At 69.4% G+C, this 57671-nt stretch carries 49 protein-coding genes, 1 tRNA gene and 1 pseudogene (1 of these 51 running past the window's edge); 25 read left to right on the top strand and 26 right to left on the bottom strand.

Annotated elements, in window-relative coordinates; all coding sequences use genetic code 11:
* The 3 genes from ASF22_RS22065 to map all read right to left on the bottom strand — a co-directional run.
* Nucleotides 1-292, bottom strand: the 5' end (the start) of a protein-coding gene (locus ASF22_RS22065; RefSeq protein WP_056174555.1) for a circularly permuted type 2 ATP-grasp protein. 1163 nt of this gene lie to the left of the window's left edge; only the first 292 of its 1455 coding nucleotides appear in the window; the start codon lies at nt 290-292; its stop codon lies off the left edge, out of view.
* Nucleotides 293-473: 181 nt separating this feature from the next.
* Nucleotides 474-1181, bottom strand: a complete 708-nt coding sequence (radC, locus tag ASF22_RS22060) for a DNA repair protein RadC (protein ID WP_056268593.1) — start codon at nt 1179-1181, stop codon at nt 474-476.
* A 39-nt stretch (nt 1182-1220) separates the two neighbouring features.
* The gene (map, locus tag ASF22_RS22055; protein WP_056268391.1) at nt 1221-2051 is read right to left on the bottom strand and encodes a type I methionyl aminopeptidase; all 831 of its coding nucleotides are present in this window, start codon (nt 2049-2051) and stop codon (nt 1221-1223) included.
* Nucleotides 2052-2274: 223 nt separating this feature from the next.
* Here map and ASF22_RS22050 point away from each other — a divergent pair, with 223 nt between their 5' ends.
* From ASF22_RS22050 to ASF22_RS22040, 3 genes are all read left to right on the top strand, one after another.
* Entirely contained in the window at nt 2275-2529 is a 255-nt protein-coding gene (locus ASF22_RS22050; protein WP_056174559.1) for a zinc-finger domain-containing protein, read from the top strand.
* A gap of 5 nt (nt 2530-2534) precedes the next feature.
* Nucleotides 2535-3722, top strand: a complete 1188-nt coding sequence (locus ASF22_RS22045) for an FAD-dependent monooxygenase (RefSeq protein WP_056268590.1) — start codon at nt 2535-2537, stop codon at nt 3720-3722.
* Nucleotides 3723-3774: 52 nt separating this feature from the next.
* Nucleotides 3775-3861: transfer RNA gene (locus tag ASF22_RS22040), tRNA-Leu, on the top strand.
* Between the two features lie 446 nt (nt 3862-4307).
* On the opposite strand, the gene ASF22_RS22035 is transcribed toward ASF22_RS22040, so the two are convergent.
* The 7 genes from ASF22_RS22035 to ASF22_RS22010 all read right to left on the bottom strand — a co-directional run bounded on the left by ASF22_RS22035 (nt 4308) and on the right by ASF22_RS22010 (nt 11301).
* Nucleotides 4308-4964, bottom strand: a complete 657-nt coding sequence (locus tag ASF22_RS22035) for a DUF4336 domain-containing protein (RefSeq protein WP_348271160.1) — start codon at nt 4962-4964, stop codon at nt 4308-4310.
* 94 nt (nt 4965-5058) lie between these two features.
* Nucleotides 5059-5973: a WecB/TagA/CpsF family glycosyltransferase gene (locus ASF22_RS22030; RefSeq protein WP_244474392.1), complete on the bottom strand. Its 915-nt coding sequence runs from the start codon at nt 5971-5973 to the stop codon at nt 5059-5061.
* The gene (locus tag ASF22_RS22025; protein ID WP_056268388.1) at nt 5970-7538 is read right to left on the bottom strand and encodes a GumC family protein; all 1569 of its coding nucleotides are present in this window, start codon (nt 7536-7538) and stop codon (nt 5970-5972) included. The genes ASF22_RS22030 and ASF22_RS22025 overlap by 4 nt, the downstream gene beginning before the upstream one ends.
* 187 nt (nt 7539-7725) lie before the next feature.
* Nucleotides 7726-8550 carry a polysaccharide deacetylase family protein gene (locus ASF22_RS22020; protein ID WP_056268385.1) on the bottom strand — a complete coding sequence of 275 codons (825 nt, stop codon included), beginning with the start codon at nt 8548-8550 and terminating at the stop codon, nt 7726-7728.
* Between the two features lie 4 nt (nt 8551-8554).
* A complete protein-coding gene (locus tag ASF22_RS24450) occupies nt 8555-8704 on the bottom strand; it encodes a hypothetical protein (RefSeq protein WP_162238659.1) in 150 nt (49 codons plus the stop codon).
* 201 nt (nt 8705-8905) lie between these two features.
* Nucleotides 8906-9862: a DUF6492 family protein gene (locus ASF22_RS22015; protein ID WP_056268383.1), complete on the bottom strand. Its 957-nt coding sequence runs from the start codon at nt 9860-9862 to the stop codon at nt 8906-8908.
* A 77-nt stretch (nt 9863-9939) separates the two neighbouring features.
* Nucleotides 9940-11301 (bottom strand): oligosaccharide flippase family protein, encoded by a 1362-nt coding sequence (locus ASF22_RS22010; RefSeq protein WP_056268380.1) that lies wholly within the window; start codon nt 11299-11301, stop codon nt 9940-9942.
* 190 nt (nt 11302-11491) lie between these two features.
* Between ASF22_RS22010 and ASF22_RS22005 the strand changes: the two genes are divergently transcribed.
* The 3 genes from ASF22_RS22005 to ASF22_RS21995 are packed head-to-tail and all read left to right on the top strand — an operon-like array spanning nt 11492 to nt 14951.
* Complete coding sequence (locus ASF22_RS22005; protein ID WP_056268376.1) at nt 11492-12583, top strand: endo-1,4-beta-xylanase; 1092 nt, start codon at nt 11492-11494, stop codon at nt 12581-12583.
* The gene (locus ASF22_RS22000) at nt 12580-13536 is read left to right on the top strand and encodes a glycosyltransferase (protein WP_244474391.1); all 957 of its coding nucleotides are present in this window, start codon (nt 12580-12582) and stop codon (nt 13534-13536) included. Before ASF22_RS22005 ends, ASF22_RS22000 begins: the two co-directional genes overlap by 4 nt.
* Entirely contained in the window at nt 13533-14951 is a 1419-nt protein-coding gene (locus tag ASF22_RS21995) for an O-antigen ligase (RefSeq protein WP_244474390.1), read from the top strand. Before ASF22_RS22000 ends, ASF22_RS21995 begins: the two co-directional genes overlap by 4 nt.
* Before the next feature lie 115 nt (nt 14952-15066).
* Here the strand turns inward: ASF22_RS21995 and ASF22_RS24305 are convergent, their stop codons facing one another.
* From ASF22_RS24305 to ASF22_RS21980, 4 genes are all read right to left on the bottom strand, one after another.
* A complete protein-coding gene (locus ASF22_RS24305; protein ID WP_244474389.1) occupies nt 15067-16254 on the bottom strand; it encodes a hypothetical protein in 1188 nt (395 codons plus the stop codon).
* A 53-nt stretch (nt 16255-16307) separates the two neighbouring features.
* Complete coding sequence (locus ASF22_RS21985; RefSeq protein ID WP_244474388.1) at nt 16308-17261, bottom strand: hypothetical protein; 954 nt, start codon at nt 17259-17261, stop codon at nt 16308-16310.
* Between the two features lie 544 nt (nt 17262-17805).
* The gene (locus ASF22_RS24300) at nt 17806-18018 is read right to left on the bottom strand and encodes a hypothetical protein (RefSeq protein ID WP_156398821.1); all 213 of its coding nucleotides are present in this window, start codon (nt 18016-18018) and stop codon (nt 17806-17808) included.
* Nucleotides 18019-18528: 510 nt separating this feature from the next.
* A complete protein-coding gene (locus ASF22_RS21980; protein ID WP_056174573.1) occupies nt 18529-18948 on the bottom strand; it encodes a hypothetical protein in 420 nt (139 codons plus the stop codon).
* 182 nt (nt 18949-19130) lie between these two features.
* On the opposite strand from ASF22_RS21980, the gene ASF22_RS21975 reads away from it, so the two are divergent.
* The 3 genes from ASF22_RS21975 to ASF22_RS21965 all read left to right on the top strand — a co-directional run bounded on the left by ASF22_RS21975 (nt 19131) and on the right by ASF22_RS21965 (nt 21171).
* Nucleotides 19131-20261, top strand: a complete 1131-nt coding sequence (locus tag ASF22_RS21975; RefSeq protein WP_056268372.1) for an HWE histidine kinase domain-containing protein — start codon at nt 19131-19133, stop codon at nt 20259-20261.
* Nucleotides 20243-20731, top strand: coding sequence for a response regulator (locus ASF22_RS21970; RefSeq protein WP_244474387.1), 489 nt, complete (start codon nt 20243-20245; stop codon nt 20729-20731). The genes ASF22_RS21975 and ASF22_RS21970 overlap by 19 nt, the downstream gene beginning before the upstream one ends.
* A 164-nt stretch (nt 20732-20895) precedes the next feature.
* Nucleotides 20896-21171, top strand: coding sequence for a hypothetical protein (locus ASF22_RS21965; protein WP_156398822.1), 276 nt, complete (start codon nt 20896-20898; stop codon nt 21169-21171).
* Between the two features lie 54 nt (nt 21172-21225).
* Here the strand turns inward: ASF22_RS21965 and ASF22_RS21960 are convergent, their stop codons facing one another.
* From ASF22_RS21960 to ASF22_RS25130, 4 genes and pseudogenes are all read right to left on the bottom strand, one after another.
* Nucleotides 21226-23004, bottom strand: a complete 1779-nt coding sequence (locus ASF22_RS21960) for an ABC transporter ATP-binding protein (protein ID WP_056268369.1) — start codon at nt 23002-23004, stop codon at nt 21226-21228.
* Between the two features lie 323 nt (nt 23005-23327).
* Complete coding sequence (locus tag ASF22_RS21955) at nt 23328-23771, bottom strand: hypothetical protein (RefSeq protein ID WP_056268366.1); 444 nt, start codon at nt 23769-23771, stop codon at nt 23328-23330.
* Between the two features lie 98 nt (nt 23772-23869).
* Nucleotides 23870-24379, bottom strand: coding sequence for a CinA family protein (locus ASF22_RS21950; RefSeq protein WP_056268362.1), 510 nt, complete (start codon nt 24377-24379; stop codon nt 23870-23872).
* Nucleotides 24376-25699: pseudogene (locus ASF22_RS25130) on the bottom strand (bifunctional 2-C-methyl-D-erythritol 4-phosphate cytidylyltransferase/2-C-methyl-D-erythritol 2,4-cyclodiphosphate synthase). Before ASF22_RS25130 ends, ASF22_RS21950 begins: the two are co-directional and overlap by 4 nt.
* Nucleotides 25700-25841: 142 nt before the next feature.
* On the opposite strand from ASF22_RS25130, the gene dusB reads away from it, so the two are divergent.
* From dusB to ASF22_RS25275, 6 genes are all read left to right on the top strand, one after another.
* A complete protein-coding gene (dusB, locus tag ASF22_RS21935) occupies nt 25842-26918 on the top strand; it encodes a tRNA dihydrouridine synthase DusB (protein WP_056268356.1) in 1077 nt (358 codons plus the stop codon).
* Nucleotides 26915-28054 (top strand): ATP-binding protein, encoded by a 1140-nt coding sequence (locus ASF22_RS21930; protein WP_056268354.1) that lies wholly within the window; start codon nt 26915-26917, stop codon nt 28052-28054. The genes dusB and ASF22_RS21930 overlap by 4 nt, the downstream gene beginning before the upstream one ends.
* A gap of 9 nt (nt 28055-28063) precedes the next feature.
* Complete coding sequence (gene ntrC / locus ASF22_RS21925; RefSeq protein ID WP_056174598.1) at nt 28064-29524, top strand: nitrogen regulation protein NR(I); 1461 nt, start codon at nt 28064-28066, stop codon at nt 29522-29524.
* Nucleotides 29525-29722: 198 nt separating this feature from the next.
* Entirely contained in the window at nt 29723-31069 is a 1347-nt protein-coding gene (locus ASF22_RS21920) for an adenylate/guanylate cyclase domain-containing protein (protein WP_082483939.1), read from the top strand.
* 145 nt (nt 31070-31214) lie between these two features.
* A complete protein-coding gene (locus ASF22_RS21915) occupies nt 31215-31472 on the top strand; it encodes a hypothetical protein (protein ID WP_056174601.1) in 258 nt (85 codons plus the stop codon).
* Nucleotides 31466-31594 carry a hypothetical protein gene (locus tag ASF22_RS25275; RefSeq protein ID WP_277996228.1) on the top strand — a complete coding sequence of 43 codons (129 nt, stop codon included), beginning with the start codon at nt 31466-31468 and terminating at the stop codon, nt 31592-31594. Before ASF22_RS21915 ends, ASF22_RS25275 begins: the two co-directional genes overlap by 7 nt.
* A gap of 84 nt (nt 31595-31678) precedes the next feature.
* On the opposite strand, the gene oxlT is transcribed toward ASF22_RS25275, so the two are convergent.
* From oxlT to ASF22_RS21900, 3 genes are all read right to left on the bottom strand, one after another.
* Nucleotides 31679-32953 carry an oxalate/formate MFS antiporter gene (gene oxlT, locus ASF22_RS21910; protein ID WP_056268351.1) on the bottom strand — a complete coding sequence of 425 codons (1275 nt, stop codon included), beginning with the start codon at nt 32951-32953 and terminating at the stop codon, nt 31679-31681.
* Between the two features lie 73 nt (nt 32954-33026).
* On the bottom strand, nt 33027-33899 hold the full coding sequence (locus ASF22_RS21905; RefSeq protein ID WP_056268349.1) for a class I SAM-dependent methyltransferase: 873 nt from the start codon (nt 33897-33899) through the stop codon (nt 33027-33029).
* A 58-nt stretch (nt 33900-33957) separates the two neighbouring features.
* Nucleotides 33958-35556 carry a gamma-glutamyltransferase family protein gene (locus tag ASF22_RS21900; RefSeq protein WP_056268346.1) on the bottom strand — a complete coding sequence of 533 codons (1599 nt, stop codon included), beginning with the start codon at nt 35554-35556 and terminating at the stop codon, nt 33958-33960.
* A gap of 195 nt (nt 35557-35751) precedes the next feature.
* Here ASF22_RS21900 and ASF22_RS21895 point away from each other — a divergent pair, with 195 nt between their 5' ends.
* From ASF22_RS21895 to hflX, 4 genes are all read left to right on the top strand, one after another.
* Complete coding sequence (locus ASF22_RS21895; RefSeq protein ID WP_056268343.1) at nt 35752-38100, top strand: PAS domain-containing sensor histidine kinase; 2349 nt, start codon at nt 35752-35754, stop codon at nt 38098-38100.
* Nucleotides 38097-39467, top strand: a complete 1371-nt coding sequence (locus tag ASF22_RS21890; protein ID WP_056268340.1) for a sigma-54 dependent transcriptional regulator — start codon at nt 38097-38099, stop codon at nt 39465-39467. The genes ASF22_RS21895 and ASF22_RS21890 overlap by 4 nt, the downstream gene beginning before the upstream one ends.
* Before the next feature lie 249 nt (nt 39468-39716).
* Complete coding sequence (gene hfq, locus ASF22_RS21885; RefSeq protein ID WP_056268336.1) at nt 39717-39980, top strand: RNA chaperone Hfq; 264 nt, start codon at nt 39717-39719, stop codon at nt 39978-39980.
* Nucleotides 39981-40325: 345 nt separating this feature from the next.
* Nucleotides 40326-41738 carry a GTPase HflX gene (hflX, locus tag ASF22_RS21880; RefSeq protein ID WP_056268333.1) on the top strand — a complete coding sequence of 471 codons (1413 nt, stop codon included), beginning with the start codon at nt 40326-40328 and terminating at the stop codon, nt 41736-41738.
* A 32-nt stretch (nt 41739-41770) separates the two neighbouring features.
* Here hflX and ASF22_RS21875 read toward each other — a convergent pair whose 3' ends face one another.
* The 4 genes from ASF22_RS21875 to uvrA form a co-directional block, all read right to left on the bottom strand.
* The gene (locus tag ASF22_RS21875; protein WP_056268330.1) at nt 41771-43495 is read right to left on the bottom strand and encodes a fused MFS/spermidine synthase; all 1725 of its coding nucleotides are present in this window, start codon (nt 43493-43495) and stop codon (nt 41771-41773) included.
* 114 nt (nt 43496-43609) lie between these two features.
* Complete coding sequence (locus ASF22_RS21870; RefSeq protein WP_056268327.1) at nt 43610-44077, bottom strand: hypothetical protein; 468 nt, start codon at nt 44075-44077, stop codon at nt 43610-43612.
* Between the two features lie 233 nt (nt 44078-44310).
* A complete protein-coding gene (locus ASF22_RS21865; RefSeq protein ID WP_056268324.1) occupies nt 44311-45285 on the bottom strand; it encodes a transporter in 975 nt (324 codons plus the stop codon).
* Nucleotides 45286-45813: 528 nt separating this feature from the next.
* A complete protein-coding gene (uvrA, locus tag ASF22_RS21860; RefSeq protein WP_056268321.1) occupies nt 45814-48792 on the bottom strand; it encodes an excinuclease ABC subunit UvrA in 2979 nt (992 codons plus the stop codon).
* Nucleotides 48793-49663: 871 nt separating this feature from the next.
* Here uvrA and ASF22_RS21855 point away from each other — a divergent pair.
* The 5 genes from ASF22_RS21855 to ASF22_RS21840 all read left to right on the top strand — a co-directional run bounded on the left by ASF22_RS21855 (nt 49664) and on the right by ASF22_RS21840 (nt 54124).
* Entirely contained in the window at nt 49664-50821 is a 1158-nt protein-coding gene (locus ASF22_RS21855) for a Gfo/Idh/MocA family oxidoreductase (RefSeq protein ID WP_056174622.1), read from the top strand.
* Nucleotides 50822-50844: 23 nt separating this feature from the next.
* Complete coding sequence (locus ASF22_RS21850) at nt 50845-52707, top strand: glycoside hydrolase family 15 protein (protein WP_244474386.1); 1863 nt, start codon at nt 50845-50847, stop codon at nt 52705-52707.
* 175 nt (nt 52708-52882) lie between these two features.
* Nucleotides 52883-53380 (top strand): ferritin-like domain-containing protein, encoded by a 498-nt coding sequence (locus tag ASF22_RS21845; RefSeq protein WP_056268319.1) that lies wholly within the window; start codon nt 52883-52885, stop codon nt 53378-53380.
* A 161-nt stretch (nt 53381-53541) separates the two neighbouring features.
* A complete protein-coding gene (locus ASF22_RS24295; RefSeq protein WP_156647887.1) occupies nt 53542-53691 on the top strand; it encodes a hypothetical protein in 150 nt (49 codons plus the stop codon).
* Between the two features lie 31 nt (nt 53692-53722).
* On the top strand, nt 53723-54124 hold the full coding sequence (locus ASF22_RS21840) for an STAS/SEC14 domain-containing protein (protein ID WP_056268316.1): 402 nt from the start codon (nt 53723-53725) through the stop codon (nt 54122-54124).
* A 54-nt stretch (nt 54125-54178) separates the two neighbouring features.
* Here ASF22_RS21840 and ASF22_RS21835 read toward each other — a convergent pair whose 3' ends face one another.
* On the bottom strand, nt 54179-54427 hold the full coding sequence (locus ASF22_RS21835; RefSeq protein WP_056268313.1) for a hypothetical protein: 249 nt from the start codon (nt 54425-54427) through the stop codon (nt 54179-54181).
* Nucleotides 54428-55202: 775 nt separating this feature from the next.
* On the opposite strand from ASF22_RS21835, the gene ASF22_RS21830 reads away from it, so the two are divergent.
* Nucleotides 55203-57254 carry a nitrate- and nitrite sensing domain-containing protein gene (locus tag ASF22_RS21830; RefSeq protein WP_056268310.1) on the top strand — a complete coding sequence of 684 codons (2052 nt, stop codon included), beginning with the start codon at nt 55203-55205 and terminating at the stop codon, nt 57252-57254.
* Nucleotides 57255-57671: the final 417 nt, after the last annotated feature.

Genomic DNA, 57671 nt, shown 5'->3' with positions numbered 1-57671 from the left:
GGCCGCGTTCGAGGAAGCTCCACTCCGGCTTGGTGATGACCCGGGGGATGATGTCGAACGGGATCAGCCGCTCGGTGGATTCGTTGGCGCCGTAGACCGCGAAGGTGATGCCGATGCGGCGGAACAGCATCTCAGCCTGGCTGCGACGGGTGTTGAAATGCTCCGGCGGCGTGGTGTCGAGCCACGATTTCAGGCTGTTGTACGCCTCGCGCACGGCCGCATCGTTGAGCGTCCCTTCCTTCAGGATCCCGTCCGGGAACCCGGTCATCTCGTCGAACGCAGCGAGCGCCATGTGCGCCTCCCCTTAAACGCCAAGTTCCAGGCAAGAGGCGCGCCAGGGGCGGACCGACCGGCCGTTCGAGGTCTCGACGGACCCCTTCGAGGGTACGCTAACACGCGGAACGCGAGGCGGCACGGTGTCTCTCACGAAACGTGAAGGCGTCGAGGGCCGGATGTTTCGCGGGGGGTGACGGTCAGATCAGCTTCAGGCCCTTGAAGCTCGCATGGCCCTCGCGCCCGAGGATCACGTGGTCGTGAACCACGATCCCGAGGGGATCGAGCACGCCGACGATGTCGCGGGTCATGCGGATGTCCGCCGCCGACGGGGTCGGGTCGCCGGAGGGATGGTTGTGAGCGAGGATGATGGCGGTGGCGGAGAGTTCCAGTGCGCGCCGCGCCACCTCGCGGGGATAGACCGGCGTGTGGTCGACGGTGCCGCGCCCCTGGACCTCGTCGGCGAGGAGGTGGTTGCGCCGGTCGAGGAACAGCACACGGAACTGCTCGCGCGCCGCGAACGCCATGGTGGCCCGGCAATATTCGAGCACGGCGCTCCACGACGACAGCAGCGGCCGGGCCGCGATGGCGCCCCGCGCCAGCCGATGGCCCGCCGCTTCGATGAGCTTCAGGTCGGCGATGACCCCGGCGCCGATGCCTTCGATTTCGGCAAGCCGGGCCGGTTCGGCCGAGATCACCTCGGCGAAGCTGCCGAAACGCCGGATCAGCGCCTTCGCCAGGGGCTTCACGTCGCGCCGGGGAATGGCGCGAAACAAGGCAAGTTCGAGGAGCTCGTAATCCGGCAGCGCGTCGGCGCCCCCTTGGGCGAAGCGGGCGCGCAGGCGGTCGCGGTGCCCGAGGTAATGCGGCTCGGCCGCCTCGGTCCCGGTCGCCTCGCCGGCCGGCAGGGGAGGGTCGGACGGTCGGCGGGCGCTCACGGGACCGGCTCAGGCCGCCGGATTGACCGGCTGGTGCAGGCCCTTCGGCGAGAAGGTGAAGATCTCGGCCCCCGTCTCCGTCACCGCCACCGTGTGCTCGAACTGGGCCGAGAGCGAGCGGTCCCGCGTCACCGCCGTCCACCCGTCGGACAGCACCTTCACGGCGGGGCGGCCGAGGTTGATCATCGGCTCCACGGTGAAGAACTGGCCGGGCTTGAACGTCACGTCGTAGCTCGGCTCGGCGTAGTGCAGGATGGTGGGCGCGTCGTGGTAGGTGCGCCCCAGCCCGTGGCCGCAGAAGTCGCGCACCACGGAGCAGCGCTCGGCCTCGGCATAGCTCTGGATCGCCCGGCCGATATCCGTGGTCGAACCGCCGGGCTTGATCGCCGCGATGCCGCGCATGAGGCATTCGTGGGTGATCTCGCACAGGCGCTGGGCCTTGCGCGACACCTCGCCGACATAGGCCATGCGGCTCGAATCGCCGTGCCAGCCGTCGACGATGAGGCAGATGTCGAGGTTGACGATGTCGCCCTCGCGCAGGGGCTTGTCGTTGGGGATGCCGTGGCAGACCACGTGGTTGATCGAGGTGCAGATCGATTTCGGGTAGCCGCGGTACAGCAGGGAGGCCGGGTAGGCGCCGTGGTCCATGGCGAAGGTGTAGGCGAGGTCGTCGAGGGCCTCCGTGGTCACGCCCGGCGCCACGGCCTCCATCAGCACGTCGAGGGCTTCCGCCGTCAGGCGCCCGGCCTTGCGCATGCCCGCGAACCCCTCCGGCCCGTGGATGGGCGGCTCGGGCGAACGTCGTCCGGTCTCGGAGACGGCCTGATCGTTCTGCGTCATGGGCGGGCGTTTCGTGGCTGGCCGGGAAAGATCCTCTGTACGACCCCGCGCTCGCGAGGCCAACCCTTGCGCGAAGCCAACCCTTGCGCGAAGCCAACTCCACCGCGAAGGAAGACCGGCATTCGGGCCGGGCTAGGCGCCGGGCCGGGGAGGGGCTAGACACCGTGTCTCCACGAACGGGCGCCCGGACGGGTTTCGACGGGCCGGCAGGCAGGACGGGACGATGGCTGACAAGGCGGTGCCGCACTTCCACAACGACCTCGGGGTCGCGGTGATCCATGTCGGGTCGCGGGAGTTCATGTGCATCGGCGCGCGCCCGCCCTTCGACCATCCGCACGTGTTCCTCGACATGGGCACGGACGACGAGATCATCTGCCAGTACTGCTCGACGCTCTATCGCCACCGTCCGGGCCTGAAGGCCGGTACCGCCGACCCGGCGGCCTGCGTGTGGGACGACCGGACCCCGGCCGCCGCCTGAGCGCCGTGTCCTCCGTCGGTCCGAGTCGGATCGCCATCGTCGGCGCCGGGATCGGCGGCCTCACGGCGGCCCTCGCCCTGGACGCGGCCGGCCACGAGGTCACCCTCGTGGAGCGCCGTACCGGATTCAGCGAGGTCGGCGCCGGCCTCCAGCTCTCGCCCAACGCCAGCCGCGTGCTCATCGGCCTCGGCCTCGGAGCGGCCCTGCGCCGGGCCGCGAGCGAGCCGCCGGGCGTGGTGGTGCGGGCGCTCGCGGACGGGCGCCAGCTCGGCGCGATCCCCCTCGGCCCCGCGCATCGTGAAAGTTTCGGCGCGCCCTACTACGTGATCCATCGGGCCGACCTGCAGACCCTGCTCCTAGATGCCGTGCGGGGTCGTGCCGGCATCCGCCTGCTCATGGGCCGCGACGTCACCGGCCTCGTCGAGACCCGGGACGGCGTCAGCCTCACCCTGGAAAGCCACCAGGGCGCCCGCTCCGAGACCTACGTGGCCGACCTCGCGGTGGGCGCAGACGGGGTGCGCTCGCGCCTGCGCGGCCACCTCGACGCGGTTCCCCTGCGCCCGTGGCGCGCCGCCGCCTGGCGGGCCCTGGTGCCGCGCGAGGCGGTGCCGCCCGAACTCGCCGCCGACGCCACCGGGCTGTGGCTCGGCCGCGACCGCCACGTGGTGCACTATCCGATCCGCGGCGGCAGCCACCTCAACGTCGTCGCCGTGGTGCCGGAGCGCGCCGGGACCGACGATTGGGGCCAGCTCGGCGAACCGGCGGTCCTGCGCGCCCGCTTCCCCGATGCGGCGCCTGCGCTGGCCGCGCTTCTCGGCGTGCCGGATTCGTGGCTGGTGTGGTCGCTCGTCGACCGTCCGCCGGCCAAGCCTCTGGCGCGCGGACGCGTCGCGCTCCTGGGCGATGCCGGCCATCCGATCCTGCCGTTCCTGGCGCAGGGTGCGGCGCTTGCCATCGAGGATGCGGCGATCCTGGCGGCCTGCCTCGGCACGGCCCCGGTGCCGGAGGCACTCGCCGCCTACGCCAAGGCGCGCCGGGCCCGGGTGCGCAAGGTCCGCGCGGCGGCCCGCGCCAACGGCCGCAGCTACCATGCCGGTCCCCTCGTCGGCCGCGTGCGCAACATGGTGATGCGCCGCCTCGGTCCCGCCGGCATGACCCGCCGCTACCGCTGGCTCTACGGCTGGACGCCGTGAGGGTGAATGTCTTGATCTCGGACGCCCGCCCCGCTACCGCAGGAACCGGTATGCGGACGTGGCGAAACCGGTAGACGCACGAGACTTAAAATCTTGCGGCCGCAAGGCTGTGCGGGTTCGAGTCCCGCCGTCCGCACCATTTCGTAGACATCGAGACAGCCACTCTGGGAAGCCAGGCTGACGCAGGTCGCGGGACGATGACGTCCGACGATCCTTGTTTGGACGGAGACCTCAGGGTCGTACGAGCGTCGAGACACGAAGTCGATCCGTGTTCGTTGTACGGGCGGCGCGACGACGTTCCACCCATCGCGCGTCGGGAACATGCGCGGGGTGTCAGGTGGACGAACGGGCGTTGTCGCGGCGATCGACCAGCTCAGCGACGCCTGCGGTCCGCATAGACCAGCGCGGCGATCATCCCGACGACGGCGATGCTCGCAAGGACCGTGGAGATCCTCGGTGCGGGGCTGTGCGCTGCGGGGGAGCCGGAAGTCCGCGCCGGGTCGCTCGCTGGTCCGAGGGCCCATCGCAGTGAACGCCGCAAATCCCCTGCCGCGTCGTGGCGGAACCACTGCCCGTGCGCGAAGATCACCCGGTCCGGTTCGAAGGCCACGAGCCGCTGGGCGGCCCGCGCCAAGCGCGGCGGTTCGCGCCGAGAAGCAGCCTGAGGTAGAGCGGCGCCCGGCCATCCGGCGCCACGATCCCCAGGGCATGGGCGAGGGGGCGCACCGGGATCGGGAGCAGATCGGCCTCCAGGTTGATCACGAGGTCGGTCAGAAGCAGCGTCCGGCTCGGACGGTGGAACAAGCAGATCTCCCGGAACACCGGCCCGGCGACCAGGACCTGGTCGATTTCGCCCGCCCAGACACGGGGTGGGAAGTTCGACAGATCGGCATCGATCCGGACACCGGAGCGGCGAACCGGGCCCCGGTCCCGGAGGCCGGGCACTGCCCAGGTGATGGCGTTGGGGCACGCCGGCTGCCAGTTTTGAAGGAACATCCAGTGGCCGACGCTCGGGGCGACGAGATGTCCGATGCGCCCGAGCCGTTCCAAGGCGCGCTGGAGGAGCGGATCGTGGGAAACCGGCGAATGCAGCAGCAGCTCACCGCCTGCGAGGCGCAGCACCGTCATGCGGATCGGCAGCGGCATGCCCCCCGGATGGACGGGCGGCGCGTCGACGATCCAGACGCCTTCGGCGACCTGTTTGGGCGTGTTCAGCGGCGGATAGCTGATTTCGTGCGCCACGCGTCAAGACTCCCGTCGACGTTCCCGGTCCCGAAGAAACGTGGGCTCGCGCCGATGGCTCCGCCAAGCGGCGAAACCCGGCAACGAAACCCGGTCAGGGAACGCGCCCGAGGCTCGGTATGCGGGCGATCACGGCGCGATACAGGCCCGTGCGCGCCTGCAGGAACGGCCGGCTGTGCGCGATCATCAGGAAGATCGCGTGCGGGTTCGTGGTGACGTAGCGCCAGAAAAGCCGCGACGGCTCCTCCTTGATTCGCCAGAGCCATTCCAGGCTCCAGCGCTGCATCCAGTGTGGCGCGCGCGTGCGGCTCCCCGACAGGAAGTTGAACAGCCCCCCGGAGGTCTTGATCATCCCGACATGGATGAGCAGCGGGCTGAACTCGTAGACGAAAAGCTGCTCGCGCGGCACCCCGAGGGCGAGCCAGAGGATGTCCGGCCTGAGGGCGTCGATCTCGCGGACCTTGTCGCGGAGCGCTTCGCCATGGAGATACCCGTGCGAATGTCCGACGATGCGGATGCCGGGATGGCGACGCCGGACGTTCTCGACGGCGCGTTGGTTCTCAGCCTCGCTCGATCCGAACAGGTAGAAGGTCAGGTTCCGGCGGATCGCGCCCTCGGCGACGCTGTGGAAGAGATCCGTCGTCGCCACCCGCTCCGGGAGGGCATGCGTCCCGATGAAGCGGGACGCCACCACCATGGGCTGGCCGTCGGCATTGACGAGATCGGCCTGCGCCATGATGCGGGCGAAGTCGCGATCCCGGGCGAAGCGCGACAGGACCTCGCCGTTGGCCGAGGTCAGAAAAAGCGGAAGGTTCGGGCGCGGGCGTCCCTCGGCGGCGGTGAGCATCAGCTCGGCCGTTTCCGCCATGCTGAGGACGGCGATCGGCATGCCGCCCAGGGGGGTCGTCTGCACCGCTTTCATGGGATCCGTCGCCAGATCCGCTGGTGCGTCGTCGGACAAACCGGGGGCCGGGCCGGTTGCGTACTGTGCCACGGGATCGGATCTCACGGGTGACCTCCGACCGCAGCGGACAGCCGCTTCGTACCGGTGTCGGTGATCGCCCGCGCCGTCGGCGGACGCTGCCGCGCGGCCGTGATCGCGTCGAGCGTACCCGGTTCGGCCTCGGCGGGCGGGCGCATCTCGCCCTTCAGCCATTCTCCCCCGAGGGTGAGGGCGACGCCGACGAGAAGCCCCGCGACGAGCCCGAACAGCGCGAGGGTGATGGCCGGCGGCGGATAGCTTCGGTAGATCGGCTTGACGGCCTGCGTGATCACGCGGGCATTGCCGACATCGAGGCGGGCCTGCTGGCCGATTTCCCGCGCGCGCAGCAGGAATGCCTCGTAGACCGCGCGGCTGGCTTCGACCTCGCGGTCGAGTTCGCGCAGCCGGATCGATGCCTGGGCGAGGCCCACCGTGTTGCCCTTGGCCGCATCGAAGCTCCTCTCCAAGGCGGTCACCGTCGCGAGGGCGCGGGCGAGATCGGTGCGGGCAGCCTGTCCGTATCGGGTGATCTCCTGCTCGATGAGCTGGCGCGACAGCCGGATCTGCGAGGCGATGGAGGTGACCTGGGGGTGACGGGGCCCGAGGTCGTTGGCGAGTTCGGCCTGCTTGCGCGAGAGTTCCGCATACTGGGCACGCAGGGCGGCGATGGCCGGGGAGGCGAGGGTGGCTTCCGTCGCGCCGGCGTCGATACGGGCTTCCTTCATGCGCTGGACCCCGTCGACGCGGGCCTGGGCGTCGGCGGCGCGCACGCGGGCTCCGGCGAGCTGGGCGTTGAGCTGCGTCAGCTGCTGGTCGGTCACCAGCACGTCGCGGGTGCCGATCAGGCCGTTCTCGGCCTTGTAGGCCTGGACCCGGCTCTCGGCCCGGTTGACGTCCTCGCGCAGCTCCACGAGCCGGGCCGAGAGGCCGGCGGTGGCGCGGTTGGCCGCCTCGGCCCGGTTCGCGGCGCCTACGGCCAGGTAGGACTCGACCACGGCGTTCGCGATCAGGGCCGCCTTGGCGGCCTCGCGCGACATGGCCTCGACGTCGACGATGAAGGTCTTGCCGGTGCGACGCACGGCGATGCGCTTCGTCAGGGCAGCGAGGGCGGGCGTGGCCCCGGTCTCCGCTTCCGGAGGGAGCGGGGAAGACAGCCCGAGGCCCTCGATCAGAGATCCGAACAAGCCGGGTGCCTTACTGGTCCCACCGAATTCGGGATCGTTCTCGAGATCGAGCTTCTCGACGACACGGCCGAGCACGCTGCTCGACGTAATCACCTGTGCCTGGCTCTCGACGATGGTGAGGAACCCGGCGGAATCCTGCCCGACCGTCGTCAATTCCTTGTCCATGAGGCGCAGTTCGCGCGGGTCGATGTAGATCTGCGCCACCGCGGTGAAGCGGGGCGTCGCCGCCTTGCCGACCGCGAAGGCGAGCAGGGCGCAGACCAGAGCGCAGCCGGCGATCGCCAACGCCCTCCGGCGCAGCAGGGCGTAGACGTGACGGACGGACAACGGACGGCCACCTGCGTTGCCGGCTTGGCTTCGCAGCGCAGGCCGGCGGTCGCTCGGATGATCTTCGTCGTAGACCAGCATCGAAGGGCTCCGTCGAGACCGGCCGCGGAACATGTCCCGCACCGGATTGCCGGTGTCATTCCCGGACCGATCCGACCCATTCCGGGACGGAAGCCGTTCTCGGGAGATGGCTCACCGTTGAGGTCGCAACCGACGCACCATCGGATGGAAGGAAGGCGGCAGGCCCGACCATCGTACCTCGGGCCGGTTAACGGGTCGGGTGCGTGGGGAGCAGGTATCGGTCGGCGGGCGAAGGGGCGGGGAGGGCGCGGCGCAAGCCCTCCGCGACGGTGACGCAGGGGATGCCGCGATCCCCGGCGAGGCGCAGGGCTGCCGAGAGGAGGCCCGGCGTGCATCCGTAGGGACTGGGACGGTCGACGACGTCGTGTCCGTAGAAGATCAGCCAGGCACGGCGGGCCAGAGCCGCATCCATCAACCCGGCGATCCGCGCCGGATCGGTCCAGACCTCCATGAGCGGGTTCGCGCGCAGGAACTGCAGGTCCGTGCGACCGACGTTGAGGCCCGGCACGATGCCCCGGCTCGAGCGGTAGAGGCCCGCCAGGGTACGCTTGGCCGTCACCGATCCGAATCCGTAGGGGAACGCGAAGCTCTCCAGGGGCAGGCCCGGCACGGTGGCCCGCAGCCGATCGCGGTTGCGGCGGGATTCGGCGACAAGCGCGGCGCGGTCCAGGCCCGGCACGAAGGCGTGACCGTAGGTGTGGCTGCCGATCTCATGGCCGTTCGTGTGCAAAGCCGCGATCTCGGCGTCGTCCGCCACGGTCCAGTACCGGTCGCGCTGGCCGATCAGCCCGCCCGAGATGTAGTAGGTGCCCTTGGCGCCATGGTCGTCGAGCATCGCCGCCCCGGTGGTGCAGGCGCAGGTCGGGGCGTCGTCGAAGGTGAAGCTCACTAGCGGCGTATCTGGGGCGACCAGGGCCGGGGCCGTCCGCAGATGCCGTGCGAGGCGCTGCTGCAGACGCGTGCGCACGCTGGCGACGGGTTCGACGGTCCCATCGGGCAGAACCGAAAGCATGGCGCTAGACCGCCGCATGCGGACCGCCCTGCCTGCGCAGGACGAAATCGTCATCGCCGTATCGCGCATTCGTCGGATTCAGGATTTCGGTATCGAAGGAGAGGTCACAGGCGGCAAGTCGTGCTTCGCCTGCCGCCGCCATGATTTGATTCACCGTCCCCTCCGTCCGTCGTACAAAGCCTGCCCTGGAATGGGACGACTCCAGGGCCGCCGCGTCCCGTTCCGGACAGATGCCCCACCGTCATTCTTTCCAACGGGGTAGTCGTACCCTAAAGGTGCCCAACGGGATTATGCACGACTCGTGGGATAGTTTTACAACTCTCTTTTCTCTCTGACTGATTCAGGGATATTTTACTCACACTTCGACGCTGCTATGCTTAATATCGTTCTGTTCTTCCGTCGCCTCGGCATAGAACGTACTTAGTGCCGCTCGAATCGTCGCAATCGGTGTCGAGCCGAACGACTGTATACAGAACGCCCGCTCGCGCGGGGTCGAAGTCCGCAGCATTGCGAGGATGTCGGGAAGGCTCAGTTCATCGGCTTCCCAGTGGGTCCGCGTAAAACTCTCGTGCGTGACCGCGTGGCGCGATCCGGCGATGGCCGACGCCGCGACGAAGGCGCCGTAGATCATGTACTCCGAGAAATCCCGGTCCCGGCACATGGCCGCCACCCAATCGCGGCCCGACACCGTCTCGATCCGGGCGGTCATGTCCCGAACGGTGGCCTGATCCCAGACGATGATCTGATCGATGTAGTCGTTGGCGGGCAAGGCGGGCACCGGCGTCGCCAGGAGGCGGGCGGCGGTGGCGACCCACAGCTTGTGCCGCGGCCGATCCTGCGTGACCCCGCCGACATGGACATGGAACGGCGTCGGGTTCGGATGCGCGATCCGGCCGAGGTCGAAATCCTTGAAGAAGCAGACATCGGAATCGATGATGCAGAAGCGTGCCTCAGGGAGCGAGCGTGCGGCCTCGATCTTCACGAATTGTTGGACGTGCCAGCCACTGACCGGCCGACTGTGGAGGGACCACCAGTAGCGGCGCCCGCGCCAGCGCAGGCCGAAGATCGGCCGCAGCCAGGAGGGCATGAACTGCGATTTGGGCAGGATCTGCCGATCGGCGCGGGCACAGGGCGCGAAGAGCTGCAGGTCCTCGTCATCGACGATGACGTAGTGCCGGCCGCGTCGCGGCATATGACGGTCGATGCTGTCGAAGAGCACGGTGCAGCGATCGAGATCCCCGCGGTGGCTGATGGTGATCAAGCCGACCGATTCGGGCCGTCCGGGAATGGCGACTTCGCCTTGGTCGCGCATATGTGCCTCCGTCGAACCCGCCCTGCAACCTCGGGCTGGCCCCGTCTCGGAGACCGGGGGCCTCCTGCTCGCGATCATCATGCGGCGTTCCGAGTCAACAAGCCGTACACGGCGAGGAACGAGAGCCCGTAAATCAGCGCGGAGGCCGCATTCAGCCCCAGGGTCCAGGATTCGGGAGCCGGGAACAGGGTGATGAGGGCCGCAACAGAGAGGGCCTTGATCAGCACGAGGGTGCCGGTGATGGCCGCGCGCAGGCCGAGATTGCCGAAGCCGAACAGCAGTTCGCTGTGGAACTCAAGAAGGTTGCGCACCGCCGGTACCACGAGGACGACCGTGAGCATTCCGTAGGCGGCCGAGACGTTGGTCCCGAGAATGTTCGGCCAGATCGACAATAGGGCGATGAGGGCGAGGAGGCCGCCGGTGGAAATGCCGGCGATCACCACCTCGATCCGCATGCTCTCCCGCAGCAGGGCCTTGGTGACCCGACCGGCCTGAATGAGCTTGCGCGAGTACATCATGTACATCGGACGCAGCGGCACCGCGGTGAGATCGATGAGCCGGATGGTGATGGCGTAGATGCCGGCCATGCGCTCGCCCGCCAGGGACAGGATGATGATCTTGTCGATCTCGCCCTGGGAGAGGAACAGGAAGTGCGACAGGGTATAGTACAGCCCGTCGCGGAGCTTGCCCCGCACCAGCTTGGGCCGCAGGCGCATCCGGACGCGCGGATGGAAAACCATTACCAGCACGACGACGGCGACGAGGTTGCCGACGAGATAGTACAGGCTCCACCTCTCGGCATCGCCGCCGCCCATGGCCCAGAACGCCACCGCCGCGGCGGCGCGAAAGCCGACCGGCAGGGACACCAGGGTCGAGGCGGCCCCGAATCGGCCCAGACCGCTGTTGACCTGGACGAGGAGCTCGATCTCGCGCCACAGGGCGATCTCGACCACGATGATCGCGAGATAGCCCGGCAGCGCGATCACCTCGCGGAAGAGCACGAGGTAGAGCAGGCCCGCCAGCGCCAGCATGATCGGCAGGGCGAGGGCGGAGCAGGCGTAATAGGCGGCGAGATAGCCGCCGAGGGACGAACGCCGGCGGGCCGCCGCGCGCATCACCGCGGATTGGAAACCGAAGCCGGCGAGGCATCCAATCAGAACGCCCGCCGCTGAGACGGTGGCAAACACCCCCATGTCGGCGAGACTGAGGGTGTTGGCGAGCAGGAAGAAGTACAGCACCTGCAGGACGAGGCGGCCGCCGGATCCCGCCAGCAGCTGGAAGTAGCCGAGAACGGCACCCCGGTGCGTCGCGAACCGGGACAGTGCGCGACGTCCAGTTCCGGGACCCTGCCCCGGAATGGGATTTTGTCCCGGGATGGGACGGCCAGGCGGTACGGCGGGCCCGGCCAGTGTCGGATTGTGAGACAGGGTGGCGGTCATGGGCCGGATGTCCGCAGGCGCCGTGCCAGGATATCTCTGCTCCGATCGAGCGCGTGCCGGGTACCGCGGGGAGGGGTGGCCGCCCCGGCTCGACATTCCCCGCCTGATTTCCCCCGCCTGAATTCCCCGGCACGACGTCTCGGACCCGAACTTGCAGCTCCGTGGGCTTGGAAGCCACCGAGGTTTCACGATGACACAGTTCCGTCCCACACGGCGGACGATGATCGCTGGCGCATTGGCCGGATCGGGCCTGATCGCCCGCGATCCGTCGGCCCGCGCGGCCCCGGGGGGGCCAGCCCGCATCGAATCGGTGCGCGCCACCTACGGGGCCGCCGTACGGGGCGATGCGCTGGCGAACGACCCGGCCTATGCCCAGGCCCTCGCCGAGCGGTGCCGCCTGATCGTGCCGGAAGGCAGCTTGAAATGGCCGGTGATCCGACCGAACCGCGAGACCTTCGACTTCGCCGATGCCGACCGCATCGCGGCGTTCGCGAGCCGCCTCGGCATCGGACTGCGCGGACACACCCTCGCCTGGTACGGCGCCATGCCGGCGTGGACCGACGCGATCACCTCCCGGGCCGAAGCCGAGCGGGTGCTGACGCAGCACATCGAGCGGGTGGTCTCGCGCTACGCCGGACTGATCACCTCCTGGGACGTGGTGAACGAGGCGGTTCCGGACGACCCCGCCGCGGCCGGCGACCTGCGCCCCTTCGTCTGGAGCAACACTTTGGGGGCGGATTACATCCCCATCGCGTTCCGCGCCGCCGCCGCGGCCGATCCGGCCGCCCGCCTCGTCCTCAACGAGTACGATCTTGAATACGTCGGGGCGCGCTTCGAGAGCCGGCGCGCCGCCTTGCTGCGAATCGCGCGCCGCCTGGTCGAGTCCGGCGTGCCGCTCCACGCCATCGGTCTCCAGGCGCACCTCTTCGCCGATCGCCAGATCGACCGGGACGGACTGCAAGCTTTTCTTCGTGAGATCCGTGCCATGAACCTCGATGTTCTCGTGACGGAGCTCGACGTGATCGACGCCAGCCTTCCCGGCGACGTGGAAACCCGCGACCGGCGCGTGGCCGAGACGGCCCGGACGTTCCTCGCCGCGGTGCACGAGGTCGTGCCGCCGAGCGCGATCCTCACCTGGGGCATCAGCGACCGCTACACCTGGGTGCCGACCTACTTCACCCGGTCCGACGGATTGCCGAACCGGCCGCTCCCCCTCGACGCGAGCATGCGGCCGAAGCCCTTGATGGCCGTCCTCGAAGACTTCACCCGGAGTGCCGCGTGAGCCCGAACCGCGCCGTGGATGCCGCCATCGACATCGTCGTGTGCGTTCCGACCTTCCGTCGCCCGGACTGGCTCGCACGGACCCTCGATTCCCTGGTCGCGCAGACCACCCATCGCCCCTTCGCCGTCGTCGTCGTCGAGAACGACGCCGGGGCGCGGCAGGGGGCTGACGTGGCGGAGGCGTACTTCGCGTCCGGCCGCCTGCGCGGGCTCGCTCTGGTCGAACACGCGCAAGGCAATTGCCACGCGATCAACGCGGCCTTCGGCACCGCCCTCGGGGCCTACCCGACGGCCCGGTTCTTTCTGATGATCGACGACGACGAATGGGCCGAGCCGACCTGGCTCGAAGCCATGGTGGCGACCGCCGAGCGCACCGGCGCGGGCGTCGTCGGCGGTCCGGTCATGCCGCAGATCGCGCAGGGCGGCCCGCCCGCCCTCGCGCGCCATCCAGCCTTTCGCCCGGCCTTCGACACCAGCGGCCCGGTCCCTGTGATCTACGGCAGCGGCAACTGCCTGATCGCCCGCTCGACTTTCGTGCGGCTCGGGCTGCCGGCCTTCGACGTCGCCTACAATTTCCTCGGTGGCGGCGACACCGACTTCTTCATGCGGGCCCGGCGAGCCGGTATCCAATTCCAATGGGAGCAGGAGGCCGTGATCAGCGAGACCGTCCCCGTCGCCCGTACGACCTTGCGATGGCTCGCGGCGCGGGGCCTCCGAATCGGTGCGATCAACTACAGGATCGACCGCAAGCACAGGCTGGGCGGGATCGGAGGGGTCGTCATCGCGATGAAATCCGCGGTGATCCTGAGCCTTTCGGTGGGGCGTAGCCTTCGCATCCTCGCCAAGACCCGCCAGCTGACCTTCGCACTTCATCCCATTGCCGTTGCGGTGGGGCGATGCCTCGCCAGCATCGGCATCGAGCCTCAGCCCTATCGCGCGGCCACGCCCAAATGAACGTTACGCGGCCCGCATTCGGCCAGCGTGACGCGTCCGAGGGGCGCCGCGGGAGCGACGCTCACCAAGCCCGGGCCGATGCGGCCGTGCCCGGCGAGGCGGCGGTGTCGGCGTCCGACATGGCCAAGCACCTGCACGAGCGCATCGCGAATCTCTCCGTGCCGCGCCTGCTCCGCCAAACGGTGTTCCTGGCGACGCTCCTGCTCGCCTGGATCACGCTGAAGCCGTTCGCGGACCTGTCGCGCCTCGACGCGGCGGACCTCGTGACCGGGCAGGAGACCGTCACCTACGCCACCTACGGCCTCCTGGCCCTCGCGGGCTTCCTGCTCGTGGTACGCGACCACGGCCGGGCACTGGCCTCGCTGGTCCTGCCGACGCACGTCGCCCTCGTCGGTTGGCTGGCCCTGAGCGTGATCCTGTCCCAGGATCCCACCACCTCGATGAAACGACTGGCGCTGACCGCGGCGGTGATGCTGCTGACCGCGAGCCTTCCGCTCCTGGCGCAGACCCGGGCGGAGTTCCGCACGCTCCTGGCCGTCGCGACCCTCGGTCTCCTCACGGTCTGCTACGTCGGATTGGTGGTCGCCCCCGATCTCGCGATCCACCAGCCGCGCGACCTCATGGAACCCGCCCTGGTCGGCAACTGGCGCGGCGCCTTCGGCCACAAGAACGCCGCGGCCGCCGTGATGGCGATGTTGCTGTTCGTCGGCCTCGCGGTGATGCGGACCGGAGGGCGCGTCTCCGGTCTCGCGATCCTCGGCCTTGCCTGCGTGTTCCTGGTGGGCTCGGAGGGCAAGAGCGCCTTCGCGCTCAGCCTCCTGGTGTTCGTGCTGACCGGGGCCTTCGCGGCGATTCGGAGCTTTCGCGGGCGCCTGCTGATCACGGTCGGACCGATCGTGCTGATGAACCTGTTCACCGTCGGGACGGTGATGAGCGATGCCATCGCGTCGATCGTTGGCGCATTGCCCATCGACGCGACCTTCACGGGCCGGACGGACATCTGGCGGTTCGTTATCGAGAGTATCGCTGCGCGCCCCATCGCCGGCCACGGCTTCGCGGCATTCTGGGGCACCCAGACCCTGCGCGACCTCTCGGACGACGGCGCCACCTGGGCCGGGTACGCCAGCCACAGCCACAACGGCTACCTCGACACCACCCTGACCCTCGGCGCCATCGGCCTCGTGCTTCTAGTGCTGGTCTTCGTGATCGGCCCGCTGCGCAACTATCACCGGCTGCAGACGGAAACCGGAAATGCCGGGCCGTTCGCCACGATGTTCCTGCAGATCTGGTTGTTCGGGCTACTGCTCTCGACCATGGAGAGCTTCTTCTTCGATCGGGGCGACCCGATCTGGCTCATGTTCCTGTTCGCGGTGTTCGGGCTTCACTATCTGGCCCGCTTCCGAACGCGCCGGTGAACGCGGAGCCGGCGCCAGCCGGGTCCTTGGATATCAGGATCCCGCGATCCCAAGATTCCAACACGATGCTAAGCCAGGCGTCCTCGCGGCCGGTCTCGTCGTAGGGCCCTGAGCATCAGGTCTCCGGCGCGCCGAGCCGCCGGCGGCCACGGTCCGGCATTCGCGCCCGCAGGCCGTCCGCCGCGTCCCGGAACCAGGCGGCGCGGTCGATCTCCGGCAATCGGGTCGGACGGGCGCGCGCCCCGAGCACCGCCTCCGCGTAGGCCTCCGCCGGCGCCCCGCGCGGGACCGGGAGGATCGCGCCCGCCGCGAGGAGTTCACGGTAGCGGGAATGATGATCGAACTCGTCGGCGCGCATCGGTGCCGTGACGACCACGGGCCGGCCGGCCTGGACGCAGGCGAGCACGCTGGCGCGCCGCGCCGTCAGCCCCTCGGGCAGGACGTACGCGAAGGCGTCGACGGTCTCGAACAGGCCGAACAGTTCCTCCGCCGAGGCGACGTAGCCCGAGACGACGACCGCATCCTCCAGCCCGAGTGCGGCGACCTTGGCATCGAAGACGCCCTCGATGCCGTCCGAGGCCTTGATGAAGGATCCGATGAACACGAGGAGGGGGTCTTCGCCCCGCGCCGCGAGGGCCGCCGCGATGTCGAGCACCGCCTCCGGCTGCTTGCCCGGGTAGATCGACCCGAAATGGCCGAGGACGACGCGGCCCGCCCGCCGGGCGGCGAGGAGGCGCTGGCGCAGGGGGCTGTCGGCGATGCCGGCCGGGCGGCTAAGGTTCGGCGGCACCGGCATCAGGGCGGCGCGGCGCGCCAGGAACCCAACGAGGGAATCGGCGGCGAGCTCCTCGCGCACCTGCGGCGAGACGAGGAAGATCGTGTCGGACAGGAGCAGCAGCGGCCGGAGCACCAGGCGGCGCAGCCGGTGCAGTCCGGCCCATTCGTGCAGGATCGTGAGGCAGGCGCGCCGGCGCAGCTTGGCCAGGGCGTAGACCGCAAGGGGCCCGAACAAGGCCCGCTTCCAGGCGACGACGGGGAAATTCGCCACCACCGCATCCGCGCGGCCGATGGCGGCCCAGGTTTCGGCGAGCCGGAACTGGCGGGGCTCGATGGTCAGAGCGTTGTGCACGCCGGGCTCGGCCGCCCGCAGCGTGTCGAGGAGAAGCTGGCTGAAATCACCGATGCCGCAGGGCGGGTGTCCCGCTCCGAGCAGGTGCAGGCTCGCGACCGGTGTGGCCGACCGATGGGGCACAGGCTCGGACGACGCCGCGAAGGCATCGGCGGGCGACGGAGGCAGGGTCACGGATCGCTCGCGGTTGGGGGTTGAACCGTGCCCGATGGGGCGGGGGGCCGCGCTCACGAGCCGAACAGCACGCGCTCGGTGTAGCTGAGGTCGCCGATCGGAACGGGGTGCGGCCCGCGGGCGTAGCGGGGTTCGCGCCCGTGAAGGTAGCGGCCGACCACGCCCGGCAGCGGGCCGTTGGCATCGAGCATCACGAACAGGACGCCGTGCCGAAGCAACAGATACCGCCCGATCGCGCCGAGCCATGCCGCCAGCGTGTCCGGCTCGGGCGCAAAGATGATCTGATAACACGCCAGGGTCGGGCTCGCGGGCCAGCGTGGCACGGCCTTGATCCGATGCGGCTGCAGGACGACGGCCCGCGCCGTCTTGGCGTCGCGGCACACGAGGACGAGGGAGCCGTAGCCGGCATGGTCCCGGGCGAGTTCGCGCTCCCGGGGCGACAGGATTCCCGCATGGCCTTCGGAGAAGAGCTCCACCCGTTGCCCCCGCTGTGGGCGGCTCAGGCTGGGCACCGCCAGCAGCTGCCCGCGCACGAAGGCCCGGAAGCCGCGCGCCTCGTGGATCGCACGCGTGTGCACGGACGCGGAGATGTTGAGATAGGTCACCGACTTGTCCTGCATCGCCCGCCCGTCGAGGAGCGTCGCCGCCGCGCGGAACTTCGGATCGACGTACCAGCTCGACAGGTTGCAGCGCAGGTGGGAGCCGGTGGCATCGGCGATGCGCGTGTAGAGCGTCAGCAGCACGCCGACCGCCACCCCGTCGTGATCGAGGAGATACCCGTAGCGCGGAACCCCGTCCGGCACGCCCCGCGCGACGTGACGGGCGAGGCCGTCGCGCCAGTACGCCTGCGTCCGTTCGGGAAAGCCGGCCGCGAGCAAACCGACCACGGTGTCGAGATCGGTTTCCTCGATGGGGCGGCAGCGCAGAGCACCCGGACGCGGCGCCACCAGTACGGAACCCGCGCCCGGACCCGGCGCGGGTTCCGATTCCGGGGAGGACGAAGTCATGGCCGTGCTTCCTTTTCGAAAGGATCTGCCACGTTGGATGATCCTCCCTTAGAATACCGGTCGCTAACGCTTGGTTAGGGCGGGCGTCGCGCCGATGGCGGCGTCATACCCGGCCAAGCCAACTGGAACGCCCCGGACCCGAAGGCAGCGCGGGACCGGTCCGGGCCCTTGGCGAAGCGGTTCGATCGGACGGAGACCCTGCCTATCGAAGGTTTGCGGCGGCCCCTATCGCCGATCGCGGCAAACTCTCCCGGCGTTCCAGCCCGCGATCATTGAATTCGGACACCGCGCGGACGTGTCGGACCGTCAACGAGCGGTCCGACGGTGCAGCCTTCGCGGAGGTGGCTTGAGGGGGGCAGCGAACGATCAGGGGGAATGCCGCATGGGCGGTCCGCGGCGCAACGCCGGCCACGATGGGATCGTGCGCGATCATGGGAGGCGTTGGCCGAGACCTGTTTACCTCATCGTCACCGGGATATCCTTGCGTGCCCAACCGAGTACCCAGGCCAAATTCCGAATATCCGGTGGAACGCCTGGAAAGCTGTCAGGATGCATCCGTGTGCGTGTCGACGAAAAATCCCTGATCTTCTTCGATGAGAATGGGCAGGACATACGTTTCGATCACACGATCGGCGGCTTCGATGACTAGAAAAATCAAAACCGAGACCAACGAAGCAACGGATAGAACGATAAGAAGACAAACCAATGAAAAACTTGCTTTGATTCCCCAGGCATGAGCGCGGCTGTCCTGGTTCATTTTTTCGGCACCTGCCACAGGAAATATTCGTCGCGTCGAAATGCTCACATTTTTATGCTCGAAACAACATCGCATTTAGAGGAATTTTCTACTTAGGCCAGGATACCCACAGCGCGCCATCGTACGCCTTTCGGTGAAGACTATACTTCCGGGCGTCAGCCTTGAAAGAAAAAACAAATAGTCGTCATCGAGTGAACCAACACCGTGCAGGGTGGGCCAGACACGGTCGTGTCTCAGCGCCATCGGGTTCGATAGGCGTTGTAAAGCGAACGTATTCGTACCCTTGCGTCAGACGCCTTTAGGCATGACGGCTTGCGTTTCAGGAAACCCGGCCGTCTCAGCACGGAGCACGGCGACAGGAAAACGTTCGCGCTGAATCGCACGACGCTCGCCACACCATTGCGTGCAGGTTTCCGTCCCGCGGCACTGCCTCGGCCGGTCGAACCCATCGACCCGCAACAAAAAGGGCCGCCTTTCGGCGACCCCCTTTCGTGCGGCGTGTAACGAAGCTCAGTAGCCGTAATAGCCACCGCCGCCGTAGCCATAGGCCGGAGCGTAGCCATAGGCTGGGGCGTAGCCGTAACCGACCGCGCGCGGACCGCCGTAGGAATACCCGCCATAGGCCGGGTAGCCGTAGCCGCCGCCATACCCGCCGCCGTAGGCGCCCGCCGCAATGGCGCCCGCTGCGAGACCGGCGATGCCGAGGCCCACGGCCGCGCCGGTTCCGATGCCGCGCCGTCCGTAACCACGGCCGTAGCCGCCACCGTAGCGACCGTAGCCGCCGCCATATCCACGGCCGTAACCGCCGCCGTGACCGTAACCGCCGTGACCGTAGCCACCACCGTAACCGTAGCCGCGGGCCTCTGCGGGGGCGGCGGCGAGGAGGCCGAGACCGAGGACGGCCGTCGCGGCGAGTGCGAGCTTGCGCATGCGAGAGTTCCCAGAGTTGTGAGGATTGATGCAACAACCCGCCAGACGCGAGACCGTTCCGTCCCGCCTGTGGCGCCGGATGGCGAAGCTGCGGGAGGCGGGTCCCGGAACACGCGCAGCGTTGACGCGAACCATCCGGCAGTGCACGGCGTTGGCACCCGTTCCGTGGGAAGGATCCAGCCGTGCCGCAATCCCGGCAGCCCCTGCAATCGTCCGCCCTGGCTGCGGCTTCGCTCGCGACCCTGCGGCGCGGCGACCAGTTGTTCGAGACGGAGCGCCGGCTGAATGCGGTGCTCAACAACGCCTCGGTGTCGATCTTCCTCATGGATGACCGCCAACACTGCGTCTACATGAACCGCGCCGCCGAGCAGCTGACCGGCTTCACCCTGGCCGAGGTGCTCGCGCGCGATTGCCCGCTCCACGACATCGTGCACCACACCTATCCGGACGGCCGGCCGTTCCCCCTCGCGGAATGCGCCATCGACCGGGCGTTCCCCCAGAACAACCACGAGCGGGGCGAGGAGGTGTTCGTCCACGCCGACGGGCATTTCTATCCCGTCGGCTTCACCGCCAGCCCGATCCGCGACGACTCGGCCAACATCATCGGCACCATCATCGAGGTGCGCGACATCAGCGAGGAGAAGGCGGCGGCCGAGCGCCAGCGCCTGCTCCTCAACGAGCTCAACCACCGGGTGAAGAACACCCTGGCAACGGTGCAGTCCATCGCCGCGCAGACGTTCCGGGGCCAGGCCGAGGTCGGCGCCCGCACGGTGTTCGACGCCCGGATGGCGGCCCTGTCCACGGCCCACAACGTCCTCGTGGCGGACAATTGGGAGAGCGCCAGCCTGCGCAGCGTGGTCACGCGCGCGCTGGCGCCCCATCTTCTCGCCGAAGTCGACGTTGACCGGTTTCGGATGGACGGGCCGGATGCCCGGCTTCATCCGAAGGTGGCGGTGACCCTGTCCATGGCCCTGCACGAACTGATGACCAATGCGGCGAAGTACGGCGCGCTGTCGGTTCCCGAGGGCCGCGTCCACGTCACCTGGTCCCTCGAACCCATGGCGGACGACCGACAACGACTCGACCTGCTGTGGGAGGAACAGGGCGGCCCCGAAGTCGCGGCCCCGACCCGCAAGGGCTTCGGCTCGCGGCTGATCGAGCGCCAATTGCCCCTGGAATTCGATGGGCGGGCCGAGATCGAGTATCGTGTCGCAGGGGTGGTGTGCAGGCTCGAAGTGCCCCTGACCGCGTTGGGGTGGATGGGACAGGACGTGATCACCGGGCAGACCGCCCCATGGCAGACCGCCACATGACGGTGCTGAATGGACGCCGCGTCCTTCTGGTCGAGGACGAGAGCCTCGTCGCCATGCTGGCCGAGGACATGCTGACGGACCTCGGCTGCGAGGTCGTTCTCGCCATGCGCCTCGACAAGGCCCTGGCGCTCGCCCGCACCGAGACGTTCGATGCCGCCGTGCTCGACGTGAACCTCGGCGAGGCCCGGAGCTACCCCATCGCCGACGTACTGTTCGAGCGCAGCCTGCCGTTCCTGTTCGCCACGGGCTACGGCACGCAGGGGCTGGAGCGGGCCTACCAGGGTGTCCCGGTCCTGCAGAAGCCCTACCAGCAGGGTCCGATGGAACACCTGCTGCATCGTCTGCTGATTTGCGGCGAGCTGGCACAGAAGGGGTCCGAGCCCTGCATGCGGCCCGGCTGCACCTGCCAGGCCTCCCTGCGCTCGCCGTCCGGCGGAGGGACGGGGTTCCAGGCCGACAGCCCGGCCTGAGCCCTCCCCGGCGGATGCGGTCGCCAGCGGGGGCCCGACCGCTCGACTGCCCGCTGCTTCCCATGGTCGCCTGCCAACATCCGTGCGAACCGCTATGGTCCGGGGCCTGACCGCACGCGACGCCGAAGGGCGACGTCCCGCGCGCGCCACGCATGAGTGCCCCCATGAGTGCCACCCTCCTCGGGCTCACGACCCTCGCCTTCCTGTTCCCCGCCCCGGCGGAGCGGCCGGCCTTTCCCGATCCGCCGCGCGGAACCGGATGGGCCATCGCGGCGGTGGCGGTGTTCCTCGGCCTCGTGACCCTAGTGCCCCTCAGCCTCGCCTTGGCCGACAAGTGGGTGATGGACGCCCGGGCGGCCGAGTGCCGGGCGACGGGCGGCCGGATCGCCTACGTCTCGGCCGAGGGCCGTGCCCATCGCTGCGAACACCCGGACAAGTGACCGCCGATCCGCAGGCCGGGGCATCGCCCGTCGCCGTAAGGTGAGGCACCGTCCTCACGCACGCACGGCCGCTTGGGTCTCGAACAGCGCGCGGTACCGGCCCTCCGGCTCATGGATCAGGTCATCGTGGGGGCCGTCCTCGACGATGCGGCCGCGGTCGAACACCAGGATGCGGTCGAGGGACCGGACCGTGGAGAGCCGGTGGGCGATGACGATGGCGGTGCGCCCGCGCATGAGCCGCTCCATCGCCTGCTGGATCAGGGCCTCCGATTCCGAATCGAGGCTCGAGGTCGCCTCGTCGAGGATGAGGATCGGCGCATCGGCCAGGAAGGCGCGGGCCAGCGCCACCCGCTGGCGCTCGCCGCCCGACAGCTTCACGCCGCGCTCGCCGACCAGGGTGCCGTAGCCCTTCGGCAACCGGGCGATGAAGTCGTGCGCGTTGGCGAGCCGCGCCGCCCGCTCGATGGCCTCGGCGGAAGCGCCCGGCCGCGCGTAGGCGATGTTCTCGGAAAGCGACCGGTGGAACAGCACCGGCTCCTGCGGCACGATGGCGATATTCTCGCGCAACGAGGCTTGGGTAACATCGGCGATGTCGATGCCGTCGATGCGGATCCGCCCGCCGGTGACGTCGTAGAGCCGCTGCACCAACTTGACGAAAGTGGTCTTGCCCGATCCCGAGCGCCCCACCAGACCGACCCGCTGTCCGGGGGGAATCGTCACCGAGAGGTCGCGGTAGAGCGGCGCGGCGTGCCCGGCATAGTGGAACGTCACCGCCTCGAACCGCAGCGCCCCGCCCGTCACCGAGAGCCTCGTCGCGCCGGGCCGGTCGGCGACGCCGTAGGGCTCTGAATCGAGGGCGACGAGTTCCTCCATCTCGTTCACCGCCCGCTGGAGGTGGTTGATGTGCTGGCCGATGTCGCCGAGGTAGCCGTGCACCACGAAGTAGGTGGTAAGCACGTAGGCGACGTCGCCGGGCGTGGCGGCCTTCGTCCACCACAGCCACAGGGCGACGCCCACGATGGCGGTGCGCAGGGCGAGCAGAAGGCCGAGTTGCGCGGTGACGCTCCAGGTCACCCGCATCCAGGTGCGGCGGGTGCGCTTGTGCCACTTGCCCAGGATGTGCGCGAGGCGCGCATCCTCCCGGCCCTCGGCGCCGAAGGCCTTCACCACGGCGTTGTTCCCGATGGCGTCGGACAGGGTGCCGCCGAGCCGGGTGTCCCAGCCGTTGGAGAGTTGCGCCGCCGGGGCGATCACCTTGGTGGCGAGGCCGATGGCGGTGCCGACATAGGCCAGGGTGCCGAGCCCGATGACCGCCCCCATGGCGGGCCAGTGCCAGCCGAGGAGCACCATGGTGCCGAGCAGCACCACCACGGAGGGCAGCAGGGCGAGGAGCAGAGTGTCGTTGAGCCCGTCGAGGGCCCACATCCCCCGCGAGATCTTGCGGACCGTCGAGCCGGAGAAGCTGTTGGCGTGCCAGTCCGTCGACAGGCGCTGGACCCGGTGGAAGCCGGCCCGCGCCACGTCCGCCATGGTGCCGAGGGTGAGCGGCACCACGAGGGCCCAGGCGACGTGGCGCAGGCCGATATGGACCGCACCCAGGGCCGCCATGGCGGCGAAGGCCGGCAACGCCGCCGCGAGCGCCGCGTCGCGGTCGTCCCCCGCGAGGGCATCGACGAGGCGACCGGCGTAGAGCGGCAGGAACACGTCCGCGAGGGTGGCACAGGTGATGGCCGCGACGAGGCCGGCGACGAGGCCGAGCCGCGCGCGCCATCGGCGGAACACGAAGGCGAGGACCGCCCGATAGGCGCTTTCGCGCTGGTTACGAACAGACATGGGAACCTCGCGACGCGGATCGCGCGTCGTTCCGGAGGCCGCGGCACGGTGCGAAACCGGCGGCGGGCAAAAGGACAAAAGGATCGGAAAAGGAGCGACGGACGGAAGCGGGACGCCCTCGGGCGCGCGGCTGACGTCAGATCTGGCAGCCGAAGCGGCGGGCGCCGGCACGGACGGGAATCGCTACGATACGCATGCGGCCTCCCTCGTCGGCGCGGGAACAATCGGGCGGTGGGTTGAGCATGGCGCGCGGTGATTCGCAAGCCGACCCGAAGGGGCGACACGCGGATGGAGGCAGGGTGCGTCCCTCACCACCGAGGGCTTCAGCCGGTATTGACGAGACCTTGGAGCAGCGTCCGGTTCGCCGCGACGAGATCCCATAGGATGCGGGTGTTGCGATCGTCGTTCGCGTCCATCCACGCGTCCACGGCCGTCAAGGCGGACGGCGTGCGCCAGTCGCGCATGCCGGTCTCGTAGGTCTGCCGGAATTCAGGGTGTGCCGCGTCGGCCTTCAGGATCGCCAGCATCGCGTTCTGACACGGAAGGGGCGTGGCTTCGAAGTAGGTCCATACGCCGGAGCGGACGCCCTGGGCGAACCACGTAAGACGCTCGACGAGACCGAACGCGACCTCCGGCAAGCCGTAGGTCGGCGCCTCGGGATCGTAGCGGCTGCACCCGGCGAGAATGCCGGCGATCCAGACGAGATCCTCGTAGGCCGGCGCCGCGAGCATCCGATCCAGGGTCGCCGACGAGAGAATGATCGGCATGGTCTACCTCGGCGAGGGTATCTGCCTCAGCGAGGGTACTTGCCTGGATCGCGCCTCGGAACCCTGTCGTCGCGGACACGAGGCTCGGTGCCAACCCGTCAGGGCGCCGGATTCGGGCCGACGAGCCCTTCGAGCAACCCCAGCGCGTCCCCCACGGCCAGACGCCGGATCTCGCCCCGGCCGAGATCGCCGTAGCGCCGCTCCAGATGACGCGTCGGTTCGCCCGTGAGGGCCAGCCCGAAATGCACCAGTCCCACGGGCTTGTCCGCGCTGCCGCCGCCCGGGCCGGCGATGCCGGTGATCGCCACCGCCACATCGGCGCGGGCATGGGCGAGGGCGCCCTCCGCCATGGCGCGGGCCGTCGCTTGGCTGACGGCGCCGTGGGCGGCGATCAGCGCGGCCGGCACGCCGAGGGATTCGGATTTGGCGTCATTGGAATAGGTGACGAAGCCGCGTTCCAGCACCGCCGAGGAGCCCGGCACGGCGGTGAGCAGGGCGGCGACGAGGCCGCCGGTGCAGGATTCCGCCGTGGCGATTCTCCGCCCCGCCGCCGCGAAGGCGGCGACCAGCGCCTCCGCGCGGGCGAGCAGGGCGGTGTCTGCGATCAAGACCGACGCTCGGACGTCTCGGAGGCGGTGTCGAGATCGATCTCCGGCAGGCGCACGGTGGCGGCGGCCTGGGCGGCGAGGCCCTCGGCCCGGCCGACGAAGCCGAGCTTCTCCGTGGTCGTCGCCTTGATGGAGACGGAGGTCAGCGGCACGCCAGCGATCTCGGCGATGCGGGCGCGGATGGCTTCGCGGTGGGCGCCGATGCGCGGGGCCTCGGCCAGCACGGTGATGTCGAGGTGATCGATCTTGCCGCCGCGCGCGCGGACGAGATCGCAGGCATGCGCCAGGAAGCGGTCCGAGGAGGCACCGCGCCACTGCTCGTCGGAGGGCGGGAAGTGAGTGCCGATGTCACCGTCCGCGATGGCGCCGAGCAGGGCGTCGGTGAGGGCGTGGAGCGCCACGTCGCCGTCCGAATGGGCGAGCACGCCCCGGTCGGCCGGGATCTTGATGCCGCCGAGCCAGACGTGATCGCCCTCCGTGAAGGCATGGACGTCGAAGCCGGTGCCGAGGCGGGTGAGGTAGGTGGTCATGCGGGCTCCAGGCTGAGCGGGTTTCGTGAAAGCGGCCGACGCACGTCTCGCCTCAAAGGGAGACGGGGCCGGAAAAGTCGCGGTCGGCATCGATGAGGTCGGAAGGCTGGGTGATCTTGCGATTGCGCGGGTCGCCCTCGAACACCACCACGGGGAGACCGGCCCATTCGGCGAGCGCCCCGTCGTCGGTGAAGCCGTCGAGGTTCTCCGCGCGCGCGGCGCGATGCGCATCCAGCAGCAGGCGAAAGGCGAAGGCCTGGGGCGTCTGCACGGCGCGCAGGGTTTCGCGGGCCGGCGTCTCGACCACACGGCCGATCCCAGGCGCGATGGTCTCGACGCGCTTGATGGTGTCGGTGACGGCAAAGCCCGGCACGGCGGCGCCGTAGGCGCGCCCGGCCGCCAGGGCGCGGTCGATGAGGGCGGTGTCGACATGCGGGCGGGCGGCGTCGTGCACGAGGACGAGATCCGGCGTCGCCCCCGTCGCCAAGGCTTCGAGCCCGGCGCGGACGGAGAGCTGGCGCGTGGCCCCGCCCGGCACCGGCGCCCGGAGTTTCTCGCGGTGGGCCGGGTCGAGATCGGCGACGCACTCGTGATAGAACGCCTCCGCGTCGGCCGCGATGACGGGCTGGATGCAGGTGATGGACTCGTGCGCGGCGAGCGCCGCCAGGGTCCGGGTCAACACCGCCTGGCCGCCGACCCGGCGATACTGCTTGGGCACATCGCCGCCGATGCGGATGCCGCGGCCGGCCGCGACCACCACTGCCGCCGCCTCGAACGCGGTGCCGGCCATGAAAACGCTCCCACCATCGCGTTGCAAGGCCTTGCGGATTGTAAGGGCTTGAACGAGCCCAGCGTTTAAGCGGGGCATGGCGTGAAATCAAATCGCCGGGAGCGCTTGCGCCCGCCGCGGTTTTGACTATTCCTTGAGCACAATGATCCATGATGATTATTTGAGCGTTCTGCGCTCTCCCTCTTCCCCGTCGTCCGCCGTCCCCGGGTCCATCCCGGCGCTGGGCGGTTCCGGCTGGCCGCTGCCAGTCCTGCTGGCGCCGCTCTCGGGCATCACCGACGTGCACATGCGCCGGATCGCCCGGGCCTGCGGTGCCAGCGCCGTGGTCTCCGAGATGGTGGCGGCGGCCGAGTTCGCGCGCGGCAGCGTCGAGGCCACCCTGCGGGCCGAGGGCGGGGGCATCGAGCCCCACGTCGTCCAGCTCGCCGGCTGCGCGCCCGAGCCCATGGGTTTGGCCGCGCGGATCGCCGAAGAGAACGGCGCCGACGCGATCGACATCAACATGGGCTGCCCGGCCAAGGTCGTGACCGGCGGCGCCTCCGGCTCGGCCCTCATGCGCGACCTCGACGGGGCCACACGCATCCTCGCCGCCGTGCGCGCCGCCGTGTCGATTCCGGTCACGGTGAAGATGCGCCTCGGCTGGGACCATGCCAGCCTCAACGCCGCCAGCCTCGCCCGGCGCGCCGAGGGGCTCGGGCTCAACGCCGTCACGGTCCACGGCCGCACCCGCCAGCAATTCTACAAGGGCAATGCCGATTGGGACGCCATCCGCAGCGTCGTCGAGGCGGTGTCGATCCCGGTCATCGCCAACGGCGACATCACCACCCTCGACGCGGCCCGGACCTGCCTCGCCCGCTCGGGTGCGGCCGGGGTGATGATCGGGCGCGCCGCCGTGGGCCGGCCCTGGCTCGTCGGCGAGATCGCGGCCGGGCTCGCGGGCCGGGCGGGCCCGACCCTGACGAACGCCCGCAAGGCCGCCTTCGCCATCGCCCATTACGAGGGGATCCTCGCCCTCTACGGCGTCCGCATGGGCGTGCGCCATGCCCGCAAGCACCTCGCCGCCTATGCCGAGGCCGGCGGCGGCCTGTCGTCGGACGGGCGCACGCGGCTCCTCACCACCACCGACCCCGCCGTGGTGATCGCCCTGCTGGCTTCGGCGTTCGACGGGGAAGCCCGCGGCGGGGCGACGACGGACGCGGCGATGGAGAAGGCGGCATGACGGGCCCTGACGAGTCCCGCGGCCCGACCGTCGCGGCCCCCACCAGCGAAGCGGTGATCAACGCCCTGCCGCTGCCGGTGCTCACCATCGGGGTCGACGACCGCATCCTCCACGTGAACCACGCCGGCGAATCGTTCTTCGACCATTCCGCCCGGCTGATGCAGCGCCGGCGTCTCGCCGACATCATCCCGTTCGCCTCGCCCATCTCGGCCCTCGTCACAGAGGTCCGCCGCCGCCGGGCCAGCGTCAGCGAGTACGGGGTCGAACTCGTGCATCCGCGCTCGGGGCAGGAGCGCAGCGTCGACGTGTTCGCGACGCCGCTGGGCGACGACGGCGAGGCCGTGGTGCTCATGCTGCAGGAGCGCACCATCGCCGACAAGATGAACCGCCAGCTCACCCACCGGGGGGCGGCCCGCTCCATGGTGGCGCTCGGCGCCATGCTGGCCCACGAGATCAAGAACCCGCTGGCCGGTATCCGGGGGGCGGCCCAGCTCCTTGAGCAATCGGCCGACGACGAGGACCGCCTCCTCACCCGACTCATCTGCGACGAGTCCGACCGGATCGTCCGCATCGTCGAGCGCATGGAGCTGTTCGGCGACGAGCGCCCGGTGGAGCGCGTCTCCGTCAACGTCCACGGCGTGCTCGATCAGGTGAAGCGCTCGGCCCAGTCGGGCTTCGCCCGCCACATCCGCTTCGTCGAGACCTACGATCCGTCGCTGCCGCCGGTGCTCGGCAACCGCGACCAGCTGATCCAGGTGATCCTCAACCTCGTGAAGAACGCCGCCGAGGCCATCGGCGCCGACACGGTGGACGGCGAGATCACCCTGTCGACGGCCTTCCGCACGGGCCTGCGCCTGCAGATCCCGGGCTCGCGCGAACGCGTCAGCCTGCCCATCGAGGTGGCGGTGCGCGACAACGGACCCGGCGTCACCGCCGATCTGCTGCCGGACCTGTTCGACCCGTTCGTGACCACGAAGGCGCAGGGGTCCGGCCTGGGACTTGCTTTGGTGGCCAAGATCGTCGGCGACCACGGCGGCATCGTCGAATGCGATCCCGCGCCGCGCCGCACCACCTTCCGCCTTCTCCTTCCCATGTCGAGCGCCCGTGACGGGCGCGAGTCGAGCGCGGAGCTGTAGAGTCGCTGCATGCCCAACGGCCACATCATCGTCGCGGACGACGACGCCGCCATCCGCACCGTCCTGAACCAGGCGCTGTCGCGGGCCGGCTACGAGGTCCGCACCACCGGCAATTGCGCCACCCTCTGGCGCTGGGTCGCCGAAGGGGAGGGCGACCTCGTCATCACCGACGTGGTGATGCCCGACGAGAACGTGTTCGATCTGCTGCCCCGCATCAAGCGGGTGCGGCCGGAGCTGCCGATCATCGTCATGAGCGCGCAGAACACCTTCATGACGGCGATCCGTGCCTCGGAGCGCGGGGCCTACGAATACCTGCCCAAACCCTTCGACCTGAAGGAGCTCATCGCAATCGTGGGGCGCGCCCTGTCGCGGCCGCGCGGCACGCCGGCCCCCGGCGCCGACCCCGGCAACGAGGATATTCCCCTGGTCGGGCGCTCGCCCGCCATGCAGGAGATCTACCGGGCGCTGGCCCGCCTGATGCCGACCGATCTCACGGTGATGATCACGGGCGAGTCCGGCACCGGCAAGGAGCTGGTCGCCCGCGCCCTGCACGATTACGGCCGCCGCCGCACGGGCCCGTTCGTGCCCGTCAACATGGCGGCGATCCCGCGCGACCTCATCGAGTCCGAGCTGTTCGGGCACGAGAAGGGCGCCTTCACGGGGGCGCTGTCGCGCTCGGCCGGCCGGTTCGAGCAGGCCGAGGGCGGCACCCTGTTCCTCGACGAGATCGGCGACATGCCGATGGAGGCCCAGACCCGGCTGCTGCGCGTGCTGCAGCAGGGCGAGTACACCACCGTCGGCGGCCGGGTGCCGATCAAGACCAACGTCCGCATCATCGCGGCCACCAACAAGGACCTGCGGGTCTCGATCCAGCAGGGCATCTTTCGCGAGGATCTCTTCTTCCGCCTCAACGTCGTGCCGCTGCGCCTGCCGGCCCTGCGCGAGCGCTCGGAGGACGTGCCCGACCTCATCCGGCACTTCTTCGTCATGGTGGAGCGCGAGGGCCTGAGCCGCAAGCAGCTCGACGGCGAGGCCATGGAGCGATTGAAGCGCTACCGCTGGCCCGGTAACGTCCGCGAACTGGAAAACCTCGTCCGGCGCCTCGCTGCCCTCTACCCGCAGGAGACCATCACCGGGCCGGTGATCGAGGCGGAGCTCGACACCCTGCCGCTCGCCCAGAGCGCGCCCGCCAACGGCACGGCCCGCAAGGCCGCCGGGGAGGGCGAGACCCTGTCGGGTGCCGTGGAGCGGCACTTGGCCGAGTATTTTGGCAATTATCGCGATACCCTGCCGCCGCCGGGCCTCTATCACCGCATCCTGCGCGAGATCGAAGGCCCCCTCATCGGCGCGGCGCTGGCGGCCACGCGCGGCAACCAGATCCGCGCGGCGGAGCTGCTCGGGGTCAACCGCAACACCCTGCGCAAGAAGGTGCGCGACCTCGACCTGCAGGTGTTCCGCAACGCCCGGTGACGCCGGCGCGGGGGGTGGGACGGGGGACCGGGACTTGACGATGCCGTGAGGGAGGGACGCGCGGCGGATGATCGGGGCATCTGCATGCGTTCACGACGCATGCGCCCACGACATCGCTCGCGTCGTCATGCGGCGTTGGCCCGGTTCGCGCCCTGTGGCCTAAGACCGGCCAGCCCGAATCCCTCCTGCCGGAGTCTCATGCCCCCGTTCACACGCCGCCCGCCCCACGGCGACCCCACCGTCATGCGCCTCATCCAGACCGCTTCGGGGCGGCGCTCCCTCGTGCTGCACCTCGTGATCGTGCTGGTGCTGCTGGCCACCGCCAAGGGCTTCGACGGATCGAGCCACACCGCCAACCATTGGATCGTGCTCGTCGTCTACGCCGTCTGCTCCATCTGCCTCGGCCTCGCCGACTGGCGCGAGGCCCATCGCGGCCGCCGCCGGGAATACGGCGGCACCGATCCGGACAAGGCGGCCGACACGGAATGGCTCGCCTGGACGGCGACGCTCCTCAATGCCGGCGTCGCCCTGTTCCTCGTGGTCGAGCACATGCTCGTCGGCGCGGTGGAAACCGAGGAGACCGCGACGGCGGTGAGCCGGCTCCCCGCCTTCCTGCTCCTGCTCCAAACGGGCTTGAGCATGCGGGTCCTGCACACGGCGGTGTTCGCGGGCCTCGTCAGCCTCGCCTGGGGCAGCACCATCCTGTTCGCCTTCGCGTACCCCGAGAGCGCTCTGCTCGGCCCGCACGTCACCCTCGACGAGGAGGTGCCGGGCCTGCTCACCTTCATGGCCGCGAGCCTCGTGGTGATCGACGGGGTGCGGCGCCTGCGCTCGGCCGTGACCACCGCCCTGCGGATGGAGCGCGAGCGCACCACCCTGGCGCGATTCGTCCCCACCCGGGTGGTCGGCGAACTCGCGAGCGCGGGCCTCGAAGCCGTGCGCTCGCGCCATGCCTGCCTGTTCGCCCTCGACCTGCGCGGCTTCTCGGCCTTCACCCGCGAGCACGCGCAGGAGGAGGTGGTGCGCGCCCTCCTGGATGTCCGCGCCCTGACCCACGTGGCGGTGACGGAGCACGGCGGCATCGTCGACAAGTACGTGGGCGACGGAATCCTGGCGCAGTTCGTCGTCGGGCGCCCGCAGGCCCAGGCCCATGCGGCGCTGGCCTGCGGGCGCGCCATCGTCGCGCGCCTCGCGGCCCTCAACGCCGAGCGGGCCCGCGAAGGGCGGCCGACCCTGCGCATCACCATGGCGCTCCATTGCGGCGAGGTGCTCGTCGGGGTGTTCGACGACGGCCACCGGGCCGAGTTCACGGTGCTCGGCCAGGCGATGAACACCCTCGCGCGGATCGAAGCGCGGGCCAAGGCAGCGGACCTGACCCTAACCGCGTCGGACGCCTTCCTGCGCCTCCTCGGCCCGGCGATCCGCTCGGGCCTGACCCTTTCGGCCATGCCGCCCTCGGAGTGCCGCGACACCCGCGACCTGGCGCTCTACGCGGTGGCGTGGGCCGACGCGCCGGCAGAAACCGCACTGAATCCGGCCGCGTGACGCGAGAGAAGCGTCTGTGCTTAATCCGCGATGCCGCGTGCGTCGCGACACGTCGTATCCGGCAAAGGCACCCTATATCAGTATCAGATGCAACGGAAACAGACCGGACCGCCGGACTGTACTGATCAGGAGCTAGTAGACCATTATGATGACCCGTATCGCCGCCGCCACCGCCGCCCTGGTCCTTGGTGTTGCTTCGATCTCGTCCGCGATGGCCTTCGATCGCCCGGCCCGCTACACCGGGTTCGCCAACGACACCGAGACGACCGGCACGCTCTACGGCAACCCGCAATCCCGCTCGCCCGCGAATTGCCCGGTGAGCTCCGCCGCCGAGGGCAACGCCAACCAGCAGAACTTCCCGGTCAAGCAGTACGGCCAGACCGCGGGTGGCAACCGTTGCTGAACCGGTCCCTCAAGGCGGTCTCGCTGATCTGGAACGGGTTCTCCTACGCCATGGCGGTCGCCTTCGTGGGCGGCCTGGTCTTCACCCTCATCGGCGCATCCCAGGCCCTGCTCGGCCTGTAGACGCCCCGGGGCGATGGGAAACGAAGAACGGCGGGGCTCGGGGCCCCGCCGTCTTTCGTTCTCGTTCCGCGACTGCCCGCGGGCTCACGCCAGGGCGGGCTTGCCCACGGCCACGGACGCGCCGCCGAGCCCGAGCCACTCGCGCCGCATGGGACGCAGGACGAACCAGGCGAGGGCGGCGGTGAGGAGGTCGAGGCCGATGGCGATGCCGAACACCGGGATCCACGACCCTTGCGCGGCGTAGATCATCGCCGCGACGGGGCCGCCCAGCAGCGAGCCCACGCCCTGCGCCATGTACAGGAAGCCGTAATTCGTGGTGGCGTGCTTGGTGCCGAAGGTGTCGGTGAGGAGCGACGGGAACAGGGAGAAGATCTCGCCCCAGGCAAAGAACACGACCCCCGACAGCAGGGCGAACGCGTAGGCGTTCTCGCGGAACACCAGCATCAGCGCGATGGCGACGGCCTCGGCCGCGAACGCGATGGCCATGGTCTTCTCCCGGCCGATCCGGTCCGAGACCCAGCCGAAGAACGGGCGGGTGAGGCCGTTGGTGATCCGGTCGAACGTCAGGGCGAAGGGCAGGGCGGCAAAGCCGAACACGATGGCGTCGGCGACCCCGAAGTCGCGGGCGAAGGAGGCGAACTGCGCCACCACCATCAGGCCGCCCGTGGACATCATCGTCATCATCACGAACATCAACCAGAACAGCGGCGTGCGCAGCATCTCCTTCGGCGCCGTGTCGTGGGTGCAGGTCGAGAGGTTGCGGGCCGGCGCCGGCAGGGCCTCGCCGGGGCGCGGGGCGCGCAGGCCGAGGGCGGCCAGTACGCCGACGATGCCGAGCACGATGCCGAAGGTGGTCAGGGTCTCGCGGTAGCCCGAGGCCGCCATCATGTTGGTGATGGGGAAGGTGGTGAGCAGGGCGCCCATGCCGTAGCCGGCCGCAACCACGCCGACGGCGAAGCCCCGCCGGTCGGGAAACCATTTCACCATCAGGCCGACGATGCCGACATAGACGATGCCGGTACCGAGACCGCAGAACAGGCCGTAGGTGGCGTAGAGGCCCCACAGGCTGTCGATCCGGGCGGCGAGCACCCAGCCGAGGCCCGAGAGCGCGGCGCCCAGCGCGATCATCACCTTCGGGCTGAACCGGTCGATGAGGTAGCCCTGCACGGGCGAGAAGAACGTCTGCAGGACGATGACGATGGTGAAGGTGACCTGGATGGCGGCCAGCGTCGCGCCGGTGGTCGCCATCAGCGGCTTGGTGAAGAGGGTCCAGACATACTGGGGACTGGAGATCGCCATCATGGCGACGAGGCCGAGGCCGAGTTGCAGCCAGCGCTGGCGGGAGACGATCGTATCCATAATTCACTCCTGAGGCGGAGCGCCCGAAGCATACGCCGTGCCAGGATGTCCGGTGTCGTCTGGTCGTTCGGCGTTAACGCACGGCCGTGACCAGCCAGCACGCCGCTCCGAGCCGCAGGGCTCCGTTCGAGACCCTCTCCGCGAAGTCGCGCAGGACGATCGCGTGGGCGCGGCTGCGGATCTCGGGGGTCTGATCGCGGACGAGGCGGGAAGCCGGGCCGAGGTCGAGGGCGAAGTTCGCCGCCGCCTCGGCCGCTTCCCGGGGGTCGCCGGCCTCGGAGTGACCGAGCACGAGGGGCTCGTCCACGGGCATGAGGGCGATGTCGCGGAACCCGGCGGCGGCCAGGATGCCGGGCAGCCGGGCCGGATCGGCGAACCGGAACGGGCCGGCGGCGTCGAAGGGCGTCGGCTCCGGCTCCGGCACCAGGGCGCGGACGAGGCCGAACGGGTGGTCGATCCAGGCGTTCTCGGCTTGGGCTCGCCAGCACAGCATCGTCAGCCGGCCCTCCGGCCGCAGGGCGCGGTGGAGGTTGGCGAAGGCGGCGATCGAGTCGTCGAAGAACATGATCCCGAAGCGCGAGATCAGGTGCGTGAACGCCGCGTCCGCGAAGGCGTGCGTCTGCGCATCGGCCTCCACCAGGGCGATGGGGGCGCCGCCGGGCGGCCGGGATGCGGCCCGGCGCGCGGTGACGGCGAGGAGGGGCGCCGAGACGTCGGCGGCGGTGACGCGGCCGGACGGACCGACGATGTCGGCGGCCCGCAGGGCGGTGGCACCGGCACCGCACCCGACATCGAGCACGGCGTCTCCGGGGCGCAGGGCGGCGCCCGCGAACAGGCGTTCGGTCAGCGGCGCGAACACCCGATCGAAGGTCGCCTGATGGCGGGCCCAGCGGGCGCCCGCGTCGCCGTTCCAATAATCGCTATGGGTCTGCTCGGATGCCGCCATGGAGTCTGAACCGCTCTGTGCCTGATGCTCTGGCGCGCGAAACGCGCCGGGCCGGCTTCTACAGCCCTTCGGACCCGCCGTCCGAGCGCGGATCGTGCACCGCCTCGATGCGGCCGTTGCCGGGGTGACGGACCAGCATGCCGGCATGGCCCAGCGAATCGATGTAGGCGCCGCCGAGTTCCTCCACCGTGTGCCCCATGGCGCCGAGGGCGGCGATGCAGGCGGGGTCGAACCGGTCCTCGACCTTGACGGTGAGGGATTCCGCCCCCCAGGTCCGGCCGTAGAGCAGACGCGGCGCGTCCACCGCGGCGGCCGGGCTCATGCCGTAATCGGCGTAGCGGGCGAAGATCTGGGCCTGGAACTGGGGCTGGCCGTCGCCCCCCATGGAACCGTAGGCCATCACCCGGCCGTCGTCGAAGGCGGCAAGCGCCGGGATCAGGGTGTGGAACGGGCGCCGGCCCGGCTCCAGGGGATTGACGGCGTTGGGGTCGAGGGAGAACGACGTGCCGCGGTTCTGCCAGTGGATGCCGGTCTTCGGCAGCACCACGCCGGAGCCGTACTCCCAGTAGATCGACTGGATGTAGGAGACGGCGAGGCCGTCCTTGTCGATCGCCCCCATCCACACGGTGTCGCCCTCGCCGGGATTGCGCAGGGGCAGGGTGGCGGCGCGGCGCATGTCGATGGCGGCGGCCTCGCGGTCGAGGCGGGCGGGGTCGAGGAAGCGCGCGGGATCGACGCTGAGGCGGTCGAAATCCGTGACGATGCGGTCGCGGATGGCGAAGGCGCGCTTCGTCGCCTCGATGAGCCCGTGATAATGCGCCGTCGTCTCGGGCCGGGTGACGCCGAGGCGGTCGAAGATCCCGAGGATCAGCAGGGCGGCGATGCCTTGGGTCGGGGGCGGGAAGTTGTAGAGGGTGGCGTCGCGCCGGCGCAGGCTGAGGGCCTGGCGCTCGCGCGGCGCGTAGGCTTCGAGATCGGCCCGGGTCACGGGCGACCCGAGATCGGCGAGGTCGGCGGCGATCTCGCGGCCGAGATCCCCCCGGTAGAAATCGTCGAGGCCCGCATGGGCGAGCTGCGCCAGGGTGTCGGCGAGGCCCGGCAGGCGCCGGATCGCACCGGCCGCATACGGCTTGCCGTCGTCGAGGAAGGTTTTGGAGAAATTCGGCTGGTCGTGGAGGGTGTCGATCTCCTTCGGCACGTAGCGCGCCTCCGAGGGCGAGACGGCGACGCCGTCGCGGGCATGCCCGATGGCGTCGGCCAGGAGGGTCTCCAAGGGCAGGCGCCCGCCCAGCGCCTTGGCGAGATCGAGGGCGAGCCTCCAGCCGCCGATGGCACCCGCCACGGTCAGGGCCGCGTCGGCGCCACGCGACGGCAGCACGTCGTAGCCCTTGCCGCGGTAGCGGGGAATCGTGGCCAGCGCGCCGGCCGGGCCGCAGGCTTCGATGCCGCGCACCCGGCCGCCGCGCTCGCGGACCAGCCAGAACCCGTCGCCGCCGATCCCGTTCATGTGCGGGTAGACCACCGCGATGGTCGCCGCCATGGCCGCCATGGCCTCGATGGCGTTGCCGCCCTGCGCCAGGACGTGCTGGCCGGCGCGGGCGGCGAGCCGATGGGGCGCGGCCACGGCGGCGGTCGCGAAGACGGGTGTGTCGGGCATGGGGGTCTCTTGACTGGGATGGCGCGAGGATAATGAATTTTGGTCACGGGTCGATGGCGGGGCGCAAGGCAGGGTTCGTGCCTCGCCGGGGATCCCGCCGGAGACATTCATCGGCGATCCAAGCGCCGCCCTTCCGAAGGACTTCCTGCCCAATCCGTATTAATTTCGCCACACTGTTGTGGCGATGCATCACGCATGGCGTGGCTGCGGCGTTTCAAGGCATCGAAGGGTTCTGGGGAGGCGTCCGGCACGGCCGGAACGCCGCCGGATTCCGATGCGGCTCCGTTGAAGCCGCCGCCGCGCGGACCCGGCTGGGTCGGGGCCCTGGTGGTGGTCACCGCCCTCGTCTCGGCCATCGCCACCTTCCTGATTCTCGCCGGGGTGATCCGGGTGACGCCGACGCCCACCGTCGGGCTGACGCTGCTCGGCATCAACGTCGTCCTCGTGCTCGGTCTCATCGTCATCATCGCCTGGGAGGCGCGGGTCTTCCTGCACGCGCGCCGCACCAACGCGGCGGTGGCCCGGCTCCACACCCGCATCGTCGGCCTGTTCTCCCTCATCGCCATCCTGCCAACCGTACTGCTCGCCGTGGTGGCGGCCGTGACCATCGACCGGGGCCTGTCGCTGGGCTTCACCGACCGGGTCCGCGACGTGGTGCTGAAATCCGTCGAGGTGGCGGACGCCTATCAGGAGAACCAGTGCCAGAGCCTCGCCCGCGAGATCCGGATTCTGGCCGACGACCTCACCCGGGCACGGCCGAACTTCGACGTGAACCGGCAATGGTTCGAGAGCTTCCTCACCACCCGCGCCACGGCCCTCGGCCTGCCGGTGGCCGAGATCATGCGCGGCCCCGATTCCGTGGTGGCGCGCGCGCAGATCGATCCCTTGAAGGACCGGCGCCTGCCCTCGGCCGCCGCCTTCGAGGACGCGGCGAAATCCACCGACCCCATCTGCCTCGTGCCGAGCGAGGGCCGGATCTTCGCCGCCCTGTTTCGGATGACCGCCTATGACGGCGCCGTGCTGCTGGTGCAGCGCGAGGTCAGCCAGCTCGCCGTCGAGTTCCCCGGCGTGTCGCGGGCGGCGGCGGCCGAGTACCTCACCTACGATTCCCTGAAGCGCTCGATCCAGATCAGCTTCGCCTCGGTGTTCGTGCTCATCGCCCTCATCGCCCTGCTGTCGGCGGTGTGGTTCGGGCTCAACTTCGCCAACCGCTTCGTGGCGCCCATCCGCCGGCTCATCAACGCCGCCGATCAGGTCGCGTCGGGCAACTTCTACGCCCAGGTCCCGGCCCGGAAGAGCGACGGCGACCTCGCGCACCTGTCCGAGAGCTTCAACAAGATGACGCAGGAGCTCAGGCGCCAGCACGACGGGTTGATGGCGGCGAGCGACCTCATCGACCGGCGCCGGCGCTTCACCGAGGCCGTGCTGTCGGGCGTCTCGCCGGGCGTCATCGGGGTCGATGCGGGGGGGCGCGTCACCATCGCCAACCCCTCCGTGGAGCGCACCCTCGGGCTGACGGCGGACGCCATCGTGGGCCAGCCCCTGATCCAGGCCGTGCCCGAGTTGGCGCCGCTGTTCCCCGAGGGCGGCGAGGGCCGTCAGCGCGCCCTTCAGCAGCAGATCCAGCTCACCCGCGACGGGCGCGAGCGCACGGTGACGGTCCGGGTCACCAGCGAGCAGGCGCAAGGGGGCGCCCGCGGTTTCGTGGTGACGCTCGACGACATCACCGACCTCGTCTCGGCCCAGCGCACCTCGGCCTGGGCCGATGTGGCCCGCCGCATCGCCCACGAGATCAAGAACCCGCTGACGCCGATCCAGCTCTCGGCCGAGCGCATCCGGCGCAAATACGGAAAAGTGATCGTCGCGGACAAGGACGTGTTCGACCAGTGCACGGCGACGATCATCCGCCAGGTCGACGAGATCAAACGCATGGTCGACGAGTTTTCGTCCTTCGCCCGGATGCCGAAGCCGGCCATCGCCCAGAACGATCTCAGCGAGATCACCCGCCAGAACCTGTTCATGATGCGCGTGGCCCATCCGGACATGGAGTTCGGCTTCTCGGAGGCCGGGACCGAGCGGGTGCTCGCGGCCTTCGACATCCGGCTTTTGTCCCAGGCCATCACCAACATCCTCAAGAACGCCGTCGAGGCGGTGCAGGCGGTGCCGGAGGCCGATCTGGGCAAGGGGAAAGTCGACGTGCGCCTCATCCTCGAGGAGGGCTTCGCCGTCATCGAGGTCACCGACAACGGCAAGGGATTTCCCGCCGAGGGGCGCCAGCGCCTGCTCGAGCCCTATATGACCACCCGCGAGGGCGGGACGGGACTCGGCCTCGCCATCGTCAGCAAGGTGCTGGAAGAGCACGGCGGCGGGATCGAACTCAACGACAACCCCGAGGGACGGGGCGGACGCGTGCGGATGCGCGTGCCGCAAGTTCCGCAGGAGAAGGCCCCCCCGGGGCAGACGACGCCGGAGGGCCAACCCTCCGCGCAGGATGAGAAGGGCGCCGCGCGGACGGCCCCCCCAATCGCGGAGATGCAGTCATGAGCGCCGATATCCTGATCGTCGACGACGAGGCCGACATCCGCGACCTCGTCGCCGGCATCCTCGACGACGAGGGCCACCGCACCCGCACGGCCGGCGGCTCCGACGAGGCCCTGGCGGCCATCGAATCGCGCCGGCCCCACCTCGTCTTCCTCGACATCTGGCTCCAGGGCTCGCGCCTCGACGGGCTGCAGGTGTTGGATCAGATCAAGGCGGGCCACCCCGATCTGCCCGTGGTGATGATCTCGGGCCACGGCAACATCGAGACCGCCGTGGCGGCCATCAAGGCGGGCGCCTACGACTTCATCGAGAAGCCGTTCAAGGCGGACCGGCTCATCCTCGTCGCCGAGCGCGCCCTGGAGGCGTCCCGCCTCAAGCGCGAGGTGCGCGACCTCAAGACCCGCTCGGGGCAGGCGAGCCGCCTCGTCGGTGCCTCCGTGGTGTGCAACCAGCTGCGCCAGACCGTGGAGCGCGTGGCGCCCACCAACGCCCGGGTGATGATCCTCGGGGCGCCGGGCTCCGGCAAGGAGCTCTCGGCCCGCACCCTGCACGCCACGTCGACGCGCGCCAACGGGCCGTTCGTGGTGATCAACGCCGCCACCATCACCCCCGACACCATGGAGGCCGAGCTGTTCGGCGTCGAGGCGGGGGAGGGGCGGGCGCGCCGGGTCGGCGCCCTGGAGGAGGCCCATGGCGGCTCCCTTTACATCGACGAAGTCGCCGACATGCCGCGCGAGACCCAGAACCGCATCCTGCGGGTCCTCGTCGACCAGAACTTCCAGCGCGTCGGTGGCACCACCCGGGTGCACGTCGATGTCCGCATCATCTCGTCGTCGTCGCGCGATCTCGCCGAGGAGATCGCCGCCGGCCGCTTCCGCGAGGATCTGTTCCACCGGCTCTCCGTGGTGCCGATCCGGGTGCCGGCCTTGTCCGAGCGCCGCGAGGACGTGCCCGAGCTGATCGCGTTCTTCATGGAGCAGATCTCGGGCGCCACCGGCCTGCCGCGCCGGCGCATCGCCGACGACGCCATGGCGGTGCTGCAATCGCACGACTGGCCCGGCAACGTGCGTCAGCTGCGCAACAACGTCGAACGCCTGATGATCCTCACCCACACCGACCCGGAGCAGGAGGTCACCTCCGAGATGCTCCCGACCGAGATCGGGGCCCTGGTGCCGACGACGCCCAACGGCTCGGGCGGCGAGAAGCTCATGAGCCTCGCGCTCCGCGAAGCCCGCGAGATCTTCGAGCGCGAGTACCTCGTGGCGCAGATCGCCCGATTCTCGGGCAACATCTCGCGCACGGCCGAGTTCATCGGCATGGAGCGTTCGGCCCTGCACAGGAAACTGAAGTCCCTCGGCATCGGCCCCTGAGGCGCGGCACGGACGATGCCGGGCGCATGGCCGGCAGACGGGCTTGCCAACACGGGCTGCCAACACGGGCTTGCCGAGCCTGACTTTTGGAGCCGGACTCTCCGAGCCGGACTTGCATCGCTGCGCCGATGCACGTGTAATGGTGTCCGCGGGGGGCACCGGATCAAGTCGTCGCTCCGAACACCCCGCACCCGACTGATGAGAACCCGTCATTCGCGGCGGGCGGCAGTTTGATCAAGGATAAGAACAATGGCGGGCGAACGCGCTCAAAACCTGCAGGACACGTTCCTGAACCACGTTCGAAAGAACAAGATCCCGCTCACCATCTTCCTCGTCAACGGGGTCAAGCTTCAGGGCGTGGTGACGTGGTTCGACAATTTCTGCGTCCTCCTTCGTCGCGACGGCCATTCCCAGCTTGTTTATAAGCACGCCATCTCGACCATCATGCCGGGCCATCCCGTGCAATTGTTCGAGCCGGACGAGACCGCCCCGGTGGAGAAGGCGCTGGCCTGAGCGATTGCGGGGACGCTTGAGGAAACGGGCGTCTCCTGCGCCGTGTCATCCCGGGGCAGCGCAGCGGAACCCGGGATCCAGAAACACAGGGTCCGCCGAATTTTTCCGCAATCTGCAGATCTGGATTGCACGCCTCCGGCGCGGCCGTCCGGGTTGGCTCAGCGCACGCCCCGGAACGACGGTGGTGTGGCCTGCGATCGCTTCGATCTCCTCCGATGGAAGGGGTCCGTTTGATCCGAGGAGAGTCGAAGGCCTGTTTCCCCGGATTAGCACCCCGCGCCCTTGTCTGGCGTGTCCGCGCGCCCAATGTCCTGAGATCACAGGACAGGGTCTGACGCGTAACCTATGACGGAAATCATGACGCCCGGCGAAGCCCGGCTCCAGGCGATGGCCGCCCCCGAGGGCGACATCGCGGCCGCGACCCACACCCTCGTGGTCGGGCCGTATCTCGGCCGGGTCGCGCAGCGCAGTGTCGGGAGCGTCCACAACACCGAGATCCTGCGCTCCAACGAAGCGCGCCTCGACGAGGCCTCGGGCCTCGCCGCCGCCATCGAGCTCGACGTGGTCGAGGCGATCTTCGCGCCGGTACAGCGCATCCGGCCGTCGACCTATCTCGGCAAGGGCCGCGTCGAGGAACTCGCCGGCGTGATCAAGGCGCGCGAGATCGGCCTCGTGGTGATGGATTGCGCCCTGTCGCCGGTCCAGCAGCGCAATCTTGAGAAGGAGTTCGGCTGCAAGGTCATCGACCGCACCGGCCTCATCCTCGAGATTTTCGGGCGCCGCGCCTCGACGCGCGAGGGCACGCTGCAGGTCGAGCACGCGCATCTGGCCTACCAGCGCAGCCGCCTCGTGCGGTCCTGGACCCACCTGGAGCGCCAGCGCGGCGGCTTCGGCTTCCTCGGCGGCCCCGGCGAAACCCAGATCGAAGCCGACCGCCGCATGATTCAGGAGCGGATGACGAAGATCGAGCGCGAACTCGACGGCGTCACCCGCACCCGCGGCCTCCACCGGCAGGGCCGGGCACGGGTGCCGTATCCCATCGTTGCCCTCGTCGGCTACACCAATGCCGGCAAGTCGACCCTCTTCAACGCCCTCACCAAGGCCCAGGTGATGGCGCAGGACATGCTGTTCGCCACCCTCGACCCGACGGCGCGCGCCACCAAGCTGCCGCATGGCGAGACGGTGATCCTGTCCGACACGGTGGGTTTCATCTCCGAGCTGCCGACCTCCCTCATCGCGGCCTTCCGGGCCACGTTGGAGGACGTGATCGAGGCCGACATCCTGCTCCACGTCCGTGACGTGTCGCACGGCGACAGCGAGGCCCAGGCCGAGGATGTCGGCGCGGTGCTGCGCGAACTCGGGATCGAGACCAGCGCCACCCGGATCATCGAGGTCTGGAACAAGGCCGACCTCCTGGATCCGGCCGAGCGCACGCGTCTGCTCAACCTCAGCGCGCAGGGGCGCACGGATCGGGACAGCGACGCGCCGGTCCTCGTCTCGGCCCTCACGGGGGAGGGGCTCACGGCGCTCACCAGCCGGATCGAGGCCCGCATCGCGCGCCAGCGCTCCACCTTCGCGGTGGTGCTGCCGCCCGAGGACGGGGCGTCCCTGCACTGGCTCTACGAGAACGGCGAGGTTCTGGACCGGCGCGAGGAGGAGGGCGGCACCATGCACCTCGCCTTCCGCATCGCCCCCGAGAAGGAGCCGCGCTTCCTCAACCGCTTCGCCGGCGCGCGCCGGCTCAACCGGGTCGGTTAGCGGCCCGGCTCACGCACCCCGCGCCGCCGGCATCAATCCCGCAGCGGCGCGGCCTTCGTGTGCCCGAGCTTGTCGAAGAACGCTTCGAGGACGTTGGCGTAGTCGTCGGTCCAGGGCCGGCGCGTCATGTCGGGGGCGACGGGCGTCCAGCCCAGCCGCACGGCTTCCCGTTCGACCACCGGATCGCGGGTGGCGATGACCACGAGGGCGGGCGCGCGGTAGTGGGCCTCGAAGGGCTCGTCGAGCCGGTCGAGGCGCTGGAGGAGGGTCAGGCCCTGCTCGGCGGCGGCGCGCGCCAGGGCCGGCCGCAGGTCGAAATGGCGGTTGGAGATGTGGAGCGCGAGGACGCCCTGCGCATCGAGACGGCTGCGGTAGAGCGCCAGGGCCTCACCCGTGAGCAGGTGCATCGGGATCGCGTCGGACGAGAACGCGTCGACGATGAGCACGCGTACCGAACCGGTCTCGGCGGCGAGGGTCAGGCGGGCGTCGCCCTGGACGATCCGGGCCGAGGGCGTGCATTCCTGGAGGAAGCGGAACCGGGCGGGGTCGGTGGCGAGGCGGATGACCACGGGATCGATCTCGTAGAACGTCCAGGCTTCCCCGGGTTCGGACTGGCAGGCGAGGCTGCCGGCGCCGAGGCCTACCACGGCCACCGCCGGCAGGGGCCCGTGCGCCGCGCGGCCGACCGCGAGGACATCCGCGATGGCGTTGCCGGGCGCGTAGTAGGTGGTGGATTCGGGCCGCCCGAGGGCGGGCCCGCCATCGTCCGCGCGGATGCGGATGGCGCCGTGCAGCGTGGTGCCGTGCGTGAGCAGGCGGAAGCGGCCCGACGCATCGGTCTCGATGCGATGGACCCCGAAGAAGCTGCGTCGGCTCTCGTAGTCCCGGGCGACGAGGTGCGGCATCGCCAGGGCGAGGGCGCAGAGCAGCGCGGCAAAGCCGACGACTCGCCGCGGCGCGCGCCAGCTCACCAGAAGCCCGGCCATCAGCACGATCATCGCCAGGTGGGGCGCGAGGCCCGGGACGCGCCATCCCAGCACCCCGACGATTCCGACGACCGCGCCGGCGAGCAGGGCCGGGCGCAGCCGGTGCCGCAGGTCGGGGCGCACGCGGCGCAGGCCCGCGAAGGTGCCGGGGCGGCAGGCCAGGGCCGCGACGAGGAGCAGCGGGTACTCCGCCACCGTCGGGAACAGCCGCGGGGCGATGAGCGCCGCGAACAGGCCCCCGAGCATGCCGCCGAGCGACGTGAACAGGTAGAACTCGGTCAGGCGTCGTGCGGACGGCCGCAGCCCGTAGACGGCCCGGTGGGCGACGAGGCTCGCGACGAAGCCGAGCCCGAGGCTCAAGGGCAGATCGATCAGGAACGGCAGGCGCCCGATGACGGCGACGCCCAGGACCAAGGCCGTCCCGGCCGTCAGCAGGACGGCGAGGGGGCGCTCCGGCCAGGTGGCGAGGGGCCGGAAGGTGATGACGAAGGTCAGGAGATAGAGGGCCAGCGGGATGACCCACATGAGGGGGATCGCCGCCACATCGGTGGTGATGTGGGCCGTGACCGCGACGAGCAGGCCCGACGGCACGGCCGAGAGGCCGATCCAGGCCAGGCGCCGGGACGGGCCGATGGCCTCGGCCTCGGCCTCCGCCGCGCGAACCGGCCTTCGCGCCGCTCGCATCACCGAGAGGGCGCAGGCCGCCAGTGCGCAGGCCCCGAGGCCGTAGCCGACCGACCACAGCCGCGTCTGCTCGGCGAGGCCCAGCATCGGCTCGATGGCGAGGGGATAGGCGAGGAGGGCCGCGAACGATCCGAGGTTCGAGGCCCGGTAGAGGAAGTACGGGTCCGCCGCCGCGGGGTCGTCCGAGCGGGCGAACCAGGCCTAGAGCAGGGGCGCGCTCGCCGAGAGGGCGAAGAACGGCGCGCCGATGGAGGCGAGGAAGAGGCCGACCAGCCACAGGGCCTCGTCGCCCGTGCCGACGCTCCCGTATCCGGCGGCGATCCCGATGGGAAGGAACGCGGCGCCCCCGAGCAGCACGAGGCCGTGCACGGTCGCGGCGATCCGGAACGGCAGCCACCGGGTCAGGGCGTGGGCGTAGGCGTAGCCCGCGAGCAGCAGGGCCTGGAAGAACACCATGGCGACGGACCACACCCCCGGCGTGCCGCCGAGGACGGGCAGGATCCGCTTGGTGAAGATCGGCTGCAGGCTGAACAGCAGGAAAGCCGCCAGCATCAGGGTGCCGGAGAACAGCGCCACCTGCGTCAGGCCACGGCCGGGCAATCCGCGCTCCGGACATGACGCCCGGGCCGATCCGTCGGGTCCCATCGCGCCGGTCTCGCTGGCTTGCATCGGTCGGGTCTCGCGTCGTTCGAGCGGACATTCTGAACGAGGAGACTTAAGGAGTGGCTGACGGCCCCCCGCGGTGACCCGAGTTTCGCGCGAGCCTCCGGCGGTCGACCCCAGCGCCGAGGGCGCCAAAAACGAAAAACCGTCCCTCCCGGGGGAGGAACGGCGTGTTGTGTCCGGGGACCCGCGGACCCGGAGGTCCGCGATCAGTCCTTGCGGGATCAGTACTTGCGGGATCAGTACTTGCGGATGATCGGCGACACCGGAGCGGCGGCGACGGCGGTGGGCGAGTACAGCGGAACGATCAGGCGGAACCAGCCTTCGACCGTGTCGGCGCGGCGCACGGCGTTGGCGACCGTGGTGGCGACGTAGGCCTGGGCGGTGACGGGTCCGAAGTCGTAGCCGATGAGACCGCCGACCGAGAAGTTGCCGCGGTTGCCGGCAGCGAGGCTGAAGGGGCTGATGTCGAAGTTGTAGGTGCCGTAACCGATGGCGCCGATCTCGAACTTACCGAACTTCTTGGTCGCGGTCAGGTCGAGGTTGAGCGAATCGGAGATGTTGAAGGGACCGCGGGTGTTGCCGAAGCCCACCGTGTTGGCGCCGCCGAACGAGGCCGGCGAGTCGTAGATGTTGGCGGTCAGGTTGGCGGTCAGGTTGTAGCCATCGCCGGTGTAGCTGGCGGCGACGCCCATGCGGTAGGTGTTCGAGGCGAGCTGGCCGAGAACCGGCGCACCGGCGAAGTTGCCGGAGTTGTTGACGAGGACGCCGCGACCGGCATTGAGCTCGTTGAGGTAGACACCGCCGAGCAAGCTGACGCCGAAGTTGTTGCCGAGATCGAAGGCCCAGATGCCGCCGACGAAGGTGCCGACGTTGATGGACAGATCACGGGCGCCCTGGGGACCGCTGTTCTTGCCGAAGGCGAACACGGTCGGGGGAGCGACGAGGAGCTCGACGCGGCCGCCGAACGGCACGAACGGGGTCGACCAGACGAGCACGGGCACGTTGACGCCGACGTCGACGGCACCGGGGCCGGTGTTCTCGTTGCTGCGGTAGACGAAGGTGTTGAGGGCGTAGATGCCCTCGGGCAGCGGGGCGCCGGTGGCGAGGCCGACCTGCTCACCGGGAACCGTGGTCGTCTGGGCGAAGGCGGCGGTGGCGGACATGCCGACCGAAAGCGCCACCGCTCCGGCGGCGAGCCAGTTCTTCATCATGTGTCTGTCCTTCCCAAGGATTTCAGGCGGGCGCCGCGTAGCCTTCCGCACCATTCTGCCGGTCCGCTGCTTTGGAGCAGCGTGTTCCCGTTGGTTTGGAAGGCCCCCCTTGCGGCCCGAATTCGTGTCTCAACGAGGGGAACTATTCTACAGCTCGGCTCGGAATGACAGCGCGTTGCACTGAAACGGGGCAGTTCCAAACTGACCGTTGCGCAAAAGCCGCAATCTTGCCGCGGTGCAACAGCGCGGTTCGTTAACCATTGTGGCGCGGCGCACGCGGGTCCGTTCGGACGAACCGGAACGATATCGCTGACGGCGCAAGCATTTGTCGCCCCCGCACGGACCGGGCAAAACAGGAAAGACGCCTCCGGCGATTGCGCAAGCGTTAACCTTTGGCGCCGGGGGCCTTCGACCGCTCCCGCGATGCGGGGCCGCCCCGAATGGCCAAAAAGCCTTGGCCGCCCCGCGAATCACCCCGAAGCGCCACCGATCCGCGTCCGAGGGCCGGTTCGGAGGGCCGCCCGATCCCTAAACGGCGGCCTTGCGGCCCTTGGCGACGACGGGCGCCGGCGGCCGGCGGGCGAGGACGTCGCGCAGGAAGCGCCCGGTATGGCTCTTCTTCGCTTGGGCGATCTGCTCGGGAGTCCCCTCGGCCACGACCACGCCGCCGCCGTCGCCGCCCTCGGGGCCCATGTCGATGACCCAGTCGGCGGTCTTGATGACTTCGAGGTTGTGCTCGATCACCACCACGGTGTTGCCCTGGTCGACGAGCTCGTGGAGAACCTCCATGAGCTTGGCGACGTCGTGGAAGTGCAACCCGGTGGTCGGCTCGTCGAGGATGTAGAGGGTCCGGCCGGTGGCCCGCTTCGACAGCTCCTTCGACAGCTTCACCCGCTGGGCCTCGCCGCCCGACAGGGTGGTGGCCTGCTGGCCGACCTTGACGTAGCCGAGCCCGACGCGGGCCAGGGTCTCCATCTTCTCCCGGATGGTCGGCACCGCCTTGAACAGGTCGGCGGCCTCCTCGACGGTCATGTCGAGGACGTCCGCGATGGAGCGGTCGCGGTACTTCACCTCCAGGGTCTCGCGGTCGTAGCGGCGACCCTTGCACACGTCGCAGGTGACGTAGACGTCGGGCAGGAAGTGCATCTCGATCTTGATGACGCCGTCGCCGGAGCAGGCCTCGCAGCGCCCGCCCTTGACGTTGAAGGAGAAGCGCCCGGCCTGGTAGCCCCGCGCCTTGGCCTCGGGCAGGCCGGCGAACCAGTCGCGGATCGGCGTGAACGCGCCCGTGTACGTGGCCGGGTTCGAGCGCGGGGTCCGCCCAATGGGCGACTGGTCGATATCGATGACCTTGTCGAGGTTCTCCAGGCCGTCGAGGCGCTCGAACGGGGCCGGGTGCTCGTGCGCGCCGTTCAGGGTCTTCGCCACGGACTTGTAGAGCGTATCGATGATGAGGGTCGACTTGCCGCCGCCCGAGACCCCCGAGACGCAGGTGAAGGTGCCGAGCGGGATATCCACCGAGACGTTCTTGAGGTTGTTGCCCCGCGCGCCCACGAGGCTGAGCTTGCCCTTCTTCGGCTTCCTCCGGGCGGTGGGCACCCGCACGCTCATCTCGCCGGTGAGGTACTTGGCGGTCAGCGAGGCGGGGTTCTTCAGCACCTCCGCGGGCGTACCCTGCGCGATGATCCGCCCGCCATGGATGCCGGCCCCGGGGCCGACATCCACCACGTAATCGGCCTGCAGGATCGCGTCCTCGTCGTGCTCGACGACGATAACCGAGTTGCCGAGATCGCGCAGGCGCTTGAGGGTGCCGAGCAGGCGCTCGTTGTCGCGCTGGTGCAGGCCGATGGAGGGCTCGTCCAGCACGTAGAGCACGCCCGTCAGCCCGGAGCCGATCTGGGAGGCGAGCCGGATGCGCTGGCTCTCGCCGCCCGACAGGGAGCCCGAGCCCCGCCCCAGGGTGAGGTAATCGAGGCCGACATCGATGAGGAAGGTGAGCCGGTCGCGGATCTCCTTGAGGATGCGGAAGGCGATCTCGTTCTGCTTGTCCGTGAGTTTTTCCGGGAGCTCGGAGAACCACCTGTGCGCGTCGCGCACGGAGAGAGACGTGATCGCGCCGATGTCCTCCATGGCGATCTTCACGCACAGCGCCTCGATCTTGAGGCGCTTGCCGGTGCAGGTGGCGCACGGGGTGGCGCTCATGAACCGGGCGATCTCCTCGCGGGCGGTGTCGCTCTCCGTCTCCTTGTAGCGCCGCTCCAGGTTCGGAATCACGCCCTCGAACGGCTTGTTGACCTCGTAGGCGCGCATGCCGTCGTCGTAGGCGAAGCGCACGGATTCCCGGCCGGTGCCCTGCAGGATCACCGTGCGCGCCGTCTCGGGCAGCTCGGCCCACGGCACGGTGGTCTTGAACCGGTAGTGCCGAGCCAGGGCATCCAGGGTCTGGCCGTAATAGGGCGAGGTCGATTTCGCCCACGGGCCGACGGCGCCGCGCTTGAGGCTGAGCTTGGCGTCCGAGATCACGAGTTCGGGGTCGATGCGCATCTCGTGGCCGATGCCGCCGCAGGTGGGGCAGGCGCCGAACGGGTTGTTGAACGAGAACAGCCGCGGCTCGATCTCCGCGATGGTGAAGCCCGAGACCGGACAGGCGAACCGCGACGAGAAGGTGATGGGCTCGCGTGCGGCCTCGCCCTCGGGGGTGTCGGCGAATTCGATCAGCGCGATGCCGTCGGCGAGATCGAGGGCGGTCTCGAACGAATCGGCGAGGCGCGCGGCGATGTCGGCCCGCACGACGATGCGGTCCACCACCACGTCGATGTCGTGCTTCACCTTCTTGTCGAGGGCCGGCACGTCGTCGATGGCGCAGTACTCGCCGTCGACGCGCAGGCGCTGAAACCCCTTCTTCTGGAACTCGGCGATCTCCTTGCGGTACTCGCCCTTGCGGCCGCGCACCACGGGCGCGAGCAGGTAGAGCCGGCTCTTCTCCGGCAGGGCGAGCACCCGGTCGACCATCTGGCTCACGGTCTGGCTCTCGATGGGCAGGCCGGTGGCGGGCGAGTACGGAATGCCGACCCGCGCCCACAGCAGACGCATGTAATCGTAGATCTCGGTGACGGTACCGACGGTGGAGCGCGGGTTCTTCGAAGTGGTCTTCTGTTCGATGGAGATCGCCGGCGAGAGCCCGTCGATCTGGTCGACGTCGGGCTTGCCCATCATTTCGAGGAACTGGCGGGCATAGGCCGAGAGCGACTCGACGTAGCGGCGCTGGCCCTCGGCGTAGATGGTGTCGAAGGCGAGCGACGACTTGCCCGAGCCCGACAGCCCGGTGAACACCACGAGCCGGTCGCGCGGAATCGTCAGGTCAATGTTCTTGAGGTTGTGCTCACGCGCGCCGCGCACGGAAATCACGCGGGCGTCCCGGGCACCGTCGAACAGCTTCTCGATGTCGGCCTCGACCTTCTCGACTTCCGCTTGCCGGGCGGCGGCTCTGGCTTTGGCTTTGGCCATGGAATCTCTTCACGCTTCGGGTCGGTTCGACAGGCTTCGCATCCGCCGGCCACCCGCATGTCGGGCGTCGGGTGTCCAAGACAAGGTGCCGCCACCGGCCGTGCAAGTCCGGCTGGTGGCGGGCTGGACGGGCAGAAACGCCGACCAGCATCGACCGCAACGGTATCATTCGGAACAAACTGAGTACACGAACGCGGCCGTGCCTTGAAGTCTCCCCGAACCGGCGAAGCATCGACTGGCACGGCGCTCACGGTCAGCGCGACGCAGCGTCGGTCCCCGGAAAGTTCGGGCCGGTGTCCCTCTGCATGTGTCCTTTGGCGTGTGTTCCTCGACGTGTGTTCCTCGGCCTGTGTCCCTCGGCGTGTGTACGCTGGCATGTGTTCCTCGACGTGTGTTCCTCGGCCTGTGTCCCTCGGCGTGTGTACGCTGGCATGTGTTTCCGGGACGGAAGACCGGGATCGCACCTCCTTATTCCTAGGTCGCCGATACACAGGTCCGCGCCCCAGACACACGGAACAGGTCTCCTTGGTAGGAGGGAGGAGGGTGGTCGGGGGAAACCCGGGCTCCGGAACCTCTCGGCGCGAGACCGGATCCGCGACGGCCCCCAGGGTCGGAGCCACGTCGTGTCGAGGCGGGCGGCGGCGATGAGCGCGAACGCACGGGCGTTGGCGGCAGGATCGGCAGGATCGGCAGGATCGGCAGGATCGGCAGGCGCCCTGAGGCGGATCGTATCCCCCTGCAACGATCCATGGGGCGCTCCGTTGACAGCCTATGCGCCGCCTTCGGCGGTCGCGGCGGCCCGTGCAGGCCGTGTGCGATGCCCAGGCCGGCTCGATCCCCACGCTTCGCTCGCCCTCGTTTGGAGACCCGCATGAGCATCGCCTCGGCCCTCGGTCTGACCTCCGGCAAAAAGGTCCGCTACGCCTTCGTCGCTCTTGGTGACATCACCCAGGAAGCCATGCTGCCCGGCGTTGCCCACACGGGCAATTCCGAGGTGGTGGCCTTCGTCACCGGCGACCCCGAAAAGGCGTCCGGCGTCGGCAAGCAGTACGGCGTCACCGCTTCCTACACGTACGACCAGTTCGACGAACTCCTCGCCTCTGGGACCATCGACGCGATCTACCTCGCGACGCCGAACTGGCGCCATGCGGAGTTTGCGATCCCGGCCCTCAAAGCCGGTATCCATGTGCTCGCCGAGAAGCCCCTGGAAGTGTCGACGGAGAAGTGCCGCGCGATCCTCAACGTCGCCGAGACCTCGCCGGCCAAGCTGATGGTGGCGTACCGCCTGCATTTCGAGCCCGCCACCCTGGCGACCATCGATCTCATCCGCTCCGGCAAGCTCGGCGACCTCCTTACCTTCTCCTCGACCTTCACCCAGATGGTCTCGCCGGAGAACCACCGGGCCCGGAACGGCGTCGAGGCCGGCCCGATCTTCGACATGGGGCCGTATCCCGTGAACGCCGCCCGCTACGTCTTCGGCGACGAGCCGACGGAGGTGGTCTCGGCGGTGGGCGTCCGGCACCCGGATGCGGGCATGGGCGATTTCGATGACACCGTGGCGGTCACCCTGCGCTTTCCCGGCAACCGCCTCGCACAATTCGTCCTGTCCTATTACGGCAACACCCTCGACACCTACGCGGTTGTCGGCACGAAGGGCAGCGTCGAGGTCAATCCCGCCTACATGTACGGCAAGCCCCTGGAACACACCGTGACCCTGGGCGAATCGAAGAGCCACGCAAGCTTCAAGAACACCGACCATTTCGGCGGGGAGCTGAAGTACTTCTCCGACTGCATCCTCGAGGATCGCGAGCCGGAGCCGGACGGCGAGGAGGGCTACGCCGACGTGCGCGTGCTGGAGGGCATCGTCCAGGCCCTGAAGACCGGCGGCCCCGTGGCCCTCGAACCGTTCACCCGCACCAAGCGCATCGATACGAAGGCACAGGAAGAGACCTTGCGCGCCCAGAAATCACCGGCGCTCGTCAACACCTCGAACCCGGGCAAGGGCAAGGACAAAGTCCCGAAGAACTGACCGCCCCCCGCCGGACCCCGACGATGACTCTGGAACGCGATTCGACCATGCACGAGGGAACGAGCGGCGACCCGGACCGCGCGGATGAATCAGGGCGGAGTTCCGGCGCTGAGGTTCCGATCCAGGACTACGCCGCCCTCGGCGACGGCCGGTCCGTGGTCCTCGTGGCGCCGGACGGGACCGTCGCGTGGTGGTGCGTGCCCGAGATGGACTCGCCGCCGCTGTTCGACAGCCTGCTCGACCCGGAGGCCGGGGGCTACTTCCAGATCACTCCCGAGGGCGCGACCCGCGTCGCGCGGCATTACCGCCAGGACAGCAACGTACTGGAGACGGTGTTCGCCTCCGACACGGGCCGGGCGCGGCTCACTGAGTCGCTCAACAGTTCCACGGCCGGACGCCTGCCCTGGTGCGAGCTCGCCCGCCGCATCGAGGTGCTCTCAGGCACGATGACCTTCCGCATCCGCGCGGTGTTCGGCACCCGCGGCGACACCGCCTCGCCCTGGCTGCAGCCAACCCCCAACGGCTGCGTGTTCCATGTCGGCCCGGTCCTAGGCCTGTTCCGGTGCAGCGACAACGTCACGATCACCGAGGAGGCGGACCGCACCATCGCGGCGACCGTGACCCTGACGGCGGGCGAGCGCGCCACGGTGGCGCTGCTCGCCGGCGAGGACGAGCCCCTGGGCGTGCCGGCGATGGACGAGATCGACCGGCGCATCGACATCAGCGACGGTGCCTGGCGGGCCTGGGCCGAGAGCCTGCGCTACGCAGGTCCGTACCGCGACGCAGTCCGGCGCAGCGCGCTCGCGCTCAAGCTGCTGCTGTACTCGCCGAGCGGCGCCATCGCGGCGGCGGCCACCACCTCGCTGCCCGAGCGCATCGGCGGCCCGAAGAACTACGATTACCGCTACGCCTGGATCCGCGATGCCGGCTACGCGGTGAACGCCTTCCTGCGGGTGGGCGCGATGCCGGAGGCCAAGGCGGCGTTCTCGTGGCTGATGAAACGCCTCGACCGGCACGGCCCGCAGGTTCTCTACACCCTATGCGGAGATGTCGGCCCCGAGGAACAGAACCTCGACCTGCCCGGCTATCGCGGCTCCCGTCCGGTACGGGTCGGCAACGGCGCCGCGCTCCAGCACCAGCACGGGATCTACGGCGACATCTTCGAGACGGCGGCCCTGTTCGTCGCCGACGGCAACATCCTCGACCAGCGCAGCGCCATGGTTCTGTCCGGGCTCGCCGACCAGAGCGCCGATCGCTGGCGGCAGAAGGATGCGGGCATCTGGGAACTGCACGAGCCGCAGCACTACACCATGTCGAAGATCAGCGCCTGGCAGGGGCTGGCGCGCGCCGTCGAGCTCGCCGAGGCCGGGCACCTCCCCTCGACCTGCGTGCCGCGCTGGAAGCGCGAGCGCGACCGCATCGCCGCCTGGGTCGAGGCGCATTGCTGGTCGGAGACGCGAGGCGCCTACACGTTCTATCCCGGAACCGAGCGCCTGGACGCCTCCATCGCTCTGGCCGTGCGCTTCGGCTTCGACGGGCGCGACCGGCTGTCGGCCACCCTCGACGCCGTGCGGGCGGAACTCGGGCATGGCCCGTTCCTCTACCGCTACTCCGGGGCGGAGCGGGAGGAGGGGGCGTTCCTCGCGTGCTCGTTCTGGGTGGCGGAGGCCCTGGCCGAACTCGGGCGCCAGGACGAGGCTGAAGCCGCCTTCGCGGCCGTTCTGGGGGCCCTGCCGCCCGGCGTCGGCATCCTGAGTGAGATGGTCGACCCGGTGACGGGGGACGGCCTCGGCAACACGCCCCAGGGCCTGAGCCATCTCGCCCTAATCCACGCCGCCTGCACCCTCGGGGGCGACCGGGCGGACCCGGTCCGGCTCCGCCTGTGAGTCATCCGGATGCAGGACAAATTCACTTAGATATAGGTTAAATCAGGCAAGCGAGGCTTTATCGATCTGCGGCGCCGAACAACGCAGCAATCGAAACACGTTGGAGAAGGCCGTTTATTGCCCGGAACGTTCGCGGACCGGTGCGGTTGATGGAGGAAACCAAGGGAGATTCCTCATGTCGGCACCCAGCAGCTTAAAAGACGTCTATCTCGACGAATTGAAGGACAGCTGGTCGGCGAACGACCAGATGGTTCGCGTCGTCCAGCAGCTCAGCCAGAAGGCCAGCGACGGGACGCTGAAGCAGATGCTGGACGGGTCGGTCGACGGCATCAACAAGCACACGGGCATTCTCAAAGCGCTCATCGAGCAATGCGGCGGAACCGTCGAGCCCGAGCATTGCAAGGGCATGGAGGGTCTGGTCAGCGAGGCGCGCAAGCACGCCGGCGAGGAGGCGCCGCAGGACGGCAAGCTGCGCGATATCGTGATCATCGCGCAGTATCAGCGCATGGCCCATTACGGCCTCGCGGGTTTCGGGTCCGCCGCCGCCTACGCCAAGGCGCTGGGCAAGTCCGACGACGAGGCCAAGCTCAAGCAGGCCGTTTCGGAGATCTACAAGGGCGACGCCTTCGCGAGCCACCTTGCCGAGACCTTGCAGGGGGTGGCTACCGCCTGACGATCGCCGTCGCGGTCGCCCGGGGTCATACGTAACGAATGGGGTCGGGCCCGACGCCCGGCCCTTCCGGCGTTCGGCCCCTGTCGTGTCGGTCACGGGCGAAAGCCGGGAACACACCCGAGCGTCGCGGCTTGGTCTCTGCATTTCAGCGGGAGAGCACCATGAGCCCAAGCGAGACCCACGACGCGCCCGAGACGAAGTCGGACCAGACGCAGCCCACCCCCCAGCAGCCCCCCAAGGGTGAGCCGCATCCGGCGGTCCCGCAGGAGGACGATCCGGAGATCGAGAAGACCGAAGAACAGCCGAGCTGACGCCCCCCGCCCGAGAGACGAGGCAGAGTTCATGAACAGTGCACCGGACGGTTCGGTGATCCGGCGTGACTCACCGCGCCCGGATCTTCTGGCTTTCGAGATCAAGGACCGGATCACAAAGCCGGATATCGAGTGGATGTCGGCCGTCACCGACGAGACCATGAAGAGCCTCGACACCATCGACATGCTGATCGTGATGTCGAACTACGAGGGCTCCGACCTCGGCGCGACCTTCGACGGCTACGCGGCGAGCGTGAAGGCGCGCTCGCTGGCGCACATCCGGCGCTACGTCGTCGTGGGTGCGCCGGCCTTCGCAAAGGCGATGATCGACCTGTCAGGCTTCGTCATGCCGGTGGAGACGAAAACCTTCGATCTCGCGGACGAGGGGGCGGCTTGGGCCTGGCTCGCGAACGCGCCGACGACCAAGGCGTAGACGCTGCCCCTCAGACCCGTCCGGTGCGCGTCGGACCGCGCATCGGATGGGATTTTAGCGAGCGGCGGTCGCCTCGGCATCCGCCACGATCTGAATGGTGCGCGCGGCGTTGAGGGGCTTTGCCACGACCACGAGGTTCGGCGTGGTGGTGAGGTCGCTGACACGACGCACCTTCTGGGTGTCGCGGGCCTGCTCGCGGAAGAGCGGCGGGGTCAGGTACGTCGCCTCGCCGGCAACGGCGGCGCTCGCCACGAAAGCGGCCGACACGAGGGTGGCGAGGGTGAGGGCGGTCATGGCGCGCATGGGAAAATCTCCGTTTGGGCAGCTCGATGCCGCCCGATGGAGTGATTAAACCATGCTTTTGTGCGGTGCGGCATGCTGTTTTTGCAGCGCACTATAACGCCGAGCTGCGGTCTCCGATCAACTATAACTCCGGTCCTATAAAGCAGGGCACAGGAAAGAATGGATCGAGCCATGCTCCCCACGCATTCGGCAGGTTTTCGTTTATTCCAACTCTCAAAATAACTTGGTCGAGACGAAAGTTTTTCTTCCCACGAACAGCCCAGCCCAACAGCCGGCAACTCGATCGTCATGCTTGAACCATCCGACGGCCGGTGATGGGAAACGAACCGAATTCGGCCACGGCGACGGATCATCCTGCCCCTGACCCGTTCGTCCAGGGTGCCGGCCGGTCGACTGGTCGGATCGACAGCCCACTGATCCGATCGTGCGGGCTCTCCCCGTGCCGTCCCGTGGCGGTCCCGGAGTCTTTCTTGATAAAGCTCGCCGTACGTGATCGCGGCATCGCCGCGCGCCGGTTCCAAGACGACGTACGCACCCAACGCTCGCGCCTGCAGTGAAGAAGCCTCAGGACGATCTCGCACCACATTTATGACGGTGCGGGAATGATCTCCGAGTCACAACCCAAATGCCCCATTGGCTTGCGGTATTGTTCGCCTCCACAAACGAGGAAGTTTGCACCATTCGAGATTAAAAAATAGGCAGACCATCGTGCACAAACACGATGTTTACATTCATGATGCAGTCAGGGCCGGAGTTCTTCTTCTAGGTTGCTCCGATGCTCGGTACCGTTCTTTCGTCCCTCCGTGGCCGAATTCTCCTCGTCGCCCTGGCGCCGTGCCTCGCCTTCGCCGTGGTGGCGAGCATTGCGCTCTCCGGGCGAATCGAAGAGCGCGGCCGCATGGTCGAGGTCGAGCGACTTCTCGGCCTCGCGGGTCATGCCGGCGGTTTCGTGCACGAGGCCCAGCGCGAACGCGGCGCCTCCAGCCTGTATCTCGGATCGAAGGGTACCCGGTTCCGCGCCGAACTCGACGCCCAGCGCGGCCGAACGGATGCAAGCCGCGAGCGTCTCATGACGAGCTACGCCTCGATGGAGACGGGCGCCGCCGGCGGACTCGCCCCAAGGGGCAGAACCCTCGCCACCGCCCTTGAGGGTCTCGCCGCGCACCGTCAGGCGGTGGACACCCTCGCCCGCAGCCCGGCCCAGAACCTCGCGGCCTACACCGATCTCATCGCCAAGGCCCTCGACCTCGTTCGGGACATGTCCCAGGTCGCGGACGACGCCGCCCTGAGCGCCCGGGTCTCGGCCTACTCGTCGTTCCTGTCCCTCAAGGAACTCGCCGGCCAGGAGCGTGCGACCGGGGCCGCCGTCATAGGCAGCGGCCAACTCGATCTGCCGGGGTTCTCAAGGCTGACGGCCCTCGGCGCCGGGCAGGCGATCCACGAAACCCTGTTCCGCCTCGCCGCCGATCGCGCGCAGGCCGAACTCCTCGACGCCGTCGCCACGAGCCCGGCGGCCCGGGAGGTCGAGCGCCAGCGCGCGATCGTCCTGGCGACGATCCCGGGCCAACCCCTCGGCATCACCGATGCACCGGGCTGGTTCACCGCCGCGACCCAGCGCATCGACGAGCTCAAGCGGATCGAGGATCGACTCGTCGACGATCTCGGGCGCGCCGCGGCAGCGGCACGTTCGGGCGTGGAGCGTAGCGCCGTCCTGTGGTTGAGCGCCAGCGTGGCGACCCTCGCCCTGTCCTGCCTCGTCGCCTTCGGCTTCGGCACCGCCATCGCCCGTCCGCTCACCCGGATCGCCGATGCCCTGTCGGCCATCGGGCGCGGCGCGGATGCCGGCCCGCTTCCCACGAAAGGCCCCCGCGAGGTCATGGCCATCGCTCGCGCGGCCGCCGAGTTCCGCGACAGCCTGAGCGAGGGCCGGCGCATCCGTGCGGAGTCTGAGCAGCTGACGCACGCTTCGGCGGCCGAGCGGCGCCAAGCGATGCTCGCCCTCGCCGACGGGTTCGAGGCGCGGGCCGGCGGCATCGTCGAAGCGGTCTCGGCGGCCTCGGCCCAGCTCGAAGGCGCGGCCTACGCCCTGTCGCAGGCGGCCAACGATACCTCGACCTTGAGCGGCGCCGTCGCCAGCACCTCGCGGAATGCGGCACTCAGCGCCGATACGGTTGCGGCGGCGACGGAGGAACTCAGTGCCTCCGTGCGCGAGATCGGCACTCGCGTCGAGACCTCCGCCACGGTGGCGGCCCAGGCCGAGCGCGACACCGCCCGCATGGGCGAGGACGTGCGCCGCCTCGCGGCGGCGGCCGGCAGCATCGGCGAGATCGTCGGGCTCATCTCCAGCATCGCCGGTCAGACCAATCTGCTCGCCCTCAACGCAACCATCGAGGCCGCGCGGGCCGGCGACGCCGGCCGAGGCTTCGCGGTAGTCGCCGCCGAGGTGAAGGAACTCGCCAACCAGACCACCCGGGCGACCGAGGAGATCGCCGCCAAGGTCCAGGAGATCACCGCCTCCACCTCGGCGTCCGTCGAGACCATCGGGGGCATCGCCACGGTGATCCAACGCCTCAGCACCCTGTCGCAGGACATCGCCGCGGCGGTCCAGCAGCAGGACGCGGCCACCCAGGAGATCGCCCGCACAACAATCCTCACCTCTGACGGCACCCGCCAGGTCTCGACCCACATCGCCGGCGTCAGCGAGGCGGCGGAGTCCGCCCGCTCGGGCTCGGACCAGGTGCTGACCGCCGCCAGCGACCTCGCCCGTCAGGCCACGAGCCTGCGCGCCGAGGTCGACGGATTCCTCGCCACCGTACGGGCGGCGTGAGTGGGTAAGAGCTTAGGCGCAGGGGTATCGCTTCCGATCGCCGAGGCTTGAGTTGTCATCCGATCATCGGTGGGGGCAAGTCGCGGACAGATCTATCCGGCGATGCGTTAGTCTTAGAAGCGGTTTTGCAAGGCGGATTCCCGGGTTGGCGCAGCGAGGCGACGGCAACGGCCTCACGCTCTCGCAAATCCTCCGCTAGTGCACTGACGCGATCAGAGGATTCACGTGGTGGGTGACGTGTGCGAGTCTGTGCGATGGCTCAGACCGTTTGCGTGCTCCTCGATGCCACCGCCCAGTCATAGCTGACCGAGATCGCCTGGGATCGATCACGGCCCCTCAAACACATCCTGCGGGCCCGTATCGTTCTGCTCTCGGCCGAGCGTCTCAACGTACAGGACGTGGCCCGGCAGGCCGGTG

Source organism: Methylobacterium sp. Leaf87, from assembly GCF_001422775.1.
In the GTDB taxonomy this organism is placed as follows: domain Bacteria; phylum Pseudomonadota; class Alphaproteobacteria; order Rhizobiales; family Beijerinckiaceae; genus Methylobacterium.
The sequence above is the reverse complement of the archived record's forward strand: the minus strand, read 5'-3'. Positions and strand labels throughout refer to the sequence as shown.

Coding starts and splice junctions, on each gene's coding strand:
- map (WP_056268391.1), bottom strand. CDS start 2,051: ATGACGCAGAACGATCAGGCCGTCTCCGAGACCGGACGACGTTCGCCC.
- ASF22_RS22050 (WP_056174559.1), top strand. CDS start 2,275: ATGGCTGACAAGGCGGTGCCGCACTTCCACAACGACCTCGGGGTCGCG.
- ASF22_RS22025 (WP_056268388.1), bottom strand. CDS start 7,538: ATGCTGGTCTACGACGAAGATCATCCGAGCGACCGCCGGCCTGCGCTG.
- ASF22_RS22020 (WP_056268385.1), bottom strand. CDS start 8,550: ATGCTTTCGGTTCTGCCCGATGGGACCGTCGAACCCGTCGCCAGCGTG.
- ASF22_RS22015 (WP_056268383.1), bottom strand. CDS start 9,862: ATGCGCGACCAAGGCGAAGTCGCCATTCCCGGACGGCCCGAATCGGTC.
- ASF22_RS22010 (WP_056268380.1), bottom strand. CDS start 11,301: ATGACCGCCACCCTGTCTCACAATCCGACACTGGCCGGGCCCGCCGTA.
- ASF22_RS22005 (WP_056268376.1), top strand. CDS start 11,492: ATGACACAGTTCCGTCCCACACGGCGGACGATGATCGCTGGCGCATTG.
- ASF22_RS21995 (WP_244474390.1), top strand. CDS start 13,533: ATGAACGTTACGCGGCCCGCATTCGGCCAGCGTGACGCGTCCGAGGGG.
- ASF22_RS21985 (WP_244474388.1), bottom strand. CDS start 17,261: ATGACTTCGTCCTCCCCGGAATCGGAACCCGCGCCGGGTCCGGGCGCG.
- ASF22_RS24300 (WP_156398821.1), bottom strand. CDS start 18,018: ATGAACCAGGACAGCCGCGCTCATGCCTGGGGAATCAAAGCAAGTTTT.
- ASF22_RS21980 (WP_056174573.1), bottom strand. CDS start 18,948: ATGCGCAAGCTCGCACTCGCCGCGACGGCCGTCCTCGGTCTCGGCCTC.
- ASF22_RS21970 (WP_244474387.1), top strand. CDS start 20,243: ATGGCAGACCGCCACATGACGGTGCTGAATGGACGCCGCGTCCTTCTG.
- ASF22_RS21965 (WP_156398822.1), top strand. CDS start 20,896: ATGAGTGCCACCCTCCTCGGGCTCACGACCCTCGCCTTCCTGTTCCCC.
- ASF22_RS21960 (WP_056268369.1), bottom strand. CDS start 23,004: ATGTCTGTTCGTAACCAGCGCGAAAGCGCCTATCGGGCGGTCCTCGCC.
- ASF22_RS21955 (WP_056268366.1), bottom strand. CDS start 23,771: ATGCCGATCATTCTCTCGTCGGCGACCCTGGATCGGATGCTCGCGGCG.
- dusB (WP_056268356.1), top strand. CDS start 25,842: ATGATCCATGATGATTATTTGAGCGTTCTGCGCTCTCCCTCTTCCCCG.
- ASF22_RS21930 (WP_056268354.1), top strand. CDS start 26,915: ATGACGGGCCCTGACGAGTCCCGCGGCCCGACCGTCGCGGCCCCCACC.
- ntrC (WP_056174598.1), top strand. CDS start 28,064: ATGCCCAACGGCCACATCATCGTCGCGGACGACGACGCCGCCATCCGC.
- ASF22_RS21920 (WP_082483939.1), top strand. CDS start 29,723: ATGCCCCCGTTCACACGCCGCCCGCCCCACGGCGACCCCACCGTCATG.
- ASF22_RS21915 (WP_056174601.1), top strand. CDS start 31,215: ATGATGACCCGTATCGCCGCCGCCACCGCCGCCCTGGTCCTTGGTGTT.
- oxlT (WP_056268351.1), bottom strand. CDS start 32,953: ATGGATACGATCGTCTCCCGCCAGCGCTGGCTGCAACTCGGCCTCGGC.
- ASF22_RS21905 (WP_056268349.1), bottom strand. CDS start 33,899: ATGGCGGCATCCGAGCAGACCCATAGCGATTATTGGAACGGCGACGCG.
- ASF22_RS21900 (WP_056268346.1), bottom strand. CDS start 35,556: ATGCCCGACACACCCGTCTTCGCGACCGCCGCCGTGGCCGCGCCCCAT.
- ASF22_RS21895 (WP_056268343.1), top strand. CDS start 35,752: ATGGCGTGGCTGCGGCGTTTCAAGGCATCGAAGGGTTCTGGGGAGGCG.
- ASF22_RS21890 (WP_056268340.1), top strand. CDS start 38,097: ATGAGCGCCGATATCCTGATCGTCGACGACGAGGCCGACATCCGCGAC.
- hfq (WP_056268336.1), top strand. CDS start 39,717: ATGGCGGGCGAACGCGCTCAAAACCTGCAGGACACGTTCCTGAACCAC.
- hflX (WP_056268333.1), top strand. CDS start 40,326: ATGACGGAAATCATGACGCCCGGCGAAGCCCGGCTCCAGGCGATGGCC.
- ASF22_RS21875 (WP_056268330.1), bottom strand. CDS start 43,495: ATGCTGGGCCTCGCCGAGCAGACGCGGCTGTGGTCGGTCGGCTACGGC.
- ASF22_RS21870 (WP_056268327.1), bottom strand. CDS start 44,077: ATGCAAGCCAGCGAGACCGGCGCGATGGGACCCGACGGATCGGCCCGG.
- ASF22_RS21865 (WP_056268324.1), bottom strand. CDS start 45,285: ATGATGAAGAACTGGCTCGCCGCCGGAGCGGTGGCGCTTTCGGTCGGC.
- uvrA (WP_056268321.1), bottom strand. CDS start 48,792: ATGGCCAAAGCCAAAGCCAGAGCCGCCGCCCGGCAAGCGGAAGTCGAG.
- ASF22_RS21855 (WP_056174622.1), top strand. CDS start 49,664: ATGAGCATCGCCTCGGCCCTCGGTCTGACCTCCGGCAAAAAGGTCCGC.
- ASF22_RS21850 (WP_244474386.1), top strand. CDS start 50,845: ATGACTCTGGAACGCGATTCGACCATGCACGAGGGAACGAGCGGCGAC.
- ASF22_RS21845 (WP_056268319.1), top strand. CDS start 52,883: ATGTCGGCACCCAGCAGCTTAAAAGACGTCTATCTCGACGAATTGAAG.
- ASF22_RS24295 (WP_156647887.1), top strand. CDS start 53,542: ATGAGCCCAAGCGAGACCCACGACGCGCCCGAGACGAAGTCGGACCAG.
- ASF22_RS21840 (WP_056268316.1), top strand. CDS start 53,723: ATGAACAGTGCACCGGACGGTTCGGTGATCCGGCGTGACTCACCGCGC.
- ASF22_RS21835 (WP_056268313.1), bottom strand. CDS start 54,427: ATGCGCGCCATGACCGCCCTCACCCTCGCCACCCTCGTGTCGGCCGCT.
- ASF22_RS21830 (WP_056268310.1), top strand. CDS start 55,203: ATGCTCGGTACCGTTCTTTCGTCCCTCCGTGGCCGAATTCTCCTCGTC.